Origin of the sequence: Nocardia brasiliensis (genome assembly GCF_011801125.1) — a bacterium.
In the GTDB taxonomy this organism is placed as follows: domain Bacteria; phylum Actinomycetota; class Actinomycetes; order Mycobacteriales; family Mycobacteriaceae; genus Nocardia; species Nocardia brasiliensis_C.
Window position 1 is genome coordinate 6,300,239 of sequence record NZ_CP046171.1, and the last position, 57,671, is coordinate 6,357,909.

Annotated in this window: 50 protein-coding genes and 1 tRNA gene (2 of these 51 running past the window's edge); 31 read left to right on the top strand and 20 right to left on the bottom strand. The window is 68.9% G+C overall.

All coding sequences use genetic code 11. The annotated features are described in order from the left end of the window. Both F5X71_RS28605 and F5X71_RS28610 read left to right on the top strand, forming a co-directional pair. A protein-coding gene (locus tag F5X71_RS28605) for an MFS transporter (protein ID WP_167464794.1) crosses the window boundary here: on the top strand, positions 1-1,113 show its 3' portion. It extends 144 nt beyond the left edge of the window; only the last 1,113 of its 1,257 coding nucleotides appear in the window; its start codon lies beyond the left edge, outside the window; the stop codon is at positions 1,111-1,113. 50 nt (positions 1,114-1,163) lie between these two features. Continuing rightward, entirely contained in the window at positions 1,164-1,391 is a 228-nt protein-coding gene (locus tag F5X71_RS28610) for a hypothetical protein (RefSeq protein ID WP_167464795.1), read from the top strand. Positions 1,392-1,930: 539 nt separating this feature from the next. On the opposite strand, the gene F5X71_RS37250 is transcribed toward F5X71_RS28610, so the two are convergent. The 3 genes from F5X71_RS37250 to F5X71_RS28630 all read right to left on the bottom strand — a co-directional run bounded on the left by F5X71_RS37250 (position 1,931) and on the right by F5X71_RS28630 (position 3,166). Further along, positions 1,931-2,269, bottom strand: coding sequence for a hypothetical protein (locus F5X71_RS37250; RefSeq protein WP_238815525.1), 339 nt, complete (start codon positions 2,267-2,269; stop codon positions 1,931-1,933). 34 nt (positions 2,270-2,303) lie between these two features. Beyond that, a complete protein-coding gene (locus F5X71_RS28625; RefSeq protein WP_167464797.1) occupies positions 2,304-2,591 on the bottom strand; it encodes a DUF1905 domain-containing protein in 288 nt (95 codons plus the stop codon). Positions 2,592-2,785: 194 nt separating this feature from the next. Next, complete coding sequence (locus F5X71_RS28630) at positions 2,786-3,166, bottom strand: DUF1761 family protein (RefSeq protein ID WP_167464798.1); 381 nt, start codon at positions 3,164-3,166, stop codon at positions 2,786-2,788. A 77-nt stretch (positions 3,167-3,243) separates the two neighbouring features. Between F5X71_RS28630 and F5X71_RS28635 the strand changes: the two genes are divergently transcribed. From F5X71_RS28635 to F5X71_RS28645, 3 genes are all read left to right on the top strand, one after another. Then, complete coding sequence (locus F5X71_RS28635; protein WP_167464799.1) at positions 3,244-3,864, top strand: TetR/AcrR family transcriptional regulator; 621 nt, start codon at positions 3,244-3,246, stop codon at positions 3,862-3,864. A gap of 242 nt (positions 3,865-4,106) precedes the next feature. Beyond that, on the top strand, positions 4,107-5,255 hold the full coding sequence (locus F5X71_RS28640; protein ID WP_167464800.1) for a phthiocerol/phthiodiolone dimycocerosyl transferase family protein: 1,149 nt from the start codon (positions 4,107-4,109) through the stop codon (positions 5,253-5,255). A 45-nt stretch (positions 5,256-5,300) separates the two neighbouring features. After that, positions 5,301-6,512 carry a phthiocerol/phthiodiolone dimycocerosyl transferase family protein gene (locus tag F5X71_RS28645; RefSeq protein WP_167464801.1) on the top strand — a complete coding sequence of 404 codons (1,212 nt, stop codon included), beginning with the start codon at positions 5,301-5,303 and terminating at the stop codon, positions 6,510-6,512. Positions 6,513-6,747: 235 nt separating this feature from the next. Here F5X71_RS28645 and F5X71_RS28650 read toward each other — a convergent pair. Then, positions 6,748-6,821: transfer RNA gene (locus F5X71_RS28650), tRNA-Met, on the bottom strand. A gap of 505 nt (positions 6,822-7,326) precedes the next feature. Between F5X71_RS28650 and F5X71_RS28655 the strand changes: the two genes are divergently transcribed. After that, positions 7,327-7,878 carry a transglycosylase family protein gene (locus tag F5X71_RS28655; RefSeq protein WP_167464802.1) on the top strand — a complete coding sequence of 184 codons (552 nt, stop codon included), beginning with the start codon at positions 7,327-7,329 and terminating at the stop codon, positions 7,876-7,878. 85 nt (positions 7,879-7,963) lie between these two features. On the opposite strand, the gene F5X71_RS28660 is transcribed toward F5X71_RS28655, so the two are convergent. Then, positions 7,964-10,969: a UPF0182 family protein gene (locus tag F5X71_RS28660; protein WP_167464803.1), complete on the bottom strand. Its 3,006-nt coding sequence runs from the start codon at positions 10,967-10,969 to the stop codon at positions 7,964-7,966. 545 nt (positions 10,970-11,514) lie between these two features. Between F5X71_RS28660 and F5X71_RS28665 the strand changes: the two genes are divergently transcribed. Continuing rightward, positions 11,515-12,108 carry a PPA1309 family protein gene (locus tag F5X71_RS28665; protein ID WP_167464804.1) on the top strand — a complete coding sequence of 198 codons (594 nt, stop codon included), beginning with the start codon at positions 11,515-11,517 and terminating at the stop codon, positions 12,106-12,108. 6 nt (positions 12,109-12,114) lie between these two features. On the opposite strand, the gene F5X71_RS28670 is transcribed toward F5X71_RS28665, so the two are convergent. Beyond that, on the bottom strand, positions 12,115-13,140 hold the full coding sequence (locus F5X71_RS28670; RefSeq protein ID WP_194250739.1) for a YlbL family protein: 1,026 nt from the start codon (positions 13,138-13,140) through the stop codon (positions 12,115-12,117). A gap of 126 nt (positions 13,141-13,266) precedes the next feature. On the opposite strand from F5X71_RS28670, the gene F5X71_RS28675 reads away from it, so the two are divergent. From F5X71_RS28675 to F5X71_RS28690, 4 genes are all read left to right on the top strand, one after another. Further along, complete coding sequence (locus tag F5X71_RS28675; protein WP_167464806.1) at positions 13,267-14,694, top strand: zinc-dependent metalloprotease; 1,428 nt, start codon at positions 13,267-13,269, stop codon at positions 14,692-14,694. 85 nt (positions 14,695-14,779) lie between these two features. Further along, the gene (locus tag F5X71_RS28680) at positions 14,780-15,649 is read left to right on the top strand and encodes a hypothetical protein (protein WP_167464807.1); all 870 of its coding nucleotides are present in this window, start codon (positions 14,780-14,782) and stop codon (positions 15,647-15,649) included. 154 nt (positions 15,650-15,803) lie between these two features. Further along, positions 15,804-17,147, top strand: a complete 1,344-nt coding sequence (locus tag F5X71_RS28685; RefSeq protein WP_167464808.1) for an ABC1 kinase family protein — start codon at positions 15,804-15,806, stop codon at positions 17,145-17,147. A gap of 105 nt (positions 17,148-17,252) precedes the next feature. Next, positions 17,253-17,663, top strand: a complete 411-nt coding sequence (locus F5X71_RS28690) for a subtilase-type protease inhibitor (protein WP_167464809.1) — start codon at positions 17,253-17,255, stop codon at positions 17,661-17,663. A 65-nt stretch (positions 17,664-17,728) separates the two neighbouring features. Here the strand turns inward: F5X71_RS28690 and F5X71_RS28695 are convergent, their stop codons facing one another. Together F5X71_RS28695 and F5X71_RS28700 are read right to left on the bottom strand one after the other, a co-directional pair. After that, complete coding sequence (locus tag F5X71_RS28695) at positions 17,729-17,968, bottom strand: hypothetical protein (RefSeq protein WP_167464810.1); 240 nt, start codon at positions 17,966-17,968, stop codon at positions 17,729-17,731. Then, positions 17,965-19,065: an aryl-sulfate sulfotransferase gene (locus F5X71_RS28700; protein ID WP_167464811.1), complete on the bottom strand. Its 1,101-nt coding sequence runs from the start codon at positions 19,063-19,065 to the stop codon at positions 17,965-17,967. Before F5X71_RS28700 ends, F5X71_RS28695 begins: the two co-directional genes overlap by 4 nt. A gap of 141 nt (positions 19,066-19,206) precedes the next feature. On the opposite strand from F5X71_RS28700, the gene F5X71_RS28705 reads away from it, so the two are divergent. Then, positions 19,207-19,812, top strand: coding sequence for a helix-turn-helix domain-containing protein (locus F5X71_RS28705; RefSeq protein ID WP_238815526.1), 606 nt, complete (start codon positions 19,207-19,209; stop codon positions 19,810-19,812). Between the two features lie 148 nt (positions 19,813-19,960). Here the strand turns inward: F5X71_RS28705 and F5X71_RS28710 are convergent, their stop codons facing one another. The 3 genes from F5X71_RS28710 to F5X71_RS28720 all read right to left on the bottom strand — a co-directional run bounded on the left by F5X71_RS28710 (position 19,961) and on the right by F5X71_RS28720 (position 23,052). Continuing rightward, the gene (locus F5X71_RS28710; RefSeq protein WP_275106749.1) at positions 19,961-20,227 is read right to left on the bottom strand and encodes a WhiB family transcriptional regulator; all 267 of its coding nucleotides are present in this window, start codon (positions 20,225-20,227) and stop codon (positions 19,961-19,963) included. Positions 20,228-20,422: 195 nt separating this feature from the next. Further along, entirely contained in the window at positions 20,423-20,767 is a 345-nt protein-coding gene (locus F5X71_RS28715) for a hypothetical protein (RefSeq protein ID WP_167464813.1), read from the bottom strand. A gap of 110 nt (positions 20,768-20,877) precedes the next feature. Further along, positions 20,878-23,052, bottom strand: a complete 2,175-nt coding sequence (locus tag F5X71_RS28720; protein ID WP_167466817.1) for an ATP-dependent DNA helicase UvrD2 — start codon at positions 23,050-23,052, stop codon at positions 20,878-20,880. 51 nt (positions 23,053-23,103) lie between these two features. Between F5X71_RS28720 and F5X71_RS28725 the strand changes: the two genes are divergently transcribed. Next, on the top strand, positions 23,104-24,354 hold the full coding sequence (locus tag F5X71_RS28725; RefSeq protein ID WP_167464814.1) for a low temperature requirement protein A: 1,251 nt from the start codon (positions 23,104-23,106) through the stop codon (positions 24,352-24,354). A 157-nt stretch (positions 24,355-24,511) separates the two neighbouring features. After that, positions 24,512-24,742, top strand: a complete 231-nt coding sequence (locus F5X71_RS28730) for a mycoredoxin (protein WP_167466818.1) — start codon at positions 24,512-24,514, stop codon at positions 24,740-24,742. 55 nt (positions 24,743-24,797) lie between these two features. On the opposite strand, the gene nudC is transcribed toward F5X71_RS28730, so the two are convergent. Next, the gene (gene nudC, locus F5X71_RS28735; protein WP_167464815.1) at positions 24,798-25,715 is read right to left on the bottom strand and encodes an NAD(+) diphosphatase; all 918 of its coding nucleotides are present in this window, start codon (positions 25,713-25,715) and stop codon (positions 24,798-24,800) included. Positions 25,716-25,748: 33 nt separating this feature from the next. Next, positions 25,749-26,774 carry a potassium channel family protein gene (locus F5X71_RS28740; protein ID WP_167466819.1) on the bottom strand — a complete coding sequence of 342 codons (1,026 nt, stop codon included), beginning with the start codon at positions 26,772-26,774 and terminating at the stop codon, positions 25,749-25,751. A 169-nt stretch (positions 26,775-26,943) separates the two neighbouring features. Between F5X71_RS28740 and F5X71_RS28745 the strand changes: the two genes are divergently transcribed. Continuing rightward, positions 26,944-27,357 carry a DoxX family protein gene (locus F5X71_RS28745; protein ID WP_167464816.1) on the top strand — a complete coding sequence of 138 codons (414 nt, stop codon included), beginning with the start codon at positions 26,944-26,946 and terminating at the stop codon, positions 27,355-27,357. Here F5X71_RS28745 and F5X71_RS28750 read toward each other — a convergent pair. Both F5X71_RS28750 and F5X71_RS28755 read right to left on the bottom strand, forming a co-directional pair. Further along, positions 27,314-31,051 (bottom strand): ATP-dependent helicase, encoded by a 3,738-nt coding sequence (locus F5X71_RS28750; RefSeq protein WP_167464817.1) that lies wholly within the window; start codon positions 31,049-31,051, stop codon positions 27,314-27,316. The genes F5X71_RS28745 and F5X71_RS28750 overlap by 44 nt on opposite strands. 79 nt (positions 31,052-31,130) lie before the next feature. Next, a complete protein-coding gene (locus F5X71_RS28755) occupies positions 31,131-34,880 on the bottom strand; it encodes an ATP-dependent helicase (protein WP_428981506.1) in 3,750 nt (1,249 codons plus the stop codon). A 96-nt stretch (positions 34,881-34,976) separates the two neighbouring features. Between F5X71_RS28755 and F5X71_RS28760 the strand changes: the two genes are divergently transcribed. From F5X71_RS28760 to narI, 15 genes are all read left to right on the top strand, one after another. Next, complete coding sequence (locus F5X71_RS28760) at positions 34,977-35,753, top strand: alpha/beta fold hydrolase (protein ID WP_167464818.1); 777 nt, start codon at positions 34,977-34,979, stop codon at positions 35,751-35,753. 5 nt (positions 35,754-35,758) lie between these two features. Further along, a complete protein-coding gene (locus tag F5X71_RS28765) occupies positions 35,759-36,055 on the top strand; it encodes an MGMT family protein (protein ID WP_167464819.1) in 297 nt (98 codons plus the stop codon). Positions 36,056-36,109: 54 nt separating this feature from the next. Next, on the top strand, positions 36,110-36,859 hold the full coding sequence (locus F5X71_RS28770; RefSeq protein WP_167464820.1) for a VOC family protein: 750 nt from the start codon (positions 36,110-36,112) through the stop codon (positions 36,857-36,859). A gap of 101 nt (positions 36,860-36,960) precedes the next feature. Beyond that, positions 36,961-38,700, top strand: coding sequence for an NTP transferase domain-containing protein (locus tag F5X71_RS28775; protein WP_174817154.1), 1,740 nt, complete (start codon positions 36,961-36,963; stop codon positions 38,698-38,700). A gap of 57 nt (positions 38,701-38,757) precedes the next feature. Continuing rightward, positions 38,758-39,516, top strand: coding sequence for a class I SAM-dependent methyltransferase (locus F5X71_RS28780; protein ID WP_167464822.1), 759 nt, complete (start codon positions 38,758-38,760; stop codon positions 39,514-39,516). A 147-nt stretch (positions 39,517-39,663) separates the two neighbouring features. Then, positions 39,664-39,864, top strand: coding sequence for a hypothetical protein (locus tag F5X71_RS28785; RefSeq protein WP_167464823.1), 201 nt, complete (start codon positions 39,664-39,666; stop codon positions 39,862-39,864). Between the two features lie 132 nt (positions 39,865-39,996). Beyond that, positions 39,997-42,309 (top strand): arylsulfatase, encoded by a 2,313-nt coding sequence (locus F5X71_RS28790; RefSeq protein WP_167464824.1) that lies wholly within the window; start codon positions 39,997-39,999, stop codon positions 42,307-42,309. 104 nt (positions 42,310-42,413) lie between these two features. Further along, complete coding sequence (locus F5X71_RS28795) at positions 42,414-42,761, top strand: DUF1330 domain-containing protein (protein ID WP_167464825.1); 348 nt, start codon at positions 42,414-42,416, stop codon at positions 42,759-42,761. Positions 42,762-42,876: 115 nt separating this feature from the next. Further along, the gene (gene mtnA, locus F5X71_RS28800) at positions 42,877-44,532 is read left to right on the top strand and encodes an S-methyl-5-thioribose-1-phosphate isomerase (protein WP_167464826.1); all 1,656 of its coding nucleotides are present in this window, start codon (positions 42,877-42,879) and stop codon (positions 44,530-44,532) included. Further along, positions 44,529-45,104 carry a 1,2-dihydroxy-3-keto-5-methylthiopentene dioxygenase gene (locus F5X71_RS28805; protein WP_167464827.1) on the top strand — a complete coding sequence of 192 codons (576 nt, stop codon included), beginning with the start codon at positions 44,529-44,531 and terminating at the stop codon, positions 45,102-45,104. Before mtnA ends, F5X71_RS28805 begins: the two co-directional genes overlap by 4 nt. Next, positions 45,101-45,790, top strand: a complete 690-nt coding sequence (gene mtnC / locus F5X71_RS28810) for an acireductone synthase (RefSeq protein WP_167464828.1) — start codon at positions 45,101-45,103, stop codon at positions 45,788-45,790. The genes F5X71_RS28805 and mtnC overlap by 4 nt, the downstream gene beginning before the upstream one ends. A gap of 475 nt (positions 45,791-46,265) precedes the next feature. Further along, positions 46,266-49,916, top strand: coding sequence for a nitrate reductase subunit alpha (locus F5X71_RS28815; protein WP_238815528.1), 3,651 nt, complete (start codon positions 46,266-46,268; stop codon positions 49,914-49,916). A gap of 2 nt (positions 49,917-49,918) precedes the next feature. Then, positions 49,919-51,544, top strand: a complete 1,626-nt coding sequence (narH, locus tag F5X71_RS28820) for a nitrate reductase subunit beta (protein WP_167464830.1) — start codon at positions 49,919-49,921, stop codon at positions 51,542-51,544. Then, positions 51,541-52,221 carry a nitrate reductase molybdenum cofactor assembly chaperone gene (gene narJ, locus F5X71_RS28825; RefSeq protein ID WP_167464831.1) on the top strand — a complete coding sequence of 227 codons (681 nt, stop codon included), beginning with the start codon at positions 51,541-51,543 and terminating at the stop codon, positions 52,219-52,221. The genes narH and narJ overlap by 4 nt, the downstream gene beginning before the upstream one ends. Beyond that, the gene (gene narI, locus F5X71_RS28830) at positions 52,218-52,976 is read left to right on the top strand and encodes a respiratory nitrate reductase subunit gamma (RefSeq protein ID WP_167464832.1); all 759 of its coding nucleotides are present in this window, start codon (positions 52,218-52,220) and stop codon (positions 52,974-52,976) included. The genes narJ and narI overlap by 4 nt, the downstream gene beginning before the upstream one ends. A gap of 24 nt (positions 52,977-53,000) precedes the next feature. On the opposite strand, the gene F5X71_RS28835 is transcribed toward narI, so the two are convergent. The 3 genes from F5X71_RS28835 to F5X71_RS28845 all read right to left on the bottom strand — a co-directional run bounded on the left by F5X71_RS28835 (position 53,001) and on the right by F5X71_RS28845 (position 54,913). After that, complete coding sequence (locus F5X71_RS28835) at positions 53,001-53,453, bottom strand: VOC family protein (RefSeq protein WP_167464833.1); 453 nt, start codon at positions 53,451-53,453, stop codon at positions 53,001-53,003. A gap of 120 nt (positions 53,454-53,573) precedes the next feature. Beyond that, positions 53,574-54,401 carry an aminoglycoside 6-adenylyltransferase gene (locus F5X71_RS28840; protein ID WP_167464834.1) on the bottom strand — a complete coding sequence of 276 codons (828 nt, stop codon included), beginning with the start codon at positions 54,399-54,401 and terminating at the stop codon, positions 53,574-53,576. A 65-nt stretch (positions 54,402-54,466) separates the two neighbouring features. Beyond that, positions 54,467-54,913, bottom strand: coding sequence for a cupin domain-containing protein (locus F5X71_RS28845; protein ID WP_167464835.1), 447 nt, complete (start codon positions 54,911-54,913; stop codon positions 54,467-54,469). A 160-nt stretch (positions 54,914-55,073) separates the two neighbouring features. Here F5X71_RS28845 and F5X71_RS28850 point away from each other — a divergent pair, with 160 nt between their 5' ends. Then, positions 55,074-56,774, top strand: a complete 1,701-nt coding sequence (locus F5X71_RS28850) for a metallophosphoesterase (protein ID WP_167464836.1) — start codon at positions 55,074-55,076, stop codon at positions 56,772-56,774. A gap of 5 nt (positions 56,775-56,779) precedes the next feature. On the opposite strand, the gene F5X71_RS28855 is transcribed toward F5X71_RS28850, so the two are convergent. Together F5X71_RS28855 and F5X71_RS28860 are read right to left on the bottom strand one after the other, a co-directional pair. Beyond that, positions 56,780-57,118: a TfoX/Sxy family protein gene (locus tag F5X71_RS28855; protein WP_167464837.1), complete on the bottom strand. Its 339-nt coding sequence runs from the start codon at positions 57,116-57,118 to the stop codon at positions 56,780-56,782. A 40-nt stretch (positions 57,119-57,158) separates the two neighbouring features. After that, a protein-coding gene (locus F5X71_RS28860) for an alpha/beta hydrolase (protein ID WP_167464838.1) crosses the window boundary here: on the bottom strand, positions 57,159-57,671 show its 3' portion. The gene runs 462 nt beyond the window's last position; 513 of the gene's 975 nt are visible here — the last part of the coding sequence; the start codon falls outside the window, past its right edge; the stop codon is at positions 57,159-57,161.

The window sequence follows — 57,671 nt, forward strand, 5'->3', positions numbered from 1 at the left end:
GGCGTTCTGAAGCAAGAACTGCACCTGTCCACGTTCCAGCTCAGCGGCATCGTCGGCTCGGCGTTCGCCGGACAGTTCCTGGGTGCGCTGGTGCTCGGCCGGCTGTCCGACGTGTTCGGCAGACGGCGGATGTTCATGGTCAACATCGCGCTGTATTCCGGATTCACGCTGCTCGGCGCGTTCAGCCCGAACGTCGCCTTTCTGATGGCGACCCGCTTCCTGGCCGGGCTCGGCATCGGCGCGGAAATGACGGTCTCCGATACCTATCTGTCCGAAGTCGTTCCGCCGCAGGTGCGCGGCCGCATGATCGCCACGGCCTACACGATCGGCTTCTGCGCCGTGCCCACCGTCGGATTCCTCGCCAAATGGCTGGTTCCGTTGCAGCCCTTCGGCGTCGACGGCTGGCGCTGGCTGTTCGTGATCGGCGGGCTCGGCGCGGCGGTGGTGGTCGTCGCGCGGCGCAACATGCCCGAATCGCCGCGCTGGCTGGATCGGCAAGAGCGAAAAGACGGCGCGCTGCCCTTCGGCGCGATCCTGCGACCGCCGTATCGCGCGCGCACCACGCTGTTCTCCGCGGTGATGATCCTGCAGGTGTTCGGGTACTACGGCTTCGGCACCCTGGCCGTACTCGTGTTGGACCGCAAGGGATTCGAGGTCGTGACCTCGCTCAGCTACCTGGCCATCACCTATCTCGGCTATCCGCTCGGGTCACTGCTCGCGATCCCGCTGATGGAGCGATTCGAACGAAAACACCTGGTGATGGGGACCGCGACGCTGATGGCGCTGTTCGGGTTGGTCTTCGGCTTCGCCACCAGCGTGCCGCTGATCCTGCTCTCCGGCGCGCTGTTCACCGTCACCAGCAACGTCTTCTCCGACGCCATCCACGCCTACCTACCGGAGTCCTTCCCCACCGCCGTGCGCGGCACCGCCTCCGGCGCCACCTACTCGCTGTCCAAGGTCAGCACGGCACTCCTGCCTTTCTTGCTACTGCCACTGCTCGACCGCCCCGGCGGACCCGGCCTGGTCTTCTCGGTGATCACCGTGGCCCTGCTCGCGATGGTCACCCTCGTCGGCATATGGGGACCGCTGACCGGCAGGCGCGCACTCGACTAGGTTCTCGGGGTCGGCCTCGCTACGTCGACGGGCATGACCGGCGGAAATTGATGCTGCTCGTCCACAACCTGGCCGTAGCCGCGGTCGAAGTCACCACCGAAGCCGACGGCGATTGGCGCGCCCGCCTCTGGCTCCTCGTCGAGCGCGCCATCATCGCCCCCCGCACCCTCGCCGCCATCGGCTTCACCAAGGCCCCAACCGGTCCCATTTCCTGCGCCGCATCGAGAAGATGCCGCGCCTACTCCGCCTCGCCGACCAAGCCTGCGCCTGGGCCGTAGACCTCCTCGCCCAGTACATCGCGTCGTCCGCCTTCGAACCGGCGGCCCGCCCAGGCCCCAGCACAACGCGTCGTCCGCCTTGGAACTCGCGGCCCACCCAAGCCCCAGCACAACGCCTCGCCCGCCTTGGAACTCGCGGCCCACCCAAGCCCCAGCACAACGCCTCGCCCGCCTTGGAACTCGCGGCCCGCTCGGGCTCGGGCTCGGGCTCGGGCTCGGGCTCGGGCTCGGGCTCGGGCTCGGGCTCGGGCTCGGGCTCGGGCTCGGGCTCGGGCTCGGAAGAGGACACCAGGGCTCGGTGCGACGCAACCTACGCGGCTCTCTCCGCCGACGAATACCCCACCATCCACACCCTCAGCCCCCTGCTCACCACCGGCGGGCAGGCCCGCGCCACCTGGAAGCTCGGCGTCCTCATCGACGGCCTCCTGTCCCCACCCCCATAAGGCTTGCCACCCAAGCCTTTCGAAAGCCTATGGTCCTACTGGTCAGATGATCACCAGGTAATGGTGTACCAAGCCTCTCGCACGATGCCGCCAGGATTACCTGGTGATCACTTGTCCAGCACCGATACGGCGTGTCCCCCCCGGTGTGTCACGGATGAGTCGGCGGATCACCAAGGGTCGGCGAGAGTCCACCCACAACTGGACCCGCCTTCGAGCCCGACCAGCGGTCAGCGCGGTCAGCGCGGTCAGCGCGGTCAGCGCGGTCAGCGCGGTCAGCGCGGTCAGCGCGGTCAGCGCGGTCAGCGCGGTCAGCGCGGTCAGCGCGGTCAGCGCGGTCAGCGCGGTCAGCGCGGTCAGCGCGGTCAGCGCGGTCAGCGCGGTCAGCGCGGTCAGCGCGGTCAGCGCGGTCAGCACGGTCAGCGCCAAGGCCGCCACTGAGCGCGAGCTCCCGAAACAACGGCGCAGAGGGTCAGTTCAGGCGTTCGGTCAGGCGCACCGTGACCTCGTCACCGTCGGTTTTTCCGATGCGGCGGCGGATGGCTGCGGCGACGGGGAGCTTGTGGGTGCCGTCGCCTAGGGCCATGAAGGAGGAGGTGAAGGGGACGCCGTCTACGGTGCCCTTCACCTTGACCAACCCTCGGGTGCCGAAGATCGTGGCCGAGTCGGGCAGCTGTACGCAGGTCCAGGTGTCACCCGCCCGGACTTTGCCGAGGACGGCGGTGAAGGTGATGTCGATCGGTCCTGAGGTGGCGGCCATGGCAACTCCTGTCGGGGTGGGGTAACTAGTGGCTCGTCCAGGAAGGTCGGTGCGTTTATCGGCGGTCTGGGGCGTCCGCCGGCAAGGCGGAGGAGGAGCCGATACCGGGTTGCATCGGCGACGACGACAAGCGGCTAGCGGGCCGCGGGCGTCCCAGGCCGTCGAGAAACGTGCCGAAGCTCCTGGACGAGGCACTAGATGAACAGTCCGAGGACGACGCCGCTCACGACCAGTTTGAGCACCCAGTCGGTCATGTGCACCAGCGCGGTCGGGATCGGCACGTTTTCGTGAACTATGGCACCGGCGAGGATGGTCACCGGCAGTATCGCCACGATCGCGCCCAGCGCCGCCCCGGCACCGACGCCGTGTCGATCACCGAGGACGAGCAATAGCGCGAGCACCGCGGCGGCCAGCAGACCACGCAGGAGCACGAACACCAACTGCACCGGCATGCCGAGCCCCGGCCGCGGCGTGCTGGTCCGCGCTATCCGCGCCGCGACGGGCGGGGTCGCGTATAGCACTGCGCTGATGACGAACGAGACGACCGCCGCGACGACTACACCGGCTACAACCATGGTGGACTCCTTTAAATACGATGCAGTACTAATTTACGACGCGGGACTTAGTACAGTCAAGTACTAAAGTGGAGGACATGAGCTCTGCGGGTGTACGTCGCGGTCGGCCGCCCGGGAAGACCGGCGCCGAGTTACTTGCCGTGGCAAGGTCGGTGTTCCTGGAACGCGGCTTCGCGGGGTCCACGATGGACGAGATCGCCACGCGGGCAGGGATTTCCAAGACCTCGCTCTATCGCGAACACCCGTCGAAGGCGGGCCTGTTCGCGGCGGTAGTCGAGCACTGGGCAGGAGCGGGCCGCGATGCGATGCGCCCCGCCCTCGCCGGCCTCGAGCACACCGAGGACGTCCGCGCGGGATTGCGCGACTGGGCGCGCGCCCTTCGAGCCGGCGTGCTGGCCCCGCCCGTGGTGGAGATGCGCCGACTGGTCACCGCAGAGGCGGGCCGCCATCCCGAGGTCGGAGCGACCTATCTGCGACACAGCTGGATCCGGAACATCGGCAGCCTCGCCACCGCCCTTCAGCGACTCGACCAACGCGGCCTGCTGCGGATCCCGGACCCAGAGGTCGCCGCGGAACAACTCACCTGGCTGGTCGTCGGCGCGCCACTGAACAGCCGAATGCTCGATGCGACGGCGACGGCACCCGACACGGTCGACGCGGCGATCGACCTTTTCCTCGCCGCCTACGGCAGGGATTGACCCCGTTTCGAGCATTTCCGATCAACGCGGCTCGGCCTGCGCCAGATGGTCGAACTCCGCGGCGGGAATCGACCGCCTGACCGTAGTTCGGCGGTACGGCCCGTCGGTAATTTCGTTGCTGCCGCACAAGGCGGGTCGAATCAACGAAACGCGGAGTGGTCATGGACACCGACATTCTCAAACCTTCGACAGTGCGCCCATTGGAAGTCAGCGAGGCGCAATATGCCGCAGCGGGATATTGCGTGGGATATTCCACTCACGTGCGCGGGCCGCTCGAACTCGGCGCGCTGACCGAAGCGTTCGGCGCCCTGCGCCGGAATTACCCGATACTCTCCTGCCGAATTGCCGAGAATACATTCGGCTCCCCCGCCTTCGTCCACCTGGACGAGCCTCCTTTCGTCTATGTCGGCGAGCCGGGCGGATTCGGCCAGAATTCGATCGGCATCGACGACAGAACCGCCGGAGTCCGGATCCAGTACGAAGACACCGGCACCGCCTGGGTGACGCTGGTGCTCCACCATTCGGCGGCCGACGCCAGCCACGCGTTATGGCTGCTGACCGAATTGTGGCGGTATTACACCGATACGGTCGAAGGCCGACCGATCGCGCCGCGGCAGCGCCGCTTTCCCGAGTCCGCGGAGGCAACCTTGCTCGCGCACGGGATCGCGGCACCCGCGAGCACCGCCGACCGGCCGGCGCCGGACATCGACCCGGGCCGGCCCGACACCGCGTTCGAGCTCACCGCGGTCCCGATCATCCGGTTGACACCGGAGCACACGGCACGGCTCGGCCAGCGGCCTGGAGTGACCGTGAACGCGCTGGTCTCGGCCGCCCTGCTGAAAGCGGTGGCCGAAGCCGACGAGATCGAGCTGGCCCAGGTGCGCTACATATATCCCGTCAACCTGCGGACCAGGGTGGATCCGCGGGTGCGGGCCACCGACGTGACGAACTTTCTGGCCATGGAAACCTTCGCCGCCGCGACGTCCACCGAAACCGAAGCACTGGCCCGGCTGTTGACCGACGCACTCGCCGCGGATCTGGCCGACGGCAGTCTGCCGGGCTACTACCTGAACGATCCGGAACTCCTCGCCACTCGGCACGCCGAACATTCCGACCTGCCCGGCACGATCATGGCCGCCAATTGGGGTGTCATTCCGGAGTTTCCGACGCCGGCCTCGGTGCGCATCGACGATTTCCAGCCGATTCCGCAGCAGCACAGCACGATCGGGAAATCGGTGCTGGCGCCCCCGCGCCCGCGCTACACCTGCTTTATCTACAGCTTCCGAGAAATGCTCACGATCTGGGGAATGGCGCCACTCGGCGCCAACGCGAACACCTTTCACACGCGGCTGCGCGAGCTGCTCGACGAACTCGTCGGCGGGTCTCGATAGCAATCCGGTGCACCTGCGATCGAATCACAAACAGAGGAGTTGACCATGCGCACATACCCATCGACCGGCCTCCTGGTGCGCCCGCTCGATCCGATCGAGGCGATGTTCGCCGCAACGGGGCTCCACGTCGGACACACCGTGCGAGTACGCGGGCAACTGAACGCGGCGGCTTTGGCCGAGGCATTCGATCTACTGCGCCGGAAGTATCCGATGCTGTCGTGCCGGATCGTGCTCGACCGGACCGATCGGGTGGTCTTCGAGGCGGCCGACGAGCTGCCCGCCCTGTTCAGCTGGACGGAAAAGGCCGGCACCCGGCTGCCCGATCTGACGGATCGGGTCGCGGCGATTCACGTCGCGCGCGTGGATACCGAGACGTCGCTGGTCACCCTGCTGCTGCACCACGCGGCGGCCGACGGGCGGCACGGGCTACAGCTGATGACGGAGCTGTGGGCGATGTACACGGCCGTGGTCGAGGGCCGCGCGGTCCACCCGGACCGCCAGGACTATCCGCGATCGGTCACCCAGTTGCTCGACGAACGCGGCCTCCTCCCGCAGGACAGCGCGCTGCCGGACTTTGCCCCCGCGGCCGGCGCCGCGCCGTCCGCGCGCAGCATCGGCCGCGCCCGGCTGACCACCGAACAGACGAATTCCCTTGTCTTGACCGGACATCTGGCGCACACCACGATCAATGGACTGGTGTCGGCGGCGTTACTACAGGCGACCGCGGAGTTCGCCGGCGTCGAATTGCCCGAGGTGCTCTACGCCTACCCCGTCGATCTGCGCACTCGGCTGACGCCGCCGGTCGGTCGCACCGAAGGCACCAATGTGCTCGGCGCGACGACGTTCACCGCCCACCCCGGCACCCCGAACAGCACTTTCGCACTCGCACGCGCGGTCAACGCCCAACTGGACCGAGCGATCACCAGCGGCGACCTGTATCGCGCGGTCCCGCGGCACTTCGATCCGACCGACCCCGCGGGACTCGGACTCTTCTCGGGACCGACCTCGTCCATGTCGACGAACTGGGGCGTCATCCCGTCCCTCGCAATGCCCGACGACCTCACCGTCACCGACTTCATCCCGAGCATCAACACCGGCAGCCGCCACCCCGCCAACACCCTGGCCGTGGACCTGCCCTACTACTCCTGCATCGTCACCACCTTCCAAGGCCAACTCACCCTGGACCTGATCACCGGTACCGACGCCAACACCTACGCCCACCGAGTCGCGCACCTCCTCACCCTGGCCACCGCCTGACCGAGCCACCCTGCGACCAGTCCCACGGCACCGACCGCCCAACAACTTTCGATGGCAGGGGCAGGCCGGCCGATGCAGCGCTCTCGGCAACCCCGGGGCCGTGCCGGGAGAACCGCGGCAACGAGAGTGACTCCGCCATCACCGATACCGTCGAGCGACACTCCGAGCTCGGCCGATGCTGTCGGACTAAAGCAAGAATGGCCCGGAACCATCTGGTTCCGGGCCATTCTCGTAGTAGCGGGGACAGGATTTGAACCTGCGACCTCTGGGTTATGAGCCCAGCGAGCTACCGAGCTGCTCCACCCCGCGTCGGTAAACACCACATTACACACGAGTGCGAGTGGACGCCAAATCGCCTGGTCAGGTCCACAAAAGTGGGCGACGCGGGGTGCGTGCGACCCGACCCGAAGCCACCCCGCGGAATCCCGGGAACGGCCGAGGCAGCCGGTTCGGCGGCGCGCCAAGCCATTCGAGGCGGTTTTACGTGGCGTGAACCACTATTAAACAGTGATCTCGGGCACATAACGTTGCCATAACCAACCGTTCGGAATCCGCGTTGGCGGCGTTTACGAGCTGCATAAACGACGATATTCGGGTTATTCGCTTCATGCAATTCGCGTGTTATCAAGATGTGATCTGCCGAGATTTCTTCGTTACCGTGCGTTCACGGCCCGGATCATCCGTGAAGGGCTCGAACTCGAACCGACGAATACCGGCGACCCTGCCCCACGGTTCGAGGATCCCCGACGACCTGGGGGCAGGGACCCGGCAGCTGGATCGCCGGGCTCGGTAGGCGCAGGGAGGGAAAACACACATGACTGAGAACCGGAAGTTCAACGCTCGCGCCCTCGGCCTCGCCGCCGTCACCGGCGCACTTGTTGCCGTCCCGTTCGCACTCTCCACCGCGACCGCGTCCGCCGCACCGACCCACGACTGGGATGGTGTCGCGCAGTGCGAGAGCGGTGGCAACTGGGGGATCGCCACCGGAAACGGCTACTACGGTGGCCTGCAGTTCTCGCCGAGCACGTGGGCGGCCAACGGCGGCCAGGGTTCGGCGCACACCGCGAGCAAGGAAGAGCAGATCCGCGTCGCGGAGAACGTGCTCGCCACCCAGGGCATCGGCGCCTGGCCGGTGTGCGGCCAGTACCTGCGTCCGGGTACCTCCGAGCCGGAGCCCGAGGCCGTGGTCGAGCCGGAGCCGGCCCCCGCCGCGCCCGCCCAGCCCGCCCCCGACACCACCAAGGCTTACGTCGAGCAGGCCAAGGCCGCAGGCGGCAAGCTGGCCGAGCAGTACGGCCTGCAGGATCAGTACCGGCAGCTGCTGGAGCAGACCAACCCGCTGATCGAGACGATCGCCGGTAGCTGAACATAATCAGCGCACAACGAAAGCGGCGCTGCTATCCGTTCGGATAGCAGCGCCGCTTTTCTGTTCCGGCGTGGCTCAGGCGGGACTAACGCCCGGCGTCCTGGTACGCCTTCGCGGCCGCGTCCAGTTCGTCCAGCGCCTTGCCGAAGTCCTGGAAGTTGCCCGTGCGCATGGCGTTTCGCACGTTCTCGATCTTGCGGTTCAGCTCGGCGGCCGCGGCGTCCTTCGCCGCCGACGAGCCGGTGGGCGGGGTGACGCCACCGGGCGGCGGAGGCGGCGGGGTGCCGGTGTTGTTGCCCGGCGGCGGCGTTGTGCCCTCGACCGGCGGTGCGGTGCCGGGTTTCGGCCTGGTCGCCGGGTCACCGCCGAACGGCGTGGCCAGCGCACCCGCGCCGGGCAGCACCTGGTTCAACGCCTCGGCCAGGGTGGAGGCGTACCCGACCTTCACGCTGCCCGCCTCGTCGCGGTAGCTGACCAGCACGCGCAGCAACTGCGGGAAGGTCGAGGTGTTCGGCCCGGTATTGCGTTCGTTGTAGAACGGCTCCACGTACAGGATGCCGCCGTCGGCGATCGGCAGGGTCAGCAGGTTGCCGTACTTGATCTTGTTCGAGTTCGACAACAGGGTCCGCTCGCGCGAGACCTCGGGTGCGGTCGTCATCGTGTTCTGCGTCTGCTGCGGACCCTGGGTCTGGGTGTCGGTGGGCAACCGCCGAATTGTGAACTTGCCGTAGCCATCCGGATCCGAGCGCACCGAGATGTAGGCGGACAGGAACTGCCGGTTGTAGCCCACCATGGCACTGGTCAGGTTGAACGTCGGCTTGTTCGTCTGCGGATCACCGAGCAGCACGTAGTACGGCGGCTGGTTGAACGTGCCGCCGCCCTCGATCGTCGGATCGCTCGGCACCGACCAGAATGCGTTGTTGGTGAAGAACTCTCGCGGGTCGTCCACGTGATACTTGGTCAGCATCTCGCGCTGCACCTTGAAGAAATCCTCCGGGTAACGGAAATGCGCCCGCAATTCCGGAGAGATATCGCTCATCGGTTTCACCGCGTCGGGAAACACCCCGCGCCACGCCTTGAGCACCGGATCGCTCGGATCGGTCTCGTACAGCGTCACGGTGCCGTCATAGGCGTCGACGGTGGCCTTGACCGAGTTGCGGATGTAGCTGACTTCCTTGCGCGGCAACAACCTTCCGGTCTTCTTGTCCACGCTGTCCTCGATGCCGTCCAGCGACGTCTTCTGCGCGTACGGGTAGTTGTCGAGCGTGGTGTAGGCGTCGACGATCCACTGGATCCGGCCGTTGACGACCGCAGGGTAGGCGTTGCCGTCGGTGGTCAGCCACGGCGCCACCTTCTGCACCCGATCGCGCGGCGCGCGGTTGAAGATGATCTTCGACTCCGGGCCGATGGCCGAGGAGAACAGGATGTTGCGCTCGGCGTACTTGGCGGCGAAGGCAAGCCGGTTGAACCAGTTGCCGATCGGCACGCCGCCCTTGCCGTCATAGGTGAACTGCGCTGCGTCCGAATCGTATTCGCGCGGACGCTGCCCCTCCGACGCACCGACGATCGCGTAGTCCGGGTTGGCCTGCGAAATGACCTCACCGAAGTAGATGCGCGGCTGGTCGACCTTGATCCGCTGCTTGTCCGACGGCGTGAACAGGTCGCTGACCATGAAGATCGGGTAGCCGCTGTCGCTGCTGCCGCCGGTCGCGTTCGGGTCCTCGGACTGCGGCTTGTTGACCCGGTTGGCCGGCGCCGCGACGAAACCGTTGCCGTGGGTGTAGACGGTGTGCTGGTTGATCCAGTCCTTCTGGTTACCGGACAGCGCCGCGGGCGACAGCTCGCGCGCCGCGACGATGTAATCCTGCACATCGCCGTCGAGGTTGTAGCGGTCGATATCGAGCGCCTCGGGGAACCCGTAGAAGTTCTTCAGCTGTCGCAGCTGAGTGAACGTGGGCGAGAGGATATTCGGGTCGAGCAGCCGGGCGTTGCCGATCGTCGCCGCGTCCACCGCCACGTTGACCGGGTTCTTGTTGCTCTCGCCCTTGTAGTCCTGGTACTCGATCTTGTCGTCGGTGATACCGAACGCCTGCCGCGTCGCCGCGATATTGCGCTCGATGTACTCGCTTTCCTTGTCCGCGGCATTCGGGCGCACCGAGAACTGCTCGACGACCAGCGGCCACACCGCGCCGACCAGAATCGAAGACAACACCAGCAGCGCCGCCGCCATCGCGGGCACCCGCAGATCACGCAGCACGATGCCGGCGAAGAACGCGATCGCGCAGATCACCGCGATGGACAGCAGAATCAGCTTGGCGGGCAACACCGCATTGATATCGGTGAACGAACCACCGGTGAAGGTGGGCTCCTTGCGGCTGCTCATCAACAACTCGTACCGGTCGAACCAGTACGCGATCGCCTTCAACAGCACGAAAAGCCCGGCGATCACCGCGAGTTGGATGCGCGCGGCGCGCGTGAGCGTGCCCTCCCGGCCGGTGAGCCGCAAACCGCCGAACACGTAGTGCGTCACCAGGCTCGCGAAGAACGCGATGACCACCGCGACGAACAGCCAGTTCAACACCATCCGGTAGAACGGCAGATCGAAAGCGTAGAAACCCACATCCAAATGGAACTGCGGATCCTGCTGACCGAACGAGCTGCTGTTCAAGAACAACTGCACCGTCACCCAATTCGACTGTGCCACCAGACCCGACAACAACCCGAGCAGCACCGGGATCCCGACACCGAACAACCGCAGCCTGCTCATCACCGTGGTGCGATACCGCGCGATCGGATCGTTCGGCCCGGCCACCGGCACGAACACCGGCCGCGACCGATAGGCGAGCAGCAACGCCAGCCACACCACCACACCGACGAAGAGCGCGACCACGAGGAACAACAAGAACCGGGTCCACAGCACGGTGAGATAGACGCTGCGGAAGCCGACCTCGCCGAACCACAACCAATTGGTATAGGTGTCGGTGAGTCGAGGACCGAGCAGCAGCAACGCCGCGAGGACGATCGCCGCCAACAGCAGAACTCGGCTGCGTCGAGAAAGCGAAGGTAAGCCGGTGGGGGGCCGCATGCCCACGATGCCACTCTCCAAGGTCCGGCGGCGCACGCACCGAGAAGCCCCGACAGCGCGCCGCAGTCCGATGTTTCGGGTGGTCCTTCCGGACCGTCGCGCCCCACTCTACGGAATCGGACAGTAATTTGGCCGCGCGGGCGCGGCATGGTTCGCGGCCCCTGGTGTCTCGTGGCTCAGCGGTCGAGACTCGCGCCTGCGGCGCATGCGCTTCGACCGCTGAGCCACGAGACGGCCGCGAACCGAGTCGCTCGTAAGACTCGCGCCGTGGTCGCGGGGTTTGCGGGGAAGCGAGCGTTTCAGTTCGCGGGTTGGTTGGTTTGGGTCCGGACCGTCGAGACTCGCACGTGCGGCGCCTGCGGCGCATGCGCTTCGACCGCTGAGCCACGAGACGGCCGGGAACCGGATCGCACGGAAGACTCGCTCCGTGGCGGGCACCGGTGGGTCTGGTTGGGGCCGCGACGTCTTCGAGGTGGCGAGTCCTGCTCGCCGGCTCGGTGGAATCGCGCTGAGGTGGGTTTGCTGTGTGGGGTTGTTGAGCGTTTGATTGGATGTGCAGCGTGACCCCCGCAGATCTGCATGCCGAACTCGTCCTCGCCCGTTCTGTCCGGGAGGTGGCCGAGTTCGTCGACGGCGAAGGGTGGGGCAGACCGCCGCAGATGTTCGCGCTGGTGCCGACGGCGGACCTGGTGGCGGCGCAGCCGGAGCTGCTGGATCAGCTGGACGAGGGGGCGGAGCTGACTCCCGTTGCGCAGGAGTCGTTCCCGGACGACATCACCGGCGGCTCGATGGCGCTGGACGAATTCCTCGCGACAACCAGCTGGCCGCCCGCGGTGCGCGGGTGCGTGCTCGTGCAGGAGATCGTGGTGTTGCCGCCGGACGCGGAATCGACCCTGGACGCGGCGTTGGTGCCGCTGCTGGCCGACCACGACGCGGCAGATGCCGCCGCGCGCGCCGCGGCCGAAGCCCATCCCGATCGCCGCGAGGCGCGCCTGTTCGCCGCGGTGCTGCGCGAGGGCGCGTCACTGTGCCTGCTGCAGGTGCGCCCCGAGGACGACGCCGACGAATTCGCCGACATGGACCTGCGCACCTACCCCAACCTGGCGCCCAATCTGATCGAGGCCTTGCTCGCCACGCTGGAGTGAGCGGCCTCAGCCGCAGCCGACGGTCTCCTTGCCCGCGTTGATCTCGTTGAGCGATTGCACGGCGCCGGTGAGGTTTTCGACCCTCACCAGCCGCAGCCCCGCAGGGGTGCGCTGCCTGGCCTCGTTGCAGTTGGCCGCGGGCACGAGGAACGTCTCGGCGCCTGCCTCGCGGGCGGCCATCATCTTGTACTGGATGCCGCCGATCGGCCCGACCTTGCCGTCGTTGTCGATGGTGCCGGTGCCCGCGACGAACTTGCCGCCGTCGAGCTCGCCCGGGGTGAGCTTGTCGATCAGCGCGAGGCTGAACATCAGCCCCGCCGACGGGCCACCGATATCGGCGAGGTTGAAATCGACCTGCAGCGGCGGACGGGCGCCCTCCCCCGGCGTCACGCCGAGGTAGCCCTTCGCCTTGTCGTCCGGGCGCTCGCCGAGGGTCACCTGGATCGTCTGCTCGGCGCTCTCCCGGCGCACCTGCACGGTCAGCTGATCGCCGGGCTTCTGCGCCCCGACCGCGCTCACCACGTCCTTCGGCGTCGCGATCGGCGCGCCGTTGATGCTGATGATCTCGTCGCCTTCCTTCAGCAGATCCTTGGCCGGTCCGTCCTCGGACACCTTGCGCAGCAGCACCACGGTCGGCATGTTCAGAAAGCGCAGCGCGGCGATCTCGGCGTTGCCCTCGGAATCCTTGAAGTCCTGCTTGTTGGACTCGTCGATCTGCTCGCGCGAGACTCCGGGCGGGTAGACCTCGGCGCGCGGCACCAGGCCGTGCTTGCCGCTGGCCCAGAAGCTGAACGCCTCGAAGATGCTCAGCCCGTCGCGCACGGCGACAGTGGTCATATTGAGATGGCCCGTGGTCGGGTCCACCTCGGTGCCGCGCACCGCGACCACCTCCTTGCCATCGACCTCGCCGAGGGTGTTGAAGGTGGGACCGGGACCGAGTGCGACGAACGGCACAGTGAGCACCGTGCCGAGCGCGCCGAGCACCAGCACCGGGATCAGAGCGGCCACCAGGGTGAGGATCCGACGATTCACCTGGACCACAGTAATGATCGCCGCGCGCCCCGGATGCCGCAGGCGTACATTCCCGGCCGACGCGCCTGCTCGATTTCGCGCCGCGCGAACATCAACCGCCTGCACCGCACGCGTAACGTAAGGGATATGAGTGACGTCCCCTTCGGATTTTCGAACCGCGACGACGACGACCGCAAGCGCGGCGACGAGCCGGGCGGTCCCGAGTCGAACAATCCGTTCGGCTTCGGTGTGGGCGGGCCGGGCGGCGGGTTCGATCCGTCGCAGCTCGGGCAGATGCTGACCTCGCTCGGCCAGATGCTCAGCGGCATGGGCCAGCCGGGATCGGGTCAGTCCGGCCCGGTGAACTACGACGTCGCCAAGCGGCTGGCCCGCCAGCAGCTGGGTTCGACCATCACGCCGGTGAGCGCGAGCACCGCGAGTGCCGTCGCCGACGCCGCGCACCTCGCCGAACTGTGGCTCGACAGCGCGACCACGCTGCCTGCCGGGGCGGCCAAGACCGTCGCGTGGACGGCCAACGACTGGATCGAGGAGACGCTGAGCACCTGGCAGCGGCTGTGCGACCCGGTGGCGCAGCAGATCTCGGGGATGTGGACCGCATCGCTGCCCGAGGAAGCCAAGGAGTTCGCCGCCCCGATGGTCGGCATGCTCGGCCAGATGGGTGGCCTCGCGTTCGGCTCGCAGCTCGGACAGGCGCTCGGCCAGCTCGCCAAGGAGGTATTGACCTCCACCGATATCGGATTACCGCTCGGTCCCTCCGGCACGGCCGCCCTGCTGCCCGCGGCGATCGCCGAGTTCAGCGCGGGCCTGGAGCAGCCGGAGAGCGAGATCATGGTGTTCCTGGCCGCCAGGGAGGCCGCGCACCAGCGGCTGTTCGGGCACGTGCCGTGGTTGCGCCAGCAGGTGCTGGCCGCCGTCGAGGACTACGCGCGCGGCATCCGGATGGACTTCTCCGCGTTGGAGGAGGCCGCGCAGGGCATCGACCCGATGGCGCTGACCGATCCCTCGAAGATCGAGGAGATCCTGGCGCAGGGCGCGTTCGAACCGCAGACCACGCCGGAGCAGAAGCAGGCGCTGGAACGGCTGGAAACGCTGCTGGCGTTGATCGAGGGCTGGGTGGAGGTCGTGGTCACCGACGCGGTGGGCGATCGGCTGCCCGGCGCGGGCGCGCTGGCCGAGACGCTGCGCAGGCGCCGGGCCACCGGCGGGCCGGCCGAGCAGACGTTCGCGACCCTGGTCGGCCTCGAGCTGCGTCCGCGCAAGCTGCGTGAGGCCGCGGCACTGTGGCGCAGGCTGACCGGCGACGCGGGCATGGAGAAGCGCGACGGCGTGTGGGCGCACCCCGACCTGCTGCCCGATTCCAACGATCTGGACTCCCCCGCCGGATTCATCGATGCGGTGATCGGCGGCGGCGCCACCGCCTTCGACGATCCGCTTGCCCAGCTGGCCGAGACCGAGGCGCGGGAAAAGGCCGAGCGCGCCAAGGCCGCCGAGGACACGCCGGACACCGGCGATGCCGGACCCGACCTGGGCAAGGACGGCGGACAGTCCGCCTGAATGTCCTGTTGGTAGCCGCGAAACCCTGTGCATAACCACGGGTTTCGACGCGGGCGCGGCGGCCGCGGCGTGCACACTGCTCGGCATGACCGCTCAACGCCGTGGCCCACGGCTGTCCGCACAGCTCACCGTGCTGGTGCGTCCCTCGGGTGTGGTCCAGCTCGGCTGGAATCCGGAGACGGCCATGGTCCTGGATGCCGGTGGGTTGACGGCCGAGACCGTGCTGGCCTTTCTGCGCCTGCTCGACGGGATGCAGACCCGTCCGCAGATCGTCTGGCGGGCGGGCGAACTCGGCATCGAGCCCGATCACGCGATCGCGCTGCTCGACGTGCTGGACGCGGCGGGCATGCTCGAACATCCCGAGGAGCGGGCGGGCCGGATCCGATCGGTGCGGGTGCACGGCATCGGACCGCTGTCCGACGCGGTGGTCTCCGGCCTGCGCAAGCTGGGGCTGCGGCCGAGCCGCTCGCGTGACTACAGCGCGACCGCGGCTGCGGTGCCCACCTGGCACGCCGACCTGGTGGTGCTCACCGACGCGCTGATGCCCGACCCCCGGCTGCTCGAGGACCTCGGCCGCCATCGCGTGGCCCACCTGCCGGTCCGGATCCGGGACGGACGCGGGGTGGTCGGGCCACTGGTGCTGCCCGGCGCGACCACCTGCCTGCGCTGTGCCGACCTGCTGCGCGCCGACCACGACGCGGACTGGCCGCATCTGGCCGCGCAGTTGTTCGGCCGGGTCGGGCACGCCTCGCCTGCCCGGATCGCGGCGACCGCAGCCCTCGCGGTGAGCGAGGTCGAATCGGTGCTCGCCCTGTCGACCCGGCGGGAGTTGGCGATCTTGGACAGCACCCTGGAACTGGACCTCGATTCGCACCTGATCGACCGGCGGCGCTGGCCGCGCCACACCGCGTGCTCGTGTCACGGAATCACCGTGGACCTGCGCGAACAAACCTGAAGGTGGTTACCCCGCATGGCGTTTCGAGCGGGGCCCGACGGCGCGGAACGAGCTATGCTGCACCCATCCCCGAGTGACCGGGCTCACAACCTCAGGCGGCGTCGATTCAAGATTGCCGTGGCTAAGTAGTGGCACCTTCCGCCATGATGGGTAGGTGTCTGAGATCGTGCGCCGTCGCTCGTCCCGCAACGCCAAGTTGGCCAAGATTCCGCTCGGCATCGCCGGGCGCGCGGCCGTAGGATTCGGCAAGAAGCTGGCCGGGGGCGACAAGTCCGAGATCAACGCACAGCTGAACCAGAAGGCCGCCGAACAGCTGTTCACCGTGCTCGGTGAGCTCAAGGGCGGCGCGATGAAGTTCGGCCAGGCGCTCAGCGTGATGGAGGCCGCGGTCCCCGAGGAATTCGGCGAGCACTATCGCGAAGCACTGACCAAGCTGCAGGCGGCGGCCCCGCCGATGCCGGCCGAGACCGTGCACCGGGTGCTGGACCAGCAGCTCGGCACGCAATGGCGGCAACGGTTCCGGGAATTCGACGACACCCCGGCCGCCTCGGCCAGCATCGGCCAGGTGCACAAGGCGGTCTGGTCGGACGGACGCACCGTCGCGGTCAAGGTGCAGTACCCGGGCGCGGACGAGGCCTTGCGGGCGGACCTCAAGACGCTGTCCCGGATGACCGGGCTGCTCGCCACGGTGATCCCCGGCGCCGACGTGAAACCGATCCTCGCCGAGATCACCGAACGGACCGAGGAGGAACTCGACTACCGCAACGAGGCGGCCAACCAGCGCGCCTTCGCGAAGGGCTTCGACGGGCACGCCGAGATCGTGGTGCCCAAGGTGGTGGCCAGCGCCCCGAAGGTGATCGTCACCGAGTGGCTGGACGGTACCGCGGTCTCGGCGATCATCAAGTCGGGCGCCGAGGATCCGGAGGGCACCAAGGAACTGCGCAATCGGGTCGCGGGCCTGATGGGCCGGTTCCACTTCTCCTCCCCCGCGACCGTCGGGCTGCTGCACGCCGACCCGCACCCCGGCAACTTCATGATGCTCGCCGACGGCAAGCTCGCCGTCATCGACTTCGGCGCCTGCGCCCCCATGCCGGACGGATTCCCACCCGTGCTGGGCCGGATGCTCGCGCTCGCGGTGGACGAACGGTTCAAAGAACTCACCGACCTGATGTACGACAACGGCTGGGTCATCCCGGGCCGCACCGTCACCCACCAGGAGATCGCGGACTACCTGCGGCCGTTCACCGATCCGATCCAGTCCGACTCGTTCCATTTCACCCGCTGCTGGATGCAGCGGGTGGCGGGCAAGGCCTCCGACATCTCCAGCGCGGAGATGAAAACCGCACGCGCCCTGCAACTTCCGGCCGAATACGTGATGATCTTCCGGGTGCTGGGCGGCTCCGTCGGCATTCTCGCCCAGCTCGACGCCGAGCTGCCCTTCATGAAGCTGGTCCGCACCTGGATGCCGGGCTTCACCGCGGAGCGCACGGCCAGCTGACCCACCCGCCGACTCGGCCCGCGCGACCTGCCTTACCGGACGTGGCGCGGGCGGTCGGCTAGCCTCGGTCGGTCAGGTCAGCTCCGTCCGCGAGGGGTGATGGTCATGTCCTGCACCAACCGGATCTTCGGCGTGTCGATCGGCACGGCGATGCTGCTGCTGGCACCGCCGCACGCGATCGCGGCCGAGCCCGATGCGCCGTCGGTGCTGGCGCTGACCCTGGGCCGCGGCGTGTCGATCGCCGCAGCCGAACGCCGTGCCGTCACGCTGACCTGCACCCCCGCCGTCGGTGGCACGCACCCGAACGCGGTGGACGCCTGCCGGGCACTGGACGACGCCGACGGCAACATCCGTGCGCTGGCCGCGTTCACCGTGCCGCCACGCTGCCCGCAGAACTTCGATCCGGTCTACGCCACCATCGACGGCGTCTGGCGCGGTGCGCCGATCACCGATCACGGTGTCTTCTCGAATATGTGTGTGCTGCTTGCGACGACGGTCGCGGTCTTCAACTTCTGAGGCCCACCCGGCGCGGCCGCAGCACGAACACCAGGTGCACGAGCACCCGACGAGCACGGCCATGGTCATGCCGCTGCCCAGCAGCAGCCCAACCGGCCACCCGATTGCAGGATAGTCCCGAAACCACTGAAAAGCACTGTGGCACAGAGCAACACGCGGGCCTGCCGGTCATCCAGGTGCAGGCTGCGGCTGATCAGCGGCACCGAGGCGATCGACGGCGCGACCATCACCAGATGCCGCACCGCGACCGCGAGAGCACGGCCCGCAGGCGGACGCGCGTCGACCGGGTGCACGGCCGCGCTCATCGGCTCAACCACGGAATGTCCTGGTAGCGGTAGGCGCGGAAGATCGCGTTGGACAGGCCGGGAAAGACCTGTGCGGTATCGGGATCCGGGTACTCGGTGAACGACGGGACCACGTACTCCCAGCAGATCCGTTGCGCCGGAGTCACTTCGAAGATCCGGCCGAAGGCCGCCTCGGTGATCAGGGTGTTGCCGTTGGGCAGGCGTTGCGCACCACCCATGAAGGGGGTGAAGAAGGCCTCGCGCGGCGAGTCCTGATAGCTCCACACGATCTCACCGGTGCTCGCGTCGAGTTCGAGAATCCTGCTGTAGGTGACGGATTCGCCGGTGCGGAAGGTGCCGTTGTCGAAGAGCAGGATGCGCGAATCACCTACCGGCGTGGCGTGATGCTGCTGGGCGACGGTCGATCGGTCGGCGAGCGTGGTGACCCGGCCGGACCCGCGGTCGATGGTGACCACCGCGGACACGCTGCGCAGGCTCGCCACCACGGTGTGCTCGTCGAGCGGATGCACGCTGTTGATCAACGGCCAGTGCTCGCGCCAGTAATGCGGTTGCAGCGCGAACTGCGCCGGGTCCAGGTGCTCGGCCGCCCGCCATTGCCACAGCAGAGTGCCGTCCGGCGCGACCTCCTTGATGACATCGGCCCAGACGACACCGTCGGCCTCGGTGCCGGGCACACCGCCCTGGACGCGGGCCGCGGCCGCGCCGGTCAACGGTTCCACGCCGGTGTAGAGGACGCGGCCGTCGTCGTAGTGGTGCGCGTCGTGATGCTGGAGGTCGTCGCGATGCTCCGACAGCAGCACACCGTCGGGGTCATAGCGCCCCATCGACCCGCCGCTGTACTTGCGCCACATCGCGAACAACGGCGGTACGGCCAGCGTCGCGCCGTTGTAGGCCAGCGAGCCGTCGGCGAGCAGCCGCGCGTGCCTGCCCGGCCGATACGGTAACCGCCAGCGATGCACCACCTCGCCCGCGAGATCCACCAATTCGACCAGTCCGCGACCGGCCAGCGGCGCGTACAGCGTGTAGCCGGGAGCCGCCAGCGCCGGATCACTGCCGATCAGCCCGATCCCCCGGCGCTTGAGCGTGTTCTGTTCCACCGATACTCCTGAATATTCAGTGTGAATGAATATTCAGTACGCTGGCGCGCACGGACAGGATTGCGATCAGCGTGAGGCAAACACGACCATTCGCGAGCACACCCCCGACAATGTGCAAAGCGAATAAGAGAGGCTGGATTGGTGCGGAACGGACGCGAGGACCAGGCGCGATGGTCCGGGCTGGGCGATGTCGTGCACGATCGCCGGCGTGCCGCAGGGCTGACGCTGGCCGCCATGGCCGCGAAAACCGAATTGTCCCAATCATTTCTGAGCCAGTTGGAGAACGGGCGGACCAACACGAGCCTGCGTTCGCTGCAACGCATCGCGGACGCGCTCGCCACCACGGCCACCGAGCTGCTCGCGGCCGCGGACAACGCGCCGGGCGCGGTGCTGGTGCGGGCAGGCGACGGCGCACTCGAACAGGCCCAGACCGACGACGACGGATCGGTCCGGTCGCTGGTGCACGGTGCGCGCGAGCTGCGCGCGTTGGAATTCACCGGCGGAACCGGCCGGGGCGGACGCGAATTCAGCCACCCCAATGACGAATTGATCTACGTGGTCTCCGGGACCATCACGCTGGTCGCCGACGGCGAGGAGCTGACGCTGTCCACCGGAGACACCTACTACTGTGCGGCGGGCGTGCGCCACCGCTGGTGGGCGCACACCGAGGACACCACAACACTCGTGCTCGCCGTCGCCGACGGGCTGACGGTCCGCCGGGCACCGCATCGCTCCCGGCGAACCTGACCCCCGAAACCACTGCCGCGCAACGCAAACGAGCCGCCCACCGGGCAACGGCGGGCGGTTCGTCTGCTTTCTCGTTCGTTGGCTCGGCCCGTGTCGGGACCAACCGAATCGAGCACATCGACCGGAGGGAGGGAAGTCACTCCCGGATTCATGCCGGGACCGCGACCTTGCGCGGGCGACCGCGCGGACGCTTACGGGCGATGACGACACCTTGCTCGAAGATCTCGCCACCCCAGACGCCCCACGGCTCGCGTCGATCCATGGCCGCGGTCAGGCAGCCCTTGCGGATCGGGCAGGACGCGCACAGCGCCTTGGCCTGCTCCAATTGGACGGGGCTCTCGGCGAACCAGAGATCGGGGTCTCCGGCTCGGCACGGTACTTCCTTGACCTCCCTGGCCCGGGTAGTCGTGGCCACGGTTCGGCATGTCACGTCAGTAGTGGCTTGTGGCCATTCCTGGGCGGTGAACACGTCGTTCTCCTTCAGCTCGTTGCAGCGGTTCGTTTCGTTGTTTCCGCGAAACCGAGGCCGGCTGGCTGAAGGGCCGAAAAAGATTGGCCACGGTTTCGCTTCGTGCGATCCGTGGCCAGGAGGTCTGGGAGGGAGCTTTCCCTACCTAGGTATTCGACATTTCTGTCGAGTCCTGATCACGATCGCTGGGTGTGCGGGGCGGAGGCGCGTTGCCTGCAGATCCGCCGGCTCATAGCCGGCGTCTGCCGCGATGACGACGACGTTGTCTGCCGACTTGAAGACAGACTTGTGCCAGCTACCCGCGTTGGGCCCGTCCTGAATACGAGTGGTGCAGACGGCGTCGTGCATCTCAGCGAGATGTGCTTGCGCGCCGAATGCGCCACGAATTTCGGACAGACCGATCCCCTGCAAGGCGAGGATCCCCCGGGAGGCGGACATGGGTGTATTCACCGCAACGTCGCTGCCGCTGAAGAATGTGGTGTTCATGTCTGCCTCCCTCCTAATCTCGTTGTGTCCTGTTGACTGGCCGCGCCGGAATGCCCTCCCGGTGCGTAAAACCACCATAGGCAAGCGCGACGAAGCGCACAACCTATTTTCTACCTGCGGTTTTGGGGTCTTGCACGCAGTCGCGACGCGATGATCGCGAGCACGTCCGCCCCGTACTGCTCCAGCTTCTTCGGGCCGATCCCGGCGATCGAGGCCAGCGCGGCATCGTCACCTGGGAGTTGTTCGGCGATCGCGGTGAGGGTGGTGTCGGTGAACACCACGAACTCGCGCACCCGCAACGCCTCGGCCTTCTCCGCCCGCCACTGCTGCAACGCGACGAGCAGTTCGGCATCGAGCTCCGCCGGGCACCGGCGACAGCGGCCGAGCATAGTCGCATAGGTGCCGATGAGTGGCTTCGCACACACCCGGCAGGTGGGCCGCGCGCCTGTGCCCGCCGCCTCGGTGACCGGCGCGGCGATCCGCGAGGCCGGTGAATCGTCGGGCACCAGGCCGTTGAGGAACCGGGACCGGCGCCTGGTGCGGCGCTTGCCCTCGCCCCAGGCCAGTGCCCAGGACAGGTGCAGATGTTCGCGTGCCCTGGTCACCCCCACGTAGAGCAGGCGCCGTTCCTCCTCGAGCGCGGCCTCGTCGGCGACCTTGCCGTCGCTTTCGAGCACGTGCGCGATCGGCATCGTGCCGTCGGCGAGGCCGACCAGGAAGACCGCGTCCCACTCCAGGCCCTTCGCCGCGTGCAGCGACGCGAGCGTGACGCCCTGCACGGTCGGTGGGTGCCTGGCCTCGGCGCGCGCGGCCAACTCCCGCAGCAGGCCGGGCAGGTCGAGTTCGTCGTCGTGGTCGACCAGTTCCTCGGTGAGCCGGACCAGCGCGACCAGTGACGACCATTTCTCCCGCGCCTGCGCGCCCGCGGGCTCGGTCGCGGTCAGTCCGACCGGCGCGAGCACCGCGCGCACCAGGGTGACCAGCGCTGAACCGCGCCGCGACGCCTCGGGCAGGTCGTCGCGCGCCGCGGCCTGCCGCAGCACCGAGACGGCCTGCCTGACCTCGGGGCGGGCGAAGAACCCCTCGCCGCCGCGCACCTGATACGGGATGCCGAGTTCGGTGAGCGCCTGCTCATAACTCTCGGACTGGGCGTTGATCCGGTACAGCACGGCGATCTCGGCGGCGGGCGTGCCCGCCTCGATCAGCCGCTTGATCGACCTGGCGATCGCGCTCGCCTCGGCCGGACCGTCGTCGTACTCGGCGAAGACCGGCTCCGGCCCGTCCGGACGCTGGCCGATGAGCTGGAGCCGGGTGCCCGCGATGCGCCCGCGCGCCACGGCGATCACCCGATTGGCCAGCGAAACCACCTGCGGGGTGGAGCGATAGTCGCGTTCCAGCCGGATCACCGTGGCGTCGGGGAAGCGGCGGGAGAAATCGAGCAGATAGCCCGGGGTGGCGCCGGTGAACGAGTAAATGGTCTGGTTGGCGTCGCCGACCACGGTGAGGTCGTCGCGATCGCCGAGCCAGGCGTCGAGCACCCGCTGCTGCAGCGGGGTGACGTCCTGGTATTCGTCGACCACGAAACTGCGGTAGCGACCGCGGAATTCGTCGGCCACCGCCGGGTAGTCCTCCAGCGCCGCCGCGGTGTGCAGCAGCAGGTCGTCGAAGTCGAGCAGCAGGCCATCGGGGGTGGCCTTGAGTTTCTCGTAGCCCGCGTAGACCTCGGCCACCCGCAGCGCGTCGTACGGCGGCTCGCGACGGTGTTTGGCGGCCGCCGCCGGATAGTCCTCGGGGGCGATGAGGGAGGCCTTCGCCCATTCGATCTCGCTGAGCAGGTCGCGCACGCTGTCGGTGGCCGAGGACAGGCCTGCCCGGTTCGCCGCCTGCGCGACGAGCGGGAACTTGCCGTCGATCAGTCGCCACGGCACGTCGCCGACCACCTGCGGCCAGAAGTACTTGAGCTGGCGCAGCGCGGCCGCGTGGAAGGTGCGCGCCTGCACCTGGTTCGCGTCCCCGCCCAGGCCGAGCGCGCGCAGCCGACCGCGCAGTTCGCCCGCCGCGCGCGCGGTGAAGGTCACCGCGAGCACCTGGTCGGCCTTGACGTGGCCGGCCGACACCAGGTGCGCGATGCGATGGGTGATGGTTCTGGTCTTGCCGGTGCCCGCCCCCGCGAGCACGCACACCGGCCCCCGCGGCGCCCGCACCGCGGCGGCCTGTTCGGGGTCGAGGGAATCCAGCGTCGGGCCGGTGGGTTGGTGCGTGCTGGTTGACGACACGGCACCCATCATGACAGTGCCTGCCGACAACTCCCGCCCCGCGACCAATACTGTCGGCTCGTGGCCCACGACACGCCGACCGCCGACGCCAGACCCGCCGACCGGCACGCGACCTGGATGGAGCTGTTCTTCGACCTCGTCGCGGTCGCGGGCATCGGCCAGCTCACCCATCTGCTGCACCGTGGGCCCTCGCTGTCCGACTTCGGCCTGTATGTCCTGCTCTACCTGGCGTTTTGGACGGCGTGGGCGTGCATGATGCTCTACGGCAACATCGCCCGCGACCACACCAGGGTGCCGCTGATGCTCGCGACGATGCTCGGCCTCGGCGTGATGGCGAGCGCGGTGGCCGGGATACCGGAGCGGCACGCGACCACCTTCGCGGCGGTCTACGTCATCGTGCGCACCGTCGCGGCGCGGATCTGGGGTCGCGGCACCTTCGTGGTCGACTGGCCGATCGCGCAGCTGACCATCGGCGTGCTGCCGTGGGCCGTCTCGCTGTGGGTGCCCGAACCGTGGAAATACTGGCTGTGGGCACTGGGTCTCACGCTGGATATGTGGCTGATGTTCGCGGTCACCGGCGAACGGCTGCTGGCAGGCGCTCAGGAGGCCATCGATCGCCGGTTCCACAAGTCACGCCGGTTCCAGCACCTGACGCCGCCGACGGCCAGGGCGGTGCACGCGGACGCCGCGCACCTCGGTGAGCGGCTCGGGCTGTACGTGATCATCGTGCTCGGTGAGGGCTTCATCGCGGTGATCGCGGCGGTCGGCGGCGCCGCCTGGCATGCCAGGGTGCTGGCCCTCGGTTTCGGCGCGTTCGTGATCCTGGCCGCGCTCTGGGCGCTGACGCTGCTGTACGGCTTCGTGCCGCGCCTGATGACCGGCGACGATCCGGACCACACCATCCCCAGGCAGCACGTGATGGCCGTGCACTGCTGGATCACCGGGGCGATCGCCACCGTCACGGCGGGGCTCGGGCTCGCCGTCGAGCACGCGCAAGGCCATGTGTCCGTGGGGGTCGGCTGGTCGCTGTGCGGCGGCGCGGCGGCGTATTTCGTGATCGTCACGATCGTCGGACTGCGCGGCGGGGCCGGCTGGCGGCTGCTGTGCGCCTGGCCGCTGCCCGGCGCGATACTGGCGGTGGTGCTCGGCGCCTTCGGCCCGCACCTCGGCGCGCTCGGGCTGGTGTACGGGGTCGCGGCGCTGTTGCTCTGGGCGGTGCTGTGCCAGACCCGCGCGGACGGCAAGTGGCGCGAACGCGCCGGTCGGCGGCGGCGCTCCGATCACGGCCTCGGGATCGACGAGGTGCTGTAGCGGCGCACCGAACCCCGCGGGACGCGCGCCTTGGCGGTGCGCAGCCGGGTCCCGGCACGCCGAACCCCGGACAGGGTGGGGTCGGGCACATCGGCGGAACAGGGATGGATCATTCGGCGTTGCACAATTCGTGACTGACGTAACGCCTGACCTGACGATGTACTCGACCACGTGGTGCGGTTACTGCCGCAGGCTGAAGACACAGCTGGACGAGGCCGGGATCACCTATGTCGAGATCGATATCGAGCAGGATCCCGCGTCGGCCGAGTTCGTCGGCAGCGTGAACGGCGGCAACCACGTAGTGCCGACGGTGAAGTTCGCGGACGGCTCCACGGCGACCAACCCGTCGCTGGCCACCGTCAAGAAGGCGCTCGCCGCGCTGGCCTGACCAGCGCGTCCCACCGACCTCCCGCACGCGCGGACCGCACCGGTCCGCCGTGCCGCTATGCCTTCGGCTCGTCGCCGAGCCCGGCCCAGGATTCGGTGATGGTCCGGGCGATCGAGATCGACCCGGGCAGCAGCAGCCGCGCCCCGGAACCCTGCGCCGACCAGTCGCCGACGATCAACGCCTCGCGCACCTCGTCGCGGCTGAACCAGTACGCCTCGGCGATCTCGCCGTCGGAGAACACCAGGGGCTGGTCCGGATCGGCGACCGCGGTGAAACCGAGCATCAGCGAACGCGGGAACGGCCACGGCTGGCTGCCGAGGTAGTGGATGTCGCGCACGTCGAGGCCGACCTCCTCCTTCACCTCCCGCTCGACACAGCGTTCCAGCGATTCGCCCGCCTCGACGAATCCGGCGAGCAACGAGAACAGCGTCTGCGGCCAACTCTGCTGCCGGGCCAGCAGCACCCGGTCCGCGCCGTCGTGGATCAGGCAGATGACCGCGGGGTCGATCCGGGGGAACTCCTCGTACCCGCTCTCGGTGACCCGCGACCAGCCCGCCTTGGCCGGGGTCGTCGCGGTGCCGTCGGCACTGTTGAAGGCCGCCTTGTCGTGCCAGTTCAGCAGGGCGGCGGCAGTGGAGAGCAGGGCGGCGGTCAGGTCGTCGACGCTGCTCGCCATGCCGCGCAGATCGGTCAGCGAGCCGGTGATCTCGCGATCGCGCACCGCCCACAGGTGCACACCCTCATCTATGCCGAGGAACACCGCGTCGGGGCTCGGCTCGGGCGACAACTCGATCGCCTTGTCCAGCACGAGCGCGCCGTCCTCGAAACGGACTTGGCCGCGCTGGTTCACCCGCAGCAGCTTGGCGTCACGCCAGCCGGCGAGCAGGGCCTGCGCGTCGGCTCTGGTCTCCTCGGCGCGATCGAGCACGGAACGGGACAGCAGCGGAACGGAATTGAGCTGAAAGGCCGACACCCCTCGACACTATCGCGCCGCGCGCGAGCTGCCCTACTTGGTCGTGCGGCGAATGTAGAGCAGTTTGTCCCCGGCCTCGAGCGAGTCCACTTCCGGCTCGCCGACCCGGACCAGCACACCGCTGCGCACCACACCGAGCACGATGTCGCTGAGGTGGCGCGGGGAGCCACCGGTCTCGGCGGGCTCCACGTCGCGCTCGGCGATCGCGAAACCTTCCTCCGGGGTGAGCAGGTCCTCCATCATCTCGACCACCGACGGCGTGCTGGTCGCGATGCCGAGCAGGCGGCCCGCGGTCTCCGAGGACACCACCACCGAGTCGGCGCCGGACTGGCGCACCAGGTGGGTGTTCTCCGCCTCGCGGATCGAGACCACGATCTTGGCGCTCTTGGTGAGTTCCCTGGCGGTCAGGGTGACCAGCACCGCGGTGTCGTCGCGATTGGTGGCGACGATGACCGACGCGGCGTTGTGCACGCCGGCCAGCCGTTGCACGTCGGACTGGGTCGCCGAGCCGTGCACGGTCACCAGGCCCGCGTTCGCGGCCTGCTCCAGCGCGACCATGTCGGTGTCGACCACGACGATGTCGGCGGGCTGCACGCCGTCACCGAGCATGGCGTCGATCGCGGTCCGTCCCTTGGTGCCGTATCCGACGACCACGGTGTGATTGCGCACGGTGTGCCTCCATCGCTGAATCTTGAACGCCTGCCGGGACCGTTCCGTCAGCACGCCGAGGGTGGTACCGACGAGCACGATGAGGAACAGCACGCGCAGCGGAGTGATGATGATGATGTTGGCCAGCCGCGCGGTGGGCGTCACCGGCGCGATATCGCCGTAACCGGTGGTCGACAGCGACACCGTCGCGTAATAGAACGCGTCCAGGAACGACAGCGGGTCACCCGAACTGTCGCGGTAGCCGTCGCGGCCGATGTAGACCACCACGGCGGCGGTGAACAGCAGGAAGACGGCGAACAGCACGCGCCTGGTCAGTGAAATCCACGGACTGGTCTGCACTTCCGGGATGCGCAGCACGCCTACCAGCGCGAAGTGCGGGCGATTGGACATCCCGAGGGTGCGCGCGCGATCACCGAACACTGGACGCTCCCGCCCTGGTACTCATCGGGTCGGTCGTCCCCGGCCTCGTTTGTCCCTCCGGCACAGCACGGCAGCCTACCCGCTGCTCCCGGCAAGACCGGGTCTCGACGCGAGCGCCCCGCGAATGCAAGGCTGCCGCATGGCAGAAAACGTTCACCCGCCCGTTCGCACCAACGGCCGCCGCCCCGCGCTGGCCCTGGCCGCCCTGCTGTTCCCGATGGGTGTGCTGCATTTCGTGGCGCCCAAGCCGTTCGACGCGATCGTGCCGAAGTACCTGCCCGGCGAGCCGAGGAGCTACACCTACGCCTCGGGCGTCGCCGAGATCGGCGTCGCGGCGGCGCTGGCGCTCCCGCGCACCCGCGGCCTCGGCGGGCGGCTGGCCGCGCTGCTGTTCGTCGCGGTCTTCCCGGCGAACGTCCAGATGACCGTCGACATGCTCGGCAACGAGAAGCTGCCGCGGGTGGTCAAGATCGGCTCGGTGCTGCGGCTGCCGTTGCAGCTCCCGTTGATCACGCAGGCGCTGAAGGTGAGCCGTTCGGCGCGGCGGTCCTGATCAGCTCGGCCAGTTCGGCCGGGCCGGCGAGGGTGGCGGGCGCGATGGTGCGCCCGGTACGCACGTAGTGGAACGCGGCGCCGATCCGGCCCAGCATCTCCTGCTCGGGCCTGCCCTCCCTTGCCGCCATCAACCTGGCCCAGGCCAGGCGATACACGGCGAGCTGCATGGCGACGGCGGGTTCCTCCGCGGGAGTGGGTTCGGCGCCGGTCTTCCAGTCGACCACGATCCAGCCGCCGCCGGGTTCGGCGAACACCGCGTCCATTCGCCCGCGGATCACGGTGCCCGCGATGGACGTTTCGAACGCGACCTCCACCTCGAGCGGACTGCGGTTGGCCCACGAGGAATTCAGGAACGCGTCCTGCATCGCGGTCAATTCCTTGTCCACATCGTCGGTGGCGGCACCGTCGGAGGCGCCGGGCAACTCGTCGAACCCGAGCAGCCGGTCCGAACCGAACCAGCGCTGCACCCAGGCGTGGAACGCGGTGCCGCGCCGGGCCAGCGGGCTCGGCGGGAACGGTAGCGGGCGACGCAGCCGCGCGGCGAGTTTGCGGGGATCGGCGCGCATCTCGACCAGCGCGGTCGCGGCGATCTGCCCGGGGAGCTCGACCTCCTCGGCCGCGGACTGCTCGGCCTCGAACTCGGCGAGCAGCGCGTCCACGTCGGCGGCCCAGCCGTCGGGGTCGTCCGGATCCGCTGGCCGCTCGGGGTCGAACTCCGCTGCGGCGAAGGCGATATCGGCGTCGGAGAGCGGCTCGTCGTACGGGTCGGGCGGCACCTCGGCGGCCCACGCCCGCTCGTCGTAGCCGTCCGTCGGATCGGGTGGCGGCGGGTCGTCGGAGTACGGCGGTTCGACGGGGTCGTCGGCAACAGCGGCAGGCAAAGGCGGTTGCGCGGCGTCGGATTGCTCGCCCGGCAACGCCTTCCGCGGCTCGGGTGGGCGCAGGCGCAGCTCCTCGAGCGCGGCGCGGACGAGCGCGGCGCCCTGTTCGATCGGATCGCGGCGGTGCCCGAGCGGATCGCGCGGCCATTCGGCGGTGGCCGGATTGTCGGTGAACGGGTTCACCGCGTCATGTGCGGGCGGGTCGTCCCAGCGTGCGATGTCGAGCACGCCGTTGGCGGGACTGTCGGCGGCCGCACTCGCGTGCTTCAGCTCCAGCAGGAAGTCCGACGGCCCCTTGGGCGTGCTGCCGGTCTCGGCCCAGTGATGCGCCGAAACCAGCAGCACGCGTTCGGTTCTGGTGAGCGCGACATAGAACAGCCTGCGCTCCTCGTCGATGCGGCGCCGTTCCAGTGCCTCCTTGTGCGCCTTGATCGCCTGCTCCAGATCGGCGCGGTCGTACAGGTCGGCCAGGTCGAGCACCGGAACGCCGTCCCCGGCGTCGTCCTGTTTGCGGTCACCGCGCAGTGTGGTCGGGAGTTCGGCCAGCGCCCCGAGCCAGGTGCCCGAGGCGGTACCGGACGGGAACACGCCCCGCACCACGTGCGGCACGGCGACGATCTCCCATTCCAACCCCTTGGCCGCGTGCACGGTCAGCACCTGCACCCGGTCCTTGGCGACCTCGACTTCGCCCGGCTCCAAACCGTTCTCGACCGACTCGGCGGCGGCCAGGAAGGACAGCAGGCCGCTCAGCGACGCGCCGGGATCGGCGGCGTACCCGGCGACCACCTCGGCGAACGCGTCCAAATGCTCACGGCCCGCACCGGTCCCGGCCATCGCGCGGCGCGCCTGCGTCTCCACGCCGACCCCGATGGTGCGTTCCACGTCGGCGACCAGCTCGGTCAGCGACTGGCCGCTGCGATCGCGCAACGCCGCGAGCTCATGGCTCAACGCCTCGATCCGAGCGAAGCCGGACTCCGAATAGTGTTCGCGCGGACCGGGATCGGCGATCGCGTCGGCGAGGCCCGCCTGTTCGGCCGGCTCGGGAGCGACCTCGCGCAGCGCGGCGGCCAGCGCGGGCGCATCGGTGATCTCCTGGCTGTCACCGCTGGTGAACCTGCTGATCGACAGCGCACGCGCGCGGCGGGCGAGCGCGGCGATATCGGCGACACCGATGCGCCAGCGCGCGCCGGTCAGCACCCGCATCGCCGCGCTGCCCGCGCCCGGCTCGGCGATCAGCCGCAGCGTGGCGACGATATCGGCCACTTCGGGTGTCGCGAGCAGTCCGCCGAGCCCGACGATCTCGACCGGCAGTCCCTGCGCGCGCAGCGCCTCGGCCAGCGGTGAGGCATCGGCGTTGCGGCGCACCAGCACCGCGGAGGTCGGCGGCGGCTCGCCCGCCGCGCGCCGGGCCGACCACTCCTCGGCGATCCGGACCGCGAGCCAATCGCGTTCCTCGGCAACGGTTTCGGTCAGCGCGAGCGCGACAACTCCCGCGCCCGCGTTCGGTTTCGCGCGCAACGCGTCCACGGTCACGCCGCCGCCATCCAACGCCTTGCGCCGCAACGGGTCCGCGACCAGGTTCGCCAGCGCCAGCGCCTCCGGTGGATTACGCCAGCTGGTCAGCAGCGGCAGGATCGGCGCGGGAACGCCTGGCGCGCTGGGGAAGTCGGTGGCGAACCGAGGCAGGTTGGCCGCCGAGGCGCCGCGCCAGCCGTAGATGGACTGCATCGGATCCCCGACCGCGGTCACCGCCAGCCTGCGGCGGCTCGCCGCCGGTCGCGGCTGCTGCTCCTCGCTCCCGTGACCGCCCTGAGCGGTCGGCTCGGAACTCGCCGGACGCGGTTGGCCCGCACTGGTCGCGGCAGTGTCCGCGGGCCGCGCGCCGCCCGCCGCCTCGTCCGGCGCGCCACCGAACAGCGCGGCGAGCAGCACGCGCTGCGCGTGCCCGGTGTCCTGGTATTCGTCCAGCAGGACGAGCCGGAACCGGGCGCGCTCGGCGGCGGCGACCTCGGGGTGTTCGGCGGCGAGGCGCGCGGCCAATGACATCTGCGCGCCGAAATCCAATGCGCCACGCCGATGTAGCGCGTCGGCGAGGTGCTGGACGAGCGGCAGCAGCGCGACCCGCTCCTGCTGCACCTGCAGGATGCCGCGCAACGCCTGACTCGGCCCGCCGCGTTGCCGCGGGCCGGGCGGCAGGGTGTGCACCAGCTTCTCCAGCTCGGTGTGCGCCTCGGCGAGCTGCTCGGGTTCGATCAGGTGCTCGGCGAGCTGACCGGACAGCGCCAGGATCGCCTCGGTGACCGAGACCGGGGTGCGGTCGGTGTCCAGATCGCCGTCCCAGGTGCGCACCACCTGGTGCGCGAGCTGCCACAGCTGGGTCTGGGTGAGCAGGGTCGCCGACGGCTCCACCGGCAGCAGCAGGCCGTGCTCGGTGAGCAGCCGCCCCGCGTAAGAGTGATAGGTGCTGATCTCCGGTTCCGCGCCGGACAATTGGGCGCGCAGCTGCCCCGACGGGTCCAGCTCGCGCAGCAGCGGCGCACCGGCCAACCGCGCAAGCCGGGTCCGGATGCGAGCGGTCAACTGCTGTGCGGCTTTTCGGGTGAAGGTGAGCCCGAGTACCTCGTCCGGCAGGACCAGGCGGTTGGCCACCATCCAGACCACCCGCGCCGCCATCGTCTCGGTCTTGCCCGCTCCGGCGCCCGCCACCACCAGCGTCGGACCCGGCGGCGCCGCGATCACCGCCGCCTGCTCGTCCGTCGGCGGCGGGAGCCCGAGCGCCTCCGCCAGCTGCTGCGGCGTCACGCGGGTCACCGGATCCCCCTGCGGCCGTGCCCCTTTCGACGCCGCCGAGGGGGCGCGGCGGGCGTATGCGGGTGCGCAACGGGCCGGATCACTCGTCGGTCACCTGTCTGCCGGTGTCCTGAACCGGGCAGCTGCCCGCGACGGCGCAGTGCCTGCACCCGTCGTTGCGCATGGCCAGATAGCTGGGGCCTTGCGTGGCCGCGGCCGCGTCGTGGATGGTGTCGCGCCACTGCTGAAGTGCTTCGGGGTCGAGCGGGGGCTGCATGCGCTGAGTGGCGCCCTCCTTACTGCTCGGTTTGGCGACGTACACCAGCCTGGCGCCACCCGGCTCGCCGAGAGCGCCCGGCTCCGCGGCGCCGGACTCGTCCGCGGCCACATCGGAAGTATCTGCGCCGGAGGATGATTCGTCGACGGCGGCGTCCAGCGCGCCCAGCGCCGCCGCCACCTGATAGGTAGCCAGCTGGGCATGATCGACCGCAGCCTGCTTGGTGACCGGTGTCTTACCGGTCTTGACGTCCACGATCACGAAGCGGCCCTGCGCATCTCGCTCCAAGCGATCGACCCGGCCGCGAATCCGCACGGGCAGTTCGTCTTCGGTCCGCGCGGGCAGCACGCAGTCGACCGGCACCTCGACCCCCGCCTGGGTGAGCTCGCCGCGGGTGTTGCGCACCCAGGCCATGAACGTCTCCAACATGGCCTCGGTGCGGCGCAGCTCCTGCCGGGAATGCCAGCCGGAACTGGGATCGACCTGCTGCCAGGCCTTGTCGAGCGCGGCGCGCACCTGCGCCTCGGGCACCTTGCCCGCCAGCGCCTGCACCAGCGTGTGCACCAGGTTGCCCTTGACCGCGTGCGGATTGTCGCCGTCGGTGCCGCCGTGGCGTTCCAGCGCCCAGCGCAGGGGGCAGGTGCGCAGCAACTCCACGGTGGACGGGGACAGGCCAACGGTGGTCTCGTCCTCGGACCACAGCGAGCGCGACGAGCTCAATTCGGCTGTGCCGTACCACTCGTCGGGATGGGTGCCCGGCACCCCGGCCCGCGCCAGGCGCGCGAGTTGCTGGGCCGCGCGCTGCCTGCGCTCCGGATCGGACTCGGGATCGCAGACCGCGCCGCGCAATTCGGCCACCAGCGAGTGCATCACCAGGGCGCGCCCCGGGTCGACGATCGGCAACGCGCCGGGCTCGCCGTCCTCGTCGTGCCCGAGCAACTCGGCGAGGAACCGCGACGGCACCAGATCCCGTTCCCCCGACACCGATTCCACGGCGGTCACCAGCAGCGAGCGCCGGGCCCGGCTGCACGCGACCAGCAGCAGCCTGCGCTCCTCGGCGAGGATCGGCGCGGCCCGGCTGACCCGTTCGCCCCCGTCGATCACCCCCGCCGTCACATCGACCAGGTCCTCGGTGTCGAGCAGGGTGCCGCGCGGACGCGGGTTGGGCCAGATCCCCTCCTGCACCGCGGCGACCGCGACCACGTCCCACTCCCGGCCCGCCGCCGCGTGCGCGCTGATCAGCGCGACGGCCTCCTTCGGCGCGGTGCGCGGGCCGGAATCGTTCGGAATCTCCTGCTGGGTCAGGTAATCCACGAAGCCTTCGATGCTCGCGCGCGGCAACCGGTCGACGTAGCTCGCGGCCGCGTCGAACAGGCCGACGGCGGCGTCGAGATCGCGGTCGGCCTGCATGCCCGCCGCGCCGCCGCGTGCGGACTGCGCGACCCACCGCCGTTCCAGCCGAGACCCGGTCCACAGCGCCCACAGCACGTCTTCGAGGCCCGCACCGCGCCGGCGCGCCTTGCGCGCCCGCTCCAGCGCACCGAGCGCCCGCCGCAACGGCGCCGCCTCGACATCGGTCAACCGCTCCAGAATCGCCGGATCCCCGGCATCGATGAGCAGGTCCCGCAACACCTCCGCCGACGACTGATCAACCCCGTGCCGCAGCACCCCGGCGTCCCCTTCTGCGGACTCCCCCGCCATCGCGGGGGACGTTCCGCCGGACCCGCCCGCCGCCGCAGCGCGCGAATCGCCGAGCGCGGCGGGTTCGGTGGGGGCGGGCTCGTCGGGAAGAGCGGCTTCGGGGTGCTCCTCCGGATCGGCTTCCGGGCCGCGCCATTCCACGTCCTCGGGGATCCATTCGGCGTCGACGCCGTACCAGTCGGCGTCGTCGGCGGCGCGTTCGAGTCGGTCGAGGGTGGGCTCGGGGCGGCCCGCGGTCGGGGCGAAGCTCTCGGCGGCCTGCTCGGCGGCGACGGCCTGGTCGACTGTCGCGCTCGATACCGGTTCCTCGGCCGCGCGGCCCGAGCGGGATCGGCTGCGTTCGGCCTCCAGCACGCTGCGGCGCACCCCGCGGCGCAGGCGGCGCAGCGCGATCTGGTCGGCGCCACCGAGCGGCCCGGCGAGCAGGTCGAGGGCGTCGTCGGGGCCGAAGGCCGACTTGCCCTCACCGGCGAGCACCGCGCGCAGGGACAGCAGCATCCAGGCCGCCCCGCGCCGCCGCGCCAGCGGCGTATCCAGTGCGGGCTGCTGCACCGGCACCCCGGCCGCGAGCAGGGCGCGGCGCAGCGGAGCCAGCGACAGCGGCACCGACCGCACGATCACCGCCATCCGCGACCACGGCACCGCGCCGGTCAGATGCGCGCGCCGCAAATGGTCCGCGATCAGCGCCGCCTCCTTGGCGGGCGTGCCGAGCACGCGCACCCGGACCTCGGTGCCGTCCTCGGCCGGTCGATCGGCCCGGTCCGGCAGCGAAAAGCGTTGCGGCGCACTGCCCGGCAACCGTGCCGCGATTCTGGCCACCGCCAGCCGCACCGGAGCGCCGAGACGGTGGTTGTCCCGCAGCACGATGCGCTGCCCGTCCGGCGCGTCCAGGTCGGCGACGAAGCGCGCGTCCGCGCCGCGGAAGGCGAAGATGCCCTGATCGGGGTCGCCCGCGACGACGGTCGTGTGCGCGCTGCGCCCGATCGCCTTGACCAGCATCGCGGCCTGCGGGTCCAGGTGCTGGGCGTCGTCGACGAGCAGGTACCGGATGCGGGCGCGCTCGGCGGCGAGCAGCTCGGCGTCCCCGGCGAGCGCGTCGAGCGCGGCGCCGATCAATTCGGCCGCGTCCAGCGCCGGTGCCGTGGCCTCCGGCGCCTCGACGCCCACCGACCAGCGCAACAGCATCGTCTGCTCGTAGCGCACCGCGAACCGGCCCGCCGCCACCCACTCCGGCTTCCCGTGCTCGCGGCCGAGCCGCACCAGATCTTCTGGCCCGAGCCCGCGTTCGGTGGCACGCAGCATGAGATCGCGCAACTGTTCGGCGAATCCGCCGAGCGCGAGCGCGGGCTGTAACCGCTGCGGCCACAGTCCGTCCGCGCCGTCGGCGATGTCGGTCAGGTCGCCGCGCAGCATTTCGCGCAGCACCGCATCCTGCTCGGCACCGGTCAGCAATCGCGGCGGCGGGTTGCCGTGCTCGGCGGCGTGCCTGCGCAGCACGGAGAACGCGTAGGAGTGCAGGGTGCGCGCCAGCGGCTCCCTGGTCGCGCCGGGCACACCGCCCTCGGCGTCCGGGCCCGCCAGCCGCGCGGTGATCGCGTCCCGGACGGTGCTCGCCGCCTGCTTCGAATGGGTGAGCACGAGCACGGATCCGGGGTCGGCACCGGCGGCGATGCGCTCGGCCGCCAGGTCGACGAGCAGGGCGGTCTTGCCCGTGCCCGGTCCGCCGAGCACCTGCCAAGGTCGCCACCCTGGGCGGGTCGGGCCGGCCGCGGCCGCGGCGTCCAACAGCACGCGAACGTCGGCGCCCCAGACCCGTGGCCGGGGTGCCACCACGTTCCGGCGAACAAGTCGCACCGCGCTATCCGATCGCACCACGCGGGCTATTGCAACAGACACGACCGACACGCCGACGCTCCCCTCCGCACGACTCGCCCAGCGGACGTTGCCGCCGCAGGTGAGAATGGACCGGTGTCAGCTCTTCATTCCTACCGATTCGGTCCCACTACCGGTCCGATCGTTCTGGCCCTGCACGGCGTGACCGGTCACGGCAAACGCTGGGCGGACCTGGCCACCAACCATCTGCCCGAGGTCAGGATCATCGCGCCGGACCTGCGCGGCCACGGCCGATCGGGCGGGCTGCCGCCCTGGACCCTCGAAGCCGTCGCCGACGATCTGGCCGAGTTGCTCGTCGCCGAGGGCGGGTCGGCGGCGACGGTGGTCGGGCACTCCTTCGGCGGCGCGTCGGCGCTGTATCTGGCACATCGGCACCCGGAACTGGTCAGGCAGCTGGTGCTGCTCGATCCGGCGATCGGACTGGCCCCCGATTTCGTCGGCGACATCGCCGAGGCGCTCGTCGCCGAGCCCGACTATCCGTCCGTGGCGCGCGCCCGCGAGGACAAGCTGGCCTCGTCGTGGGCCGATGTGGCCGAGCACATCCTGGCGGCCGAGCTCACCGAGCACCTGGTGCCCACCACGCCTGGCCGGGTCGGCTGGCGGATGAGCGTGCCCGCCGTGAGCTCGTATTGGGGCCAGCTGGCGCGGCCCTACGTCCTGCCGCCGCGAGATCTGCCGACCGTGCTGGTGCAGGCGACGAAGGTGCAGCCGCCGTTCGTGACCCCCGAGTTCCGCGCCGCGCTCACCACGCATCTCGGCGCTCGACTCACCGTGCACGAATGGGAATGCGATCACATGGTGCCGCAGGAGCTTCCGGCCGAAACGGCCGCGCTGATCCGCTCGGTGCTCTGAGCCGGATGGCCACCACCGACGCCGAGGTCGAGCGGGTGCGCGCGCTGGTCGCGTCCATCCCGCCCGGCCGCGTCGCTACCTACGGCGATATCGCCGCGGCCGCGGGGCTGTCCACGCCGCGCACGGTCGGTTGGATCATGCGCACCGATGCGGCCGACCTGCCCTGGCATCGAGTGATCGGCGCGAGCGGCAGGCCCGCCGCGCACCTGGCCGAGCGCCAGCTGCGCCTGCTGGCGACCGAGGGCGCGCCGGTGCGGGACGGGCGAGTCGACCTGCGGGCGGCACGTTTTCCGTTCGCGTAGGCCGAGTCTCGGAAATACTCCCGGAGCGGGCGGCACGGCGGCTACCGTTGTTTCATGTCCACCCGCCTGGCGTGTGTCGTGTTCGACGCGGACCGGCCGCGGTTCGTCGCGAACTTCTGGGCCGAGCTGCTGGGGTGGGGCGTGACCATCGATCGTCCGGAGGAAGTGGACGTCGCGGCGCCCGACCCCGATGGCGCCGAGCTCGCCCTCACCTTCCTGCCCGCGACCCGAACGAAGAACGCCAAGAACCGCATTCACCTCGACCTGGCCAGCCGCTCGCTCGATCATCAACGCCTGCAGGTCGATCGGGCGTTGTCGCTGGGCGCGCGCCGGATCGATATCGGCCAGGGCGCGGTGCCGTGGGTGGTGCTCGCCGATCCCGAGGGCAACGAATTCTGTGTGCTGGAACCACGCGAGGAGTACGTCGACACCGGCGCGGTGGCCGCCATCGTGGTGGACACCCGGGACCCGGTGCGGCTGGCCGAATTCTGGTCCGCCGCCTCCGGCTGGCCGGTCGCCCACGGCGGCGCGCAGATCGCCGGACTGCGCTCCCCGACCGGGCTCGGTTGCTGGCTCGAGTTCGTCCGCACGCCCGAGGAGAAGTCCGGTCGCAATCTGCTGCACCTGGATCTGGCCGGCTACGACGATCAGGCCACCGAGGTGGCCCGGCTGCGCGCCGCGGGCGCCACACCCATCGCGCACACCGGCGGTGGGCTCGGCGCGGTGCCGAGTCTCACCCTCGCCGATCCGGAGACGAACGAGTTCTGTCTGCTGCGCCCGGCCCGCGACCGTTCGACCGCCTAGGTTCTCTCGCCGAGCATGGCCGGATACGGCCGCCTCCCGGCGTCACGGCGGTGACGAATTAGCATGACCGCCATGTTGTACCTTGCTCGAGGTTGTGCTTGGTGAGCGCCGCGGACGCCATCGTGCTCGCCGGCGGCCGAGCCAGCCGGATGGGCGGTGTCGACAAACCCGCGATCGTCATCGGTGGCCGCTCCATGCTCGAGGCCGCCCTGTCGGCGGTCGCCTGCTGTGGCCACACGGTGGTGGTCGGTCCGCACCGGCCCGAGCTGGCGGGCTCGATTCTGCAGGTGCGTGAGGTGCCGCCGGGGTCGGGACCGGTGTCGGCGATCGGCGCCGGACTGCGCGCGCTCGGCTCTGCCGCACCGTTCGTCGTGGTGCTCGCCGCGGACCTGCCGTTCCTGACCGCCTGGTCGATCACCGAATTGCTCAGGCACGCCGGGGAATCCGGGGCCGACGCGGTGTTCGCCGCGGACGACTCGGGGCGGCCGCAGTATCTGATCGGGGTGTGGCGGCGTGCTGCGCTCGCGGCGGCACTCGACAAGCTGGACTCCTTGATCAACCAGCCGATGAAGGCGTTGATCCCCGCCGACTCGGCGATCATCGCCCTGCCCGGCATCGCCGACTGCGATACCGACGAGCAGGTGCGCGTGGCGCGCGAATCGGTGGACCCCGCGCAGGCGACCCCGCTCACGCTGGCCGCGGCGCGCACCGAGCTGCGCACCGGTCTCACCCGACTGACCAGTTACGTCGCCGATCTGCGCGCGGTGCGCGGCGCGGCGCTGGCCGCGCCGCTGACCGCGGCCGAACCGCTGCCCCGCTTCGATGTCTCGGCGATGGACGGTTACGCGGTGGCGGGCGCGGGCCCGTGGCGGCTGCGCCGCGACATCGGGTTCGCGGGTGGCCAGCGCCCGGTCGGTCTGCTGCCCGGCGAGGCGGTCCGCATCGCCACCGGAGCGCACGTGCCCGACGGCACCACCGGCGTGGTGCGCGACGAATTCGTCGAGGTCGCCACGGACCGGTTGCGGCGGCTGCCGCACACCCCACTGCGCGACGACATCCGCCGTCGCGGCGAGGACCGCAAGCCGGGCGATCTCGTCGCGCCGCAGGGTACGCCGGTGACCGCCGCGCTGATCTCCGCGGCCGCCAGCGTGGAGGTGACCGCCGCGCCGGTGCGCGGACCGGTGCGCGCCCGCATCATCATGACCGGCGACGAGATCCGCAACAAGGGCCCGCTGCACGCCGGGCAGACCAGGGACTCGATCGGGCCGATCCTGCCGGACCTGTTGTCCTGGTACGGAATTCACGCCGTCGATCGCGTGCACCTGCGCGACACCCCGAACGGCTTCGACGAGGTGCTCGCCGCGGCGAGCGAATGCGACCTGCTGGTGATCGTCGGGGCGACCGGAGGTGGCGCGGCCGATCAACTGCGCACCGCGGTCGCTCGCGCGCAGGCCAGGGTACTGGTGCACCGCCTGCGCGTGCGGCCGGGCGGTTCCACGCTGGTCGCCGAACTGAGCTCCGGCACAACGGTTCTCGGCCTGCCGGGCAACCCGTACGCGGCCGTCGCCACCCTGCTCGCGCTCGCGCCCGCGGTGGTCGACGGCCGCACCGGCAGCACACCAGGACGCGCACAGCTCGGCCCGCTGCACAACGCGGGCGAGATCTCCGGCCCGGTCCCCCGTATCGTGCCCGCGCGGCACGCCGACGCGGGCGGCTGGCTGGGCGACCCGCACATCCGCACCGCCCATCTCGGCGGCCTGGTCGACCGCGACGGGCTGGTCGTCGTCCCGGCCGAGGCCGCCGACGGCGCGACGGTCGAATTCCTGCCGCTGCCCAGGTAGCACACGCGCGGCAAATCCGATTGCCGGTGCGGCGACCGGCTGGCAGAGTGAGCAGACATGCGGCGAAGCTTCGAGGACTTGGTGGCGGAGGCGAGCGCGGTCGAGGTGGCGGGCTGGGACTTCGGCTGGCTGGACGGACGAGCAACCGAGCAGCGGCCGTCCTGGGGCTACCAGCGGCTACTCGGCGAGCGACTCAGGAAAGTCGATGCGGCACTGGATATTCAGACCGGCGGCGGCGAGGTGCTCGCGGGCGCGGGACATATTCCGCGTCTACTGGTGGCCACCGAATCGTGGCCGCCGAACGTCACCAAAGCCACCGAGCTGCTGCATCCGCTCGGCGTCGCGCTGGTAGCGGACCCGGACGAACCACCGCTGCCCTTCGGCGACAACGCTTTCGACCTGGTGACCAGCAGGCACCCGGTCACCGTGTGGTGGCACGAGATCGCACGGGTGCTGCGGCCATCGGGTACCTATCTCGCCCAACATGTCGGCGACGCAAGCGTTTTCGAACTGGTCGAATATTTCATCGGGCGACAGACCGAGGAAATTCGGCGGCGACGCCATCCCGACGACGATCGCGCCGCGGCCGCGGCGGCCGGACTGGAAGTCGTCGATCTCCGCTACGAAAGGCTGCGCGTCGAGTTCGGCGATATCGGCGCGGTGGTCTACTTCCTCAGGAAGGTGCCGTGGATGGTGCCCGACTTCTCCGTTGACGGATACCGTGATCGACTCGTGACGATGCACGAGGAGATCGAAGAAAATGGCCCGTTCGTCGCCCACTCGACCCGATTCCTTATCGAGGCGCGCAAACCCTGACCGTCGATACACCACCGTCTACCTGGGCATTTGCCTAGGATCGCCGGTGCGACGTGCTTTTTTCACTTTCCCTTTCGGAATTGCCTGCGGCTCGCTATCGTGAGGAACGTTAGGCGAATATCAATCCCCGGAAAGGACCGAGTGGAGATGGCTGAAAAGTCGAAGAAAACGCCTAAGAAAATGCCGAGGCAGATGGATCGGCAGCAGCAGCAACAGCGCCAGGATCAGAACCAGAACCAGGGTATGAACCGAGGCGGTGCGAATTCCGAAGGCCAGCGCATGCCGAACCAGCGCCAGTCGGACAACGACCGGCGCGCCGATGATCAGCGCAGGATGGGCCACAACTAACTGATCCACACCGCGTGCCGCCGGTTCACCGTGGAACCGGCGGCCGCGGTTGTGCGCGGGCCGCCCCGCGGGTTACACGCACCCTGCGTGAAACGCTGGTGAGCCAGATATTCCGCACGATCTACTGACGGAATGCCTGTTCCCTCCACCGCGCGCGGCTACGAGTCCTTCGGCGGCACCGTCGGCCGCACCACCGCGGACTCGACCCCAGAGTGGACCTACCCGCCGACCGCGCCCGCCGGCGCACCCAACATCATCGTGGTGCTGGTCGACGACATGGGATACAGCGACATCGGCCCGTTCGGCTCCGAGATCGAGACACCGACCCTGGATCGGCTGGCCGCCAACGGGGTTCGGCTGACGAACTACCACACGACGCCGCTGTGCTCACCGTCGCGAGCCGCGCTGCTGACCGGAATCAACTCCCACCGTGCGGGTTTCGGCTTCGTCGCGAACGCCGATCCGGGCTATCCCGGCCTGCGCCTCGAACTCGCCGACGATGTGCTCACCCTGCCGGAGATCCTGCGCGAGAACGGCTATGCGACCTACGCGGTCGGCAAGTGGCATCTTGTCCGCGACGCCACGATGAACCCGGCGGCACACCGGGACTCGTGGCCGACCCAGCGCGGCTTCGACCGCTACTACGGCTCGCTGGAGGGACTCAACTCGTTCTACTACCCGAACCAGCTGGTCTCGGACAGCTCAGTGGTCGACATCGAGGAGTATCCGCCGGGGTACTACCTCACCGATGATCTCACCGACAAGGCGATCTCTTATCTGAAGGACCTGCGCGCCCACGACGCCGCCAAACCGTTCTTCCTCTACTTCGCCCATGTCGCCATGCACGGCCCGCTCCAGGCCAAGCCCGCGGATCTGGCCAAGTATCGGGGCCGCTACGCCGCGGGCTGGGACGAGCTGCGCAGGCGCAGGTTCGCCACCCAGTTGGCACAGGGCCTGTTTCCGCCGGGCACGCAACAGAAGCCGCGCAATACCGAGCCGGGTTACGAAGCCGCGGAATGGGATTCGCTGAGCCCAGCGCAGCAGCGCCGGTTCGCCCGGTACATGGAGGTGTACGCGGGGATGGTCGACAGCATCGACCAGAGCCTCGGCCGCATTCTCGACACCGTCGAGCAGTTCGGCGAGCTCGACAACACCATCGTGGTGTTCACCTCGGACAACGGCGGCACCGCCGAGGGTGGACCGGAGGGCACCCGCACCTACTTCGCCGAATTCGCCCGCATCGACGATCCGGATTGGATCGGCGACGTGCCGCACGACGAGGAATTGATCGGCACCGCGCGTCTCGGGGTGCATTATCCGCGCGGCTGGGGGCAGGCGTCGAACACCCCGTTCCGTTTCTACAAGGGACAGACCTTCGCGGGCGGCGTACGGGTGCCGCTGCTGGTGTCCTGGCCGCGCGGACTACCGCGCGGCGCGGACGACAGTGGTATCCGGCACGAATACGCCTACGTCACCGATCTCGCACCGACCCTGCTGGAGCTCGCCGGACTGCACCGGCCGAGCGTGCGTAACGGGTTGCCCGCCAAGGGCTTCGACGGCGTATCGGCCGCCGAGCTGCTGCGCGACCCGCAGGCGAGGACGCGCCACACCGAGCAGTACTCCGAGATGACCGGGCATCGCGGCTTCTACCGCGACGGCTGGAAGCTGCTGTCGCTGCACGAACCCGGCGCCGACCTCGACGCCCCGAACTGGCAGCTGTTCGATGTCCGCGCCGATCCGACCGAGCTGCACGATCTTTCGGCGCGCTACCCGGACAAAGCGGCCGAACTCGCCGCCGCCTGGGACGAATCCGCCTGGGCCAATACCGTTTTCCCGCTGCTCACCCGGCAAGACCTGGCACGCAGACGGCCCGAGGAGGCGCGGCTCGGCGAACCGGTGCGCCTGCTGCCCGGCACCCCGACGCTGGAGCGTTACCGCTCGCAGCGGCTCATCGCCTATCGCGACTTCACCATCACGGCGGAGCTGGCCGGCTACGCACCGGGCGACGAGGGAGTCCTTGTCGCGCACGGTGATCCGCTCGGCGGCTACCTGCTCTACCTCGAGGATGGCTGGCTGGTGTTCGGAGTGAACAGCTACGGCCGCTACGACTCGGTGTCCACCGGACCGCTGACCCCCGGTATCCGCCGGATCGCGGTGACCGCGACAGTACGACCACACCTACGCTGGGATTTCGACATCGAGGTCGACGGCGTTCGGGTGGCCCGCCTCCGCGATCAGGTCCAGCTGGTCGGCATGTCGCCGTGGACCGGCATATCCGTCGGCGTCGACGCGCGCGGCCCGGTCTCCTGGGAGCTGCGCGAGCGCCGCGGCCCGTTCCGCTACAGCGGCACGCTGCGCGCGGTGACCTATACGCCGGGCCCGATCCGGGTTCCCGCCGGCACCATCGAGGCCGTGGAGCGGGAAGCGGAATTCGTTGCGGAGTAACAACTGTGGCGCTTACCAGCGAGGTAATTGTCGCGCGGTGCCCGGCGTCCTACCGTCGAGGTGGCGTCGCCGCCCGGCGGCCCCGCTGAACAAGGGAACAGCTCATGCCCGCCTATGGCTTCGCCCATCTGCGTGTGCGCACGCCGCACGCCGACATCCTCGAATACCTGGAACGCATCCAGGACACGCTCGATCCGTTCCACGGCCGCTTCGTGATTCACGGCCCGCCCGCCGAGGTGGTGGAGGGCAGCTGGCCCGGCTCCATGGTGCTGCTGGAATTCCCGGACCTGGACACCGCGCGGCGCTGGTATCACTCGCCGGCGTATCAGGAGATCCTGCCGCTGCGCGCCGACCACATCGAGGGCGATCTGCTGCTGATCGCGGGCGTCGGGCCGAATTACGATCCGCGCGAGCGGGCGGCGAAACTGCGGCCGGAGACCCCGACGGCCTGAACTCGGCGCCGGTATCGCGCCCACGCCCGGCATCGAGGCGAATTTTCCGGGGCAGCGCGCTTCCGATACCGTTGACCAGGCAGAACCTGGTGAGACGCGGTAAAGGACGGGCTTGATGGACGACAGTTCGCTGATCTGGGACGACGGTGCGCTGGTCACCATCGACCAGCGTGGGCTGCCGCACGAGGTCCGGGAGCTGCGGTTGCGCACCGTCGACGAGGTGATCGAGGCGATCCGGGTGCTCGCGATCCGCGGCGCGCCCGCCATCGGCATCGCGGGCGCGTTCGGCGTGGTGCTCGCCACCGCCGCGCACACCGTCGACGGCGTGGTCGATGTGCCCGCGGCGCAGGCCGATGCCGACCGCATCGCGGCCGCGCGACCGACCGCGGTGAACCTCGCGTGGGCGGTGCGTCGGGTGTGCACCGAGATCGCACGGGGCACCGACGCCGTGCTGGCCGCGACGCTCGACATGCTCGCCGAGGACGGCCGGGTCAACCGGGCTGCGGCCACCCACGCCGCCGACCTGGTGCAGCGACTCTGCCAGGATCGGCCGCTGCGCCTGCTCACCCACTGCAACACCGGACGGCTCGCGACCAGCGCGTTCGGCACCGCGATCGGCACGCTGCGGGTGCTCGCCGAGCGCGGCGCGGTGGCCGACGTCCTGGTCGACGAGACCCGGCCGCTGCTGCAGGGCGCCCGGCTCACCGCGTGGGAGCTGGCCGAGGCGGGCATCCCCCATCGGCTCACCATCGATGCCGCGGCGGCCTGGGCGATGGCCACCGGCCAGGTCGACTGTGTACTGGTCGGCGCCGACCGGGTCACCGCCAACGGGGACGTGGCGAACAAGATCGGCACCTACGGTCTCGCGCTCGCGGCCCGCCACCACGGCATCCCGTTCATCGTGGTCGCCCCGGAATCGACCAGGGATCCGAGCATGGCCACCGGCGCCGACATCGTGGTGGAGCAACGCGCGGCCGAGGAGGTCACCGGATTCGGCGGTGTGCCAACGGCTCCCGCCGGGACCGAGGTGTTCAACCCGGCCTTCGACGTGACACCCGGCGAGCTGGTGACGGCGGTGGTGACCGAACTCGGAGTGGTGCACCGCGGGACGGATCCGCGGCCGTCACCGGGCGCGGAGATCGCCGGGCTCGCCCGTGCGCTCTATCAGCGAGGCTGGATGCCGGGCACCGCGGGCAATATCTCGGTGCGAACCGAGGGCACGGCGGTGATCACCGGTAGCGGATTGTCCAAAGGTGAACTGAGCGAACACGATATGGTCACCGTCCGGGTCGAGGACTCCGCGCCGGTCTCCGCCCACGGCCGGAAACCGTCAGCGGAGACCGCGATTCACACCGCCGTGTACCGCGCCACCGCTGCACGGGCTGTGGTGCACATCCACCCGCCCTACGCCACCGCGCTGGCGACCCGCCACGGCGCACCGGACGCGATGACCGCACTGCGGCTCGCCGACTACGAACTCATCAAGGGCCTCGGCGGCGCCGATCCGGCGGCGGTCACCGTCCCGGTGTTTCCCAACTGGGCCGACGTGCCGCGCATCGGCGCCGACATCGAGCGTTACCTCACCGAGCACCCCGGCGCACCGCCGATCCTGTTCATCGCGGGCCACGGGATCACCGCGTGGGGGGACAATCTTTCCCAGGCGCGCGATCGCGCCGAATGCCTGGAAGCCCTGTGCGAGCTGGTATCCCGGACCGGCCGGACACAGGCGTTCGGTACGCGCGATGACACACTCGAGATTGGACTGACATGACCCTGCTTCAGGTGATGGCCGCCGCCAACGCGGCGGACGTGCGGGTGCGAACCACCGACGACGAGCTGATCGGCACCGAGTTGGCCGCGCACGGCATCACTTTCGGCCGCTGGCCGGTGCTGCCCGATGCCGCGACGGTGTCCTCGGACGACCTGCTGGCGCACTACACCGACAACGTGGCCGAGCTCAACGAGTCCGGGCGCTACAAGCACATCGACATCGCGCGCATCCACCCAGACGACAGCAACCCGGAGTGGCCGCAGATCGCCAAGGGCGCGCGGGAGAAGTTCCGCAACGAACACCGCCATGCCGAGGACGAGGTCCGCTACTTCGCGGCCGGGCGCGGCTGCTTCTATCTGCACCTCGGGCACGAGGTACTCGCCGTGGTATGCGAAGGCGGCGACCTGCTCTCGGTGCCTGCGGGCACCCTGCACTGGTTCGACATGGGCACCAGGCCCGACTTCATCGCCATCCGGTTCTTCGAGGAAGAAGACGGCTGGGTCGGCGACTTCACCGGCGACCGGATCAGCGAAGGGTTCCCGACCCTCGACGAGCTGCTCGCCAAGTCATGATCACGACGATCGTCGTCGACATCGAGGGAACCACCAGCCCGACCAGCTCGGTGCGCGAAGACCTCTACGGGTACACCCGAGCCCGGCTGCCCGGGTGGCTCGCCGAAAACCAGGACGGCGCAGCGGCATCCATCATCGCCGCCACGCGGAAGCTGGCAGATCGCCCGGACGCCGATACCGACGAGCTCGCGGCCGTGCTGCGCGGCTGGCTCGACTCCGACGTCAAGGCCGAGCCGCTCAAAGCCGCCCAGGGACTGATCTGCGCCGAGGGCTTCCGCGCGGGCGCGCTGCACGGTGAGTTCTTCGCCGACGTGCCCCCCGCGCTACGGGCCTGGCACGCCGCCGAGCTACGGCTGTATGTCTATTCGTCCGGATCCGTTCGCAACCAACAGGATTGGTTCACATTCGCGCGCGGCGGCGAGCTGGCGTCGCTGATCAGCGGCTTCTTCGACCTGACCACGGCGGGCGGCAAGCGCGAGGCCGCGTCGTACGAGAAGATCGCGAGCGCGATCGGCGTCGCGGCCGAGCACATCCTGTTCCTGTCCGATCATCCCGATGAGCTCGACGCCGCCGTGGCCGCGGGCTGGCAGGTGATCGGGCTGGCGCGCCCCGGCGAGCCCAATCCGCCGCGCCCGCCGCATCGCTGGGTGGACACCTTCGCCGATATCGAACCGAGCGACCGGTAGATAGCCGATCGATAACGCATTCATTTCCGTTGTCGCACTGCGCAAACAAATGGCGAATAATTCACTAGAAGCACAATTAGTTCATACCAGATAAAACTACACATATCGGGCGTTGTGACATAGCGCGAAACGCCGTCGACACGCCCGCATATGTAACGAGCGGAAATACTCAGCATTTCCACAGCATTGCCGAAAGGCCACCGAACGACGACCATCCGCCATGCGGACGAGGCCGTGAAACCGCTGCTAGACGGCGGTTTCCGCGCGAGATCCCGACGACCGCCCGCTACCGGCAGGCGGTCGTGCACGCCCGCCGTGGGGCGGCATTCGGAGAATGACTCTTGGCGACCCGCCGAAAACGTCCTTAGAGTGGGTAACGGCTACTGAATTTTCACTGGCGCAGGGAGGCGTAGTGGTTGACTCGCGCATTCGAAGTTCCGCATCGCCGGAGCAGGTTTCCGACGACGTCGGCGATATGCTTTTGCGGTTCGGGAAATACTTCCAGCGCGGCGAGATCTCCGCGGACCAGCGCACTCTGCACAAGCGCGGAGGTCGCGAGGCCGACAAGTTCTACCGGGAGCGGTGGTCGCATGACAAGGTGGTGCGGTCGACGCATGGGGTGAACTGCACGGGGTCGTGTTCGTGGAAGATCTACGTGAAAGATGGTGTGATCACGTGGGAGTCGCAGCAGACCGATTATCCCTCGGTCGGGTCGGACAAGCCGGAGTATGAGCCGCGTGGGTGTCCGCGTGGTGCGTCGTTCTCGTGGTACACGTATTCGCCTGCGCGGGTGCGTTATCCGTATGTGCGCGGGGTGTTGCTGGAGTTGTATCGGGAGGCGAAGGCTCGGCTGAAGGATCCGGTGCTGGCGTGGGGTGCGGTGGTCGAGGATCCGGTGCGGGCCGGGCGTTACAAGTCCGCTCGGGGTAAGGGTGGGTTCGTCCGTGCCGAGTGGTGGGAGGCGGCCGAGATCGCCGCTGCGGCGCATGTTTACACGATCAAGCGGTATGGTCCGGATCGGGTGGCGGGGTTCTCTCCGATTCCGGCGATGTCGATGGTCAGTCATGCGGTGGGTGCGCGGTTCATTTCGCTGCTGGGTGGTTCGATGCTGTCGTTTTATGACTGGTATGCGGATCTGCCGGTGGCGTCGCCGCAGGTGTTCGGTGATCAGACCGATGTGCCGGAGTCGGCGGATTGGTTCGATGCCGGGTATTTGATCATGTGGGGTTCGAATGTGCCGGTGACGCGGACGCCGGACGCGCATTACATGACCGAGGCGCGGTATCGGGGGCAGAAGGTGGTCGTGGTCTCGCCCGACTATGCCGACAACACCAAGTTCGCCGATGAGTGGGTGGCGGCGCGGCCGGGAACCGATGCGGCGCTTGCCATGTCGATGGGCCACGTGGTGCTGCGCGAATTCTTCGTCGACCGGGGGACGCCCCGCTTCCTCGACTACGTCAAGCGCTACACCGATCTGCCCTTCCTCGTCGAGTTGGACGAACAAGACGGGTGCCTCGTGCCCGGAAAGTTCGTGACCGCCGCCGATCTCGGCGAGCGTGGCGCAGGCAGCGAGTTCAAGACGGTGCTCCTCGACGCGGCGGCGCGTCCTGTCGTGCCCAACGGTTCGCTGGGCTATCGCTTCGGCCCGGAGGGGGCCGGCCGCTGGAACCTCGACCTCGGTGCGGTCGATCCGCTGCTGACGATGTACGACCACGCCGAGGACCACGCAACCGTGTCCCTTCCCCGCTTCGACACCGATGCTTCCGGCGTGCTGACCCGCGGGGTACCTACGAGAACCGTTGCGGGTAAACGCGTCACCACTGTGTTCGATCTGTTGCTTGCGCAGTACGGCGTCGGTCGTGACGGGCTGCCCGGGACGTGGCCGACCGGGTATGACGACGCGGCCGAGCCGTATACGCCCGCTTGGCAGGAGGCGATCACCGGTGTGCCCGCGGTGCAGGCCACCCGGATCGCCCGCGAGTTCGCCGACAACGCGATGCGTTCGGGTGGTCGCTCGATGATTTTGATGGGCGCTGGCACCAATCACTGGTTCCACTCCGATCAGATCTATCGCGCGTTCTTCACCCTGACCCTGCTGACCGGCTGCCAGGGGGTCAACGGCGGCGGGTGGGCGCACTACGTCGGGCAGGAGAAGTGCAGGCCGGTAACCGGTTGGTCGACACTGGCTTTCGGCGCGGACTGGCAACGGCCGTCACGCCAGATGCAGGGCACGGTGTTCTGGTATCTCACCAACGATCAATGGCGCTACGACCCGTTCACCGCGGCGACGTTCGCCTCCCCCTTGGCCACCGGGAAGTTCGCCGGGCGCACCGCCGCGGACAACATCGCGCTGGCAAGCAGGCTCGGCTGGATGCCGAGTTACCCGACGTTCGACCGTAATCCGCTGGATCTGGCCGACGACGCCGAGCGGGCAGGCAAGCCTGCCGCGGATTATGTGGTGGAACAGCTGAAGTCCGGCGATCTCCGGTTCGCGTGCGAGGACCCGGACGCGCCGGAGAACTTCCCGCGCTGCCTGACCGTGTGGCGATCCAATCTGCTCGGCTCCTCCGGCAAAGGCAACGAGTACTTCAATCGGCACCTGCTCGGCACCGACTCGAATCTCCAGGCCAGTGATGTGGGTGGAGTGCGTCCGCAGGAGTTGGTGTGGCGGGAGCAGGCGCCGTCGGGGAAGCTGGATCTGTTGTTGTCGTTAGATTTCCGGATGACGAGCACGACGTTGTTCTCCGATATCGTGCTGCCGGCGGCGACCTGGTATGAGAAGCATGATCTGTCCTCGACGGATATGCATCCGTTCGTGCACGCGTTCTCCCCGGCGATCTCGCCGCCGTGGGAGGCCAAGACCGACTTCGAGGCATTCCACCGGATCGCCCGAGAGGTGTCCCGCCTCTCGGAAGACCATCTCGGGGTCCGTAAAGACCTCGTTGCCGTGCCGCTGCAACATGATTCGCCGGATGCGCTGGCACAGCCGGGTGGTCGGGTGCTGGACTGGAAGGCCGGTGAGTGCGAACCGATTCCTGGTAAGACCATGCCGAAACTGGTTGTGGTGGAACGGGACTACCGCGACATCGCGGATCAGCTGGCCACCCTCGGACCACTGGTGGAAACCCTCGGGCTAACGATCAAAGGCATCACCACCTACCCCGAAGCCGAAGTCGCGTATCTGGCCGGTGTCAACGGTGTGGCGAGTTCCGGTGTCGGACAGGGGCGTCCGCGCCTGACGAAGGACACCCACGCCGCCGAGGCGATTCTCGCGTTGTCCGGGACCACGAACGGCAGGCTCGCCGTCGAAGGTTTCGCGGCGTTGGAGCGTCGGACGGGTGCGGTGTTGGTGGATTTGGCGGCGGAGCATGAGGGGAAGCGGGTGGGGTTTGCTGATACGCAGGCGCGGCCGGTGCCGGTGATCACGTCGCCGGAGTGGTCGGGCAGTGAGTCGGGTGGGCGGCGGTATTCGCCGTTCACGATCAATGTGGAGCGGGGTAAGCCGTGGCATACGTTGACGGGGCGGCAGCATTTCTATTTGGATCATGATTGGATGATCGAGTTGGGGGAGCAGTTGCCGGTGTTCCGGCCGCCGTTGGATATGTCGGCGTTGTTTCGTGAACCGCGGGTGGGTGCGGTCGGTGCGGAGGGTGTGACGGTGCGGTATTTGACGCCGCATTCGAAGTGGTCGATTCATTCGGCGTATCAGGATAATTTGCATATGTTGACGTTGTCGCGGGGTGGGCAGTCGATTTGGATGTCGGTGCCGGACGCGGCGAAGATCGGGGTGGCCGATAACGAGTGGGTGGAGGCGGTCAACCGGAACGGGGTGGTGGTCGCGCGGGTGGTGGTGTCGCATCGGATGCCCGAGGGCACGGTGTTCATGTATCACGCGCAGGATCGGGCGGTGGGGGTGCCCCGGATCGAGGATCGCGCGGAGGTCGATGACGCGCGGGGGAAGCGGGGCGGGATTCATAACGCGTTGACCCGGATCATGATCAAGCCGTCGCATTTGATCGGCGGGTATGCCCAGCAGTCGTTCGCGTTGAATTATCACGGGCCGACCGGGAATCAGCGTGATGAGGTGACCACGATTCGTCGCCGGGCCCAGGAAGTGGAGTATTAGAGATGCGTGTCATGGCCCAGTTGGCGATGGTGATGAATCTGGACAAGTGCATCGGCTGTCACACCTGCAGTGTCACCTGTAAGCAGGCGTGGACCAATCGTGGTGGCACCGAGTACATGTGGTTCAACAACGTCGAAACCCGTCCCGGGCAAGGATATCCACGCCGCTATCAGGACCAGGACCGATGGAAAGGCGGGTGGCGGCTGGACCGGCGCGGGCGGCTGCGATTGCGGTCGGGGTCCCGGTTGTCCCGGCTGCTCAACATTTTCGCCAACCCCGATCTGCCCACCGTCGCGGACTATTACGAGCCGTGGAGCTATGACTACGACACCCTGCTGTCGGCGCCGGCGATGGACACCACCCCGGTCGCGCGCCCGAAATCGGTGATCACCGGCGCCGACACCGCCATCACCTGGGGCGCGAACTGGGACGACGACCTGGGCTCGGGGCCCGAACAGATCAGCCGAGACCCCGTCCTGGCACGGCTGTCAGAACAAGTCAAACTCGAGTTCGAGCAGACGTTCATGTTCTATCTGCCGCGGATCTGTGAACACTGCCTGCACCCCGCGTGCGCGGCGGCGTGCCCGTCCGGGGCGATCTACAAACGCGCCGAGGACGGCATCGTGCTCGTCGACCAAGACAAATGCCGGGGCTGGCGGCAATGCGTCACCGCATGCCCCTACAAGAAGATCTACTTCAACCACCACACCGGCAAAGCCGAGAAATGCACCTTCTGCTACCCCCGCGTCGAAGTCGGGATCCCCACCGTGTGCTCGGAAACCTGCGTCGGACGCCTGCGCTACATCGGGGTCATGCTCTATGACGCCGACCGCGTCGGCGACGCCGCCTCGGTCACCGACGACACAGACCTCTACCCCGCCCAACTCGAGGTCTTCCTCAACCCCCACGACCCCCGCGTCATCGCCGAAGCCGAACGCGCCGGCATCTCCCCGGAATGGATCACCGCCGCCCAGGACTCCCCGGTCTACCAACTCATCGTCGACTACCAAATCGCGCTACCCCTGCACCCGGAATACCGCACCATGCCCATGGTCTGGTACGTCCCACCCCTGTCCCCCGTCGTCGACGTCCTCACCGAAACCGGACACGACGGCGAAAACCCCGCCAACCTCTTCGGCGCCATCGACGCCCTACGCATCCCCGTGCAATACCTCGCCGAACTCTTCACCGCCGGAGACACCGGCCCCGTACGCGCGGCACTACAACGCCTCGCCGGCATGCGCGCGTTCATGCGCTCGATCAACCTCGGCCAAGAACCCGACCCCGCCATCGCCCACAACATCGGACTCCCACCCGAACAAATCGAAGCCCTCTACCGACTCCTCGCCATCGCCAAATACGAACACCGCTACGTCATCCCCACCGGCGCCACCACCCAAGCCCACCAACTCGACGCCCTCGCCACCGGATGCAGCCTCGACAACACCGGCGGACCCGGCATGACCGCCTACGACACCATCAACACCAAATTCCACCGCACCGACACCAACAACGCCACACCACAAGAGAAAACGACACGGATCAACCTGCTCAACTGGGACGGCAAGAGCACCGAGGGGCTGATACCCGCCGCCGATGCCACGCTGCGGAACGGCGCCGCCCGATGACCCTGCTGAAGCCGCGTCGTCGCCCGGAACCCGTCGCGGCGATGAGCGAACGAGATCGGCACCTGGTGTGGCGACTGTCCGCGCTGCTGTTGGATTACCCGAGCACATCGATGTTGGCGATGGCCGACCAATTGTCTTGCGCCGTATCTGAATTACCACCGGTCGCCGGTGGCGGCCTGCTGCGCTTCATCGAGTATCTGCGCGGCACACCACCATTGACGCTCGCCGCCGACTATGTCGCGACGTTCGACCTGCGCCGTCGAGCCAGCATGCACCTGACCTACTACGCCTACGGCGACACCCGTAAACGCGGCATGGCACTGCTGCGCTTCAAACACGCCTACCGGCACGCGGGCGTCGAACTCGGCGACGAGGAACTGCCCGACCACCTGCCTGTGGTCCTGGAATTCGCCGCGACCATCGACCCGATCGGCGGCGAACGCCTACTCGGCGAACACGTACCGGTACTCGAACTACTGCGACTCTCCCTGGCCGACAGCGCTTCTCCCTACACCGACGTGCTCGCCGCCGTGCTGGCCACGCTGCCGCCCCCGACCACCGCGGACCGGCGACGCATCGCCGAACTGGCCGCACAGGGACCACCAGAAGAAGAGGTCGGACTCGACCCCTTCGCGGCGGACCCGTCGATGTTCGCCGACGCGGAGGGACGCCGATGAATCTGACACCGCACCTGCCGAACGCGCTGTGGCTTGCCCTGCCCTACATCGCGTTCACCTCGTTCGCGCTCGGCCACCTGTGGCGCTATCGGAACGACCAATTCGGTTGGACGACACGATCTTCCCAGATCTACGAGAGCCGCCTGCTGCGCATGGGCAGCCCGCTGTTCCACTTCGGCATGCTCGGCGTGATCGGCGGGCACGTCATGGGCCTGCTGATCCCGCAGTCGTGGACCGACGCACTCGGCATCCCCGAGTACGACTACCACCTGTGCGCCGTGCTGTGCGGCTCGGTCGCCGGGATCGCGGTACTCGCGGGCGTCGCCATCCTGCTTTACCGGCGCATTACCGTCCCGGCGGTGCGTAAAGCCACCACCGCCAACGACAAGCTGATGTACGGCCTGCTCGCCGCCGCGCTGATCACCGGGATGCTGAATACCTGGGGCAGCAACGTCTTCTGGGGTGTGTACAACTATCGCACCACCGTATCCCCTTGGTTCCGTAGCCTTTTCACCCTCGACCCACGACCTGACCTGATGGTCGGCACGCCGTGGACCTTTCAGCTGCACGCGCTCGTCGTCCTGGTGCTCATCGGCATCTGGCCCTACACCCGGCTGGTGCACGTGTTCAGCGCCCCCATCGGCTACCTGACCCGCCCCTACATCGTCTACCGCAGCAAGGCTCCGGAGGCGGGCACCAAGAGCAGCTACGCCCGCGCGTGGCGCGCACCGGTCACGCCACAGCGCTGGCGGTGAGGGCCCGCGCGCGGGCACGTCGGGTCAGGCGTTGTCGTAGGCGTGCTGGAGGGCTTTGATGTCCAGCTTGGACATGGCGCGCAGGGCGGTGCCGACGGCGATGGTCTTGGCGGGGTCCTCGCCCGACAGCAGCTTCGGCAGCGCAGTGGGGACGACCTGCCAGGACAGGCCGTAGCGATCGGTCAGCCAGCCGCAGGGTCCCGGCGCTCCCCCGTCGGTGAGTGCGTCCCACAGGCGGTCCACCTCGTCCTGCGTTTCCACGATGACCTGCAGGGAAGCCGCGTCGGTCAGCGGATGCCCCGGTCCGCCGTTCATCAGGGTGACCGCGTGCCCGTCGAGATCGAGCGTGACGACGAACGCCGAGCCGTCCGTGTTGCGGCTGATGTCGGTGACCGACGAGTTCGGCACCACCGCGGCATAGAAGGTGGCCGCTTCCTCGGCGGCGCTGTCGAACCAGAAGAAGGTGTTGACGGACATGATGTGCTCCTTACTAATCGGTGACTTGCTGTCACCCTCCGGTCGGAGCCGGAACCGCGGCATCGACGTATCTCGCCGAAAAACTTCGAAAAACTTTTCCGGGTGACCTGACCTGGACTTTCAGCACTGGGGCAGCTGATCCAGGTACGGCCGAACAGCCTGCGCCGCGGCCTCGGGATAGTCGAGGCCCGCCGCGGCGGCCACCGCCACGGCGAGTTCGGCGAACAGGTCGGCCGTGGCCCGCGCCTGCCGCAGCGGGTCGCCGATCGCCAAGATCTCCTCGACGCGCTGCCACACGCCGGGCGCGGCCCAGTCCCGCATCTTGGTGCCGCCGTGCCACACGTCGTGCCCGGCCCCGTAGTGGGCCACCGCGTGCCATTCGATCATGCTCAGCAGCAGCTCCTTGGTCTCCTGATCCCGGGACCGCACCACCCAGTGCTCACCTCGCGCCGAATACCTTGGCAGGTGCGCGATCTCGAACCAGAACTCGGCGCAGTGCGCAGCGAACTCCTGCTGGTCCGGCAGTTCCACCACCGGGCTCGCACCGGTCGCGATGGGCAGCCCCGCCGCGGTCCCGTCTCGATCGAACAGCACCTGATAGCCGCGCTGGTGCAGGTCGTCGAGCCCGTTCGCGGCGAATTCGGACAGCAGGTCCACCGGCAAGATCTGGAAGTCCGCCTTGTGCCCGCCGGCGAAGAACACCAGATGGGCCGGATTGTCATAGGGCCCGTCCAGCTCGATGTTCACCCACACCTCGCCCAGCTCCCCCACCCACCCGTCCTCCCCCACGTACAGCTCGGGCTCGGTGGTGAACACCTCGATGTCGTGGTCCGACAACGCGTCCACCGCACCGTCCCCGCGCGCCCGCGAACCCGTCCGCAGCACCACCCGCACATCCCCGCGCCCCCGCGCCCACTCCACCACCCGCACCACGAACCCGTCATCCATCAATCGATCCTCCCCCACCGTCGCAGCACCAGACCACCCGCCGACTGGCGGATTGAGCCCGTTCCCTAGGCGCAAGGTGGGGCAGGGGCGTCGCGGAAGAGGGGGTGGGCGGTGGGTGGGGCGTAGACGACATCGAGGACGAGGGGATCGGTGCCCTCGTTGCGGCCGATGTGGACGTTCCAAGCGCCCTCGGGTTCGTAGATGAAATCGCCGGGGTGGTACGTGGGGCCGGTGCAGTCGGGGCCGGGGTGGGTGAGCGTGCCCGCGCGGATGATGCCGAAGACCGGGCCGTCGTGGTAATGCCAGCCGGTGGAACCGCCTGGGGCAATGGTGATTTCGCGGACGACGAGATCAGTGCCCGCGACGAACGGGAGCAGGCCCGCGGGGATCTGGGCTTGAGCGAGGGTGACCGCGGTGATATCGGTGCCGGGCGTGGCGCCGGCGGTGGCGCCGGCGCAGACGACCGTGCCGAGCAGCATGGCCGCGCCCACCGCACAGGTGAATGGCCTCATCACGGGAGCCTAACCGGCGCACCGATGCACACGGAATGCGTTTTGCCGCAATCGCCCGAAGGCGTGCTTAAAGCAGGTGAAGGCAAAGTTCACGAAGAGTTCGCACGGGACCTGTGGTGTCGAGTTGTTCGCGACAGCCTCGCCGTACAGCATGATGCGAATGCCGTCGAATCCGCTGAACCCCGCAGGCGACATTCCGGATACCGGAATACCGGCCGCGCTGTCCGCCGAGATGACCATGGCCGAACAGCACGAGTGGCACCGGGCGTACCTGCGGCGTCATCCCGTGTCGCGGCGCAATATCCTGCGTGGCGCGGCGGCGGCCGCCGCCGTGGCCGCAGTGGGCGTCTCGCCGTTCGGCAGGCGCGCCTACGCGCAGGACGCGCAGCTGGCGGTCGGCGGGCGGCACGTCGGGTTCGGGCCGGACGCGACGAGTCAGTTGCGGTTCGCCGGGCAGTTGTCCCGGCAGCCCGCGGGCACCAAGGTCTTTCTCGACCACGGTCCGACCCCCGCGCTCGGCGCGACGGTGGAGGCCGAGGTGCGCAACCTGCTCACCCAGGTGCCGCGCAGCGACGGCGGCGTGCTCGCGGCCGAACAGTTCTACGCGCACGCGCCGGTCGACGGCCTGCCCGGCCGGATGCCGCACTTCTATCGCTGGCGCACCTCGGACGGGTTCACCGGCGATATCCGAACCGCGGCGCCCGCGATGCCGAAGGGGCGGGCGGCCGTGGCGCCGTTCCGGTTCACCATGATGGGCGATCAGGGCACCGACGAAACACCGGCGCTGCCACCTGGTCTCGCGCCCGGCGATTACGACGACCGGTACTACGAGGCGGACAACGATCCCTCGGTGCCGCACGCCGCCAACGTGCTGCGCCAAATCGCCGCCACCAAACCGGATTTCCATATCCTGGCCGGCGATATCGCCTATGCCGATCCGTCCGGCTCGGGAAAGCCGAACCAGTTCGTCCCGCACGGCGGAAAGCGCACATCCGGGTTCGACAAGTTCAATCCCTATGTCTGGGATGTGTATTTCGGCGCGATCGAGGCGAGCGCCGCCGAGACGCCGTGGATGTTCGCGACCGGCAACCACGACATGGAGGCGACCTACGGCCCGCTCGGTTACGGCGGGCACGCGGCGCGGCTCGACTTCCCCGGCAACGGACCGGCGGGCTGCCCCTCGGCGTATTCGTTCACCTATGGCAACGTCGCGGTGCTCTCGCTCGACGCCAACGACATCTCCTACGAGATCCGCGCCAACACCGGGTATTCCGGTGGGGCGCAGACGAGTTGGGTGCAGAGCACGCTGGCCGCCTATCGCGCCGACCCCGAGATCGACTTCCTGGTCTGCTTCTTCCACCACTGCGCGTACTCGACGACCGAGGCGCACGCGAGCGACGGCGGGGTGCGCGACGCCTGGGTCGCGCTGTTCGACCGATACCAGGTCGATCTGGTGTTGCAGGGGCACAATCACGTCTTCGAACGCACCGATCCGATCCGCGGCAATGCCGCGACCAAGGTGGCGGGCGACAACTCGATCGTCTATCCGGAGACCGACGGCACCGTCTACTACACGGTCGGCGGCGGCGGCCGTCCCCGCTACGACTTCCAGCCGGGCTCGCGGGAGTCCTACCGCGGCAATGAACTACCGGACACGACCGTGCCCGACAGCTACGTCTGGGTGCCCGGTGGCGGCAAGCGCGTGGAAGCGGCGCCGTGGTCGCGGGTGCGCTTCCGCAACTATTCGTTCCTGCGCGTCGACGTGCGCCCCGGCGTCTTCGCCAGCGAGATGGACGTGGTGGCCGTCGACGAGTACGGCCGCGAATTCGACAAGGTCACCTACCGCCGCCAGGCCCGCTGATGCGGTCACTTCTTCTTGGGCGGCAACGACCGCGCGTAGCCGACACCGCGGTCGACCCATTCCCGCAGCACCGTGTCGTCGTCGGCCGCCTCGGCGGTGACGCGCAGCCAGCCGATCCGTTCCCGCCCGCCCATCACCATCGGCCGTGCGTCCTCGCGCGCGAGCAGCCCGTCGTGCTGGTCCGGGTCGACCCGGACTAACAGCCCGCCCTGCCCACTGGCCGCCACCGCCAGATTGCCGCCGATCAGGAAGGCCAGACCGCCGAACATCTTCCGCTCGGACAACCCCGGCCCGGGTTTGATCAGCAACCGGATGCGATCGGCCAGTTCCTCGTCGTACGCCATGACAGCATTCTCGCCCCTGGCACCGACAGATTTGCCGTACTCAGGCTCCGATCGCCGCGGCGAACAGGGGCCAGGACTGGTGCAGGTCGTCTTGCCAGTAGGTCCAGGCGTGGGTGCCCGCCGGGCGCAGGTTGGCGGTGACCGGGATGCCGAGCTGGTGCAACCGGTCGACGAACGGCCTGGTGCAGCCGCCGACGACGGTCTCCATCACGCCGCCGACCAGGACCCGATCGAGCAGGCGAGCCGGATTGCCGTCGACCCCCGTATCGCCGATGTTGTCGTGTTCGCCGGGCGCGCCGGTGCCCGAGGAGACGTACAGCGCCATCCCGCGCAGGCGGTCGGCGTTCACCGTCGGATCGTGCTGGACCCAGGCCGGGTTGTCCGGTGCGCCCCACATGTTCGCCGCGTTCGCGCCGAACACCGCGAGCTGCGAGGTGACCAGCGCCTGTGCCCCGGCGTCGCTGGTGCGCGGGCATCCGCTGTAGGCGCCGACCGCCTGATACCTGCCCGGCGCACCGATCGCCAGGTTGAGCGCCGAGGTCGCCGACATGGA

Excerpts from the sequence above, each read along its gene's own strand:
- F5X71_RS28610 (WP_167464795.1), top strand. The coding sequence starts at position 1,164 with ATGCTGCTCGTCCACAACCTGGCCGTAGCCGCGGTCGAAGTCACCACC.
- F5X71_RS28625 (WP_167464797.1), bottom strand. The coding sequence starts at position 2,591 with ATGGCCGCCACCTCAGGACCGATCGACATCACCTTCACCGCCGTCCTC.
- F5X71_RS28630 (WP_167464798.1), bottom strand. The coding sequence starts at position 3,166 with ATGGTTGTAGCCGGTGTAGTCGTCGCGGCGGTCGTCTCGTTCGTCATC.
- F5X71_RS28635 (WP_167464799.1), top strand. The coding sequence starts at position 3,244 with ATGAGCTCTGCGGGTGTACGTCGCGGTCGGCCGCCCGGGAAGACCGGC.
- F5X71_RS28645 (WP_167464801.1), top strand. The coding sequence starts at position 5,301 with ATGCGCACATACCCATCGACCGGCCTCCTGGTGCGCCCGCTCGATCCG.
- F5X71_RS28655 (WP_167464802.1), top strand. The coding sequence starts at position 7,327 with ATGACTGAGAACCGGAAGTTCAACGCTCGCGCCCTCGGCCTCGCCGCC.
- F5X71_RS28665 (WP_167464804.1), top strand. The coding sequence starts at position 11,515 with ATGTGCAGCGTGACCCCCGCAGATCTGCATGCCGAACTCGTCCTCGCC.
- F5X71_RS28675 (WP_167464806.1), top strand. The coding sequence starts at position 13,267 with ATGAGTGACGTCCCCTTCGGATTTTCGAACCGCGACGACGACGACCGC.
- F5X71_RS28680 (WP_167464807.1), top strand. The coding sequence starts at position 14,780 with ATGACCGCTCAACGCCGTGGCCCACGGCTGTCCGCACAGCTCACCGTG.
- F5X71_RS28690 (WP_167464809.1), top strand. The coding sequence starts at position 17,253 with ATGTCCTGCACCAACCGGATCTTCGGCGTGTCGATCGGCACGGCGATG.
- F5X71_RS28695 (WP_167464810.1), bottom strand. The coding sequence starts at position 17,968 with ATGAGCGCGGCCGTGCACCCGGTCGACGCGCGTCCGCCTGCGGGCCGT.
- F5X71_RS28715 (WP_167464813.1), bottom strand. The coding sequence starts at position 20,767 with ATGAACACCACATTCTTCAGCGGCAGCGACGTTGCGGTGAATACACCC.
- F5X71_RS28720 (WP_167466817.1), bottom strand. The coding sequence starts at position 23,052 with ATGGGTGCCGTGTCGTCAACCAGCACGCACCAACCCACCGGCCCGACG.
- F5X71_RS28730 (WP_167466818.1), top strand. The coding sequence starts at position 24,512 with ATGTACTCGACCACGTGGTGCGGTTACTGCCGCAGGCTGAAGACACAG.
- F5X71_RS28740 (WP_167466819.1), bottom strand. The coding sequence starts at position 26,774 with ATGTCCAATCGCCCGCACTTCGCGCTGGTAGGCGTGCTGCGCATCCCG.
- F5X71_RS28745 (WP_167464816.1), top strand. The coding sequence starts at position 26,944 with ATGGCAGAAAACGTTCACCCGCCCGTTCGCACCAACGGCCGCCGCCCC.
- F5X71_RS28765 (WP_167464819.1), top strand. The coding sequence starts at position 35,759 with ATGGCCACCACCGACGCCGAGGTCGAGCGGGTGCGCGCGCTGGTCGCG.
- F5X71_RS28770 (WP_167464820.1), top strand. The coding sequence starts at position 36,110 with ATGTCCACCCGCCTGGCGTGTGTCGTGTTCGACGCGGACCGGCCGCGG.
- F5X71_RS28780 (WP_167464822.1), top strand. The coding sequence starts at position 38,758 with ATGCGGCGAAGCTTCGAGGACTTGGTGGCGGAGGCGAGCGCGGTCGAG.
- F5X71_RS28785 (WP_167464823.1), top strand. The coding sequence starts at position 39,664 with ATGGCTGAAAAGTCGAAGAAAACGCCTAAGAAAATGCCGAGGCAGATG.
- F5X71_RS28790 (WP_167464824.1), top strand. The coding sequence starts at position 39,997 with ATGCCTGTTCCCTCCACCGCGCGCGGCTACGAGTCCTTCGGCGGCACC.
- F5X71_RS28795 (WP_167464825.1), top strand. The coding sequence starts at position 42,414 with ATGCCCGCCTATGGCTTCGCCCATCTGCGTGTGCGCACGCCGCACGCC.
- mtnA (WP_167464826.1), top strand. The coding sequence starts at position 42,877 with ATGGACGACAGTTCGCTGATCTGGGACGACGGTGCGCTGGTCACCATC.
- F5X71_RS28805 (WP_167464827.1), top strand. The coding sequence starts at position 44,529 with ATGACCCTGCTTCAGGTGATGGCCGCCGCCAACGCGGCGGACGTGCGG.
- mtnC (WP_167464828.1), top strand. The coding sequence starts at position 45,101 with ATGATCACGACGATCGTCGTCGACATCGAGGGAACCACCAGCCCGACC.
- F5X71_RS28815 (WP_238815528.1), top strand. The coding sequence starts at position 46,266 with ATGCTTTTGCGGTTCGGGAAATACTTCCAGCGCGGCGAGATCTCCGCG.
- narH (WP_167464830.1), top strand. The coding sequence starts at position 49,919 with ATGCGTGTCATGGCCCAGTTGGCGATGGTGATGAATCTGGACAAGTGC.
- narJ (WP_167464831.1), top strand. The coding sequence starts at position 51,541 with ATGACCCTGCTGAAGCCGCGTCGTCGCCCGGAACCCGTCGCGGCGATG.
- narI (WP_167464832.1), top strand. The coding sequence starts at position 52,218 with ATGAATCTGACACCGCACCTGCCGAACGCGCTGTGGCTTGCCCTGCCC.
- F5X71_RS28835 (WP_167464833.1), bottom strand. The coding sequence starts at position 53,453 with ATGTCCGTCAACACCTTCTTCTGGTTCGACAGCGCCGCCGAGGAAGCG.
- F5X71_RS28840 (WP_167464834.1), bottom strand. The coding sequence starts at position 54,401 with ATGGATGACGGGTTCGTGGTGCGGGTGGTGGAGTGGGCGCGGGGGCGC.
- F5X71_RS28845 (WP_167464835.1), bottom strand. The coding sequence starts at position 54,913 with ATGAGGCCATTCACCTGTGCGGTGGGCGCGGCCATGCTGCTCGGCACG.
- F5X71_RS28850 (WP_167464836.1), top strand. The coding sequence starts at position 55,074 with ATGCCGTCGAATCCGCTGAACCCCGCAGGCGACATTCCGGATACCGGA.
- F5X71_RS28855 (WP_167464837.1), bottom strand. The coding sequence starts at position 57,118 with ATGGCGTACGACGAGGAACTGGCCGATCGCATCCGGTTGCTGATCAAA.